Origin of the sequence: Pseudomonas sp. LS1212 (assembly GCF_024741815.1) — a bacterium.
Taxonomy (GTDB): domain Bacteria; phylum Pseudomonadota; class Gammaproteobacteria; order Pseudomonadales; family Pseudomonadaceae; genus Aquipseudomonas.
On sequence record NZ_CP102951.1, the window covers coordinates 517384 to 575054 of the forward strand.

Sequence of the window (57671 nt, forward strand, 5' to 3'; positions counted from 1 at the left end):
GCCAAGGGCATCTGCAGGTAGAGGCTGGTCAAGTACTGCCAGCGGCTGTTGTGCGGGCTGTCCCAGGCCTGCTGCGCCGAAAGCGCGAGGCCGTTGGCCAGCAGCACGGTATTGGCGGGCTGGTTCAGCCAGCGGCTCAGTACCGGGTTGTCATCCAGGTGTCGTTGTTGGCGCAAGGGGTGTTCGTTGTCACGTGCGATGTGCAGTGCCTGCACCAATAAGCGACGGTCTTCGAGCAGCAGGCGATAACCCTGAATGATCCAGGCGGGCAATCGCCAGATTTCGGCCAGGGCCTGGCACAGTACGAGCAGGCGGACGCCAAACAGCTCTTCTTCGACCACGCGCGCCGACTCACCCTTGTGGATGACTCGCAGCTCCCATTCTTCCAGCAGTTGGGGGTGGGTAACCGCCAGTGGCCAGAGCGGGGAGAGGAACAACAGGCTGCCCCAGTGGACTTCCTGCCAGAGCCGGGCCAGGCGACTGGCGAACAGGCCATTGGCCTGCTGCGCGGCATGCTGGCTGATCAACTGCAGTTGGCCAAGGGTGCCGGGAATCTCTTCGGGTTCGACGGCAGGCAGGCGTTCGAGCAATGCCTCGGTGCGTTTGAGCCCCAGGCGATTGATCGCGATTTCCAGGCTCTCGGCAGGCTCGGCCATGCTGTTTTGGGTGTGCTGATTCGCTTCGCGCATCACGCTGAGCACCAGTGCCGGGCTGCCCTGCATCAGTTCGGCAATCTCGCGCAGCGAGCGGCGACTGTCAGCCATCGCGGCACGAACCTGCCCATGGCTGGCGAGCGGCACGGGCAATCGAACACCGTCGAGGAGCTTGAGCCAGGTATCCAGGCTTTTTGGATTTTTAGTTGGCACGATAGTTTCGATAAATGCTCTGAAAGGGGCCCAACTGATTTTTTGCCTTGACTGGCTATAGTCTGGCGCAGAACGGCCGATAAGTAGAAGAAGAGTTTTACAAACTTGCGCCCCGACCCTGACCACGACTTTGTAAGTGCTTCTAACCCATGGCTAAAATTATCGGCATCATCGTCGTATTCGCGAGTGTGCTCGGCGGATATGTTCTTTCTCACGGCAAGGTTGCCGCCCTGATCCAGCCTTTCGAGGTCTTGATTATCGGCGGTGCGGCCCTGGGCGCGTTCTTGCAGGCCAACCCCGGCCGCATGACCATGCACGTCATAAAGAAATCCCTGAGCATGTTCAGCTCGCGCTTTTCCCACACCTTCTATATCGAAGTGCTGGGGCTGGTCTACGAGATCCTCAACAAGAGCCGACGCGAAGGCATGATGGCGATCGAGGGCGATATTGAAGATGCCGCGGCAAGTCCGATTTTCGCCAAATACCCTGCGGTGCTCAAAGATGAACGCATGACGGCGTTTATTTGTGACTACTTGCGCATCATGTCCTCGGGCAACATGGCTCCCCATGAGCTGGAAGGCCTGTTCGACATGGAGCTGGTGAGTTTGAAGGAAGAGCTCGACCATCCCTCCCACGCCGTAAACGGCATCGCTGACGGGATGCCGGGTTTCGGTATTGTCGCGGCTGTACTGGGGATCGTGGTGACCATGGCCTCTCTCGGTGAGGGCGATCAGAAATCCATTGGCTTGCACGTCGGTGCGGCACTGGTCGGTACCTTCTTCGGTATTCTTGCGGCCTACGGCTTCTTCGGGCCGTTGTCGACTGCCTTGCGCCATGATGCCAAGGAAGAGTTGAACGTGTATGAAGCCATCAAGGCGGCGCTGGTGGCCTCGGCATCGGGCATGCCGCCATCGCTGGCCGTGGAGTTCGGTCGCAAGGTGCTGTACCCGGCGCACCGCCCCAGTTTCATCGAGCTGGAACAAGCGGTTCGCGGTCGCTGAGTCATGGAGAATAATCAGCCGATTATCATCAAGCGCGTCAAGCGCTACGAAGGCGGCCATCATGGCGGAGCCTGGAAAATCGCCTTTGCCGACTTTGCCACGGCAATGATGGCGTTCTTCCTGGTCCTGTGGCTGCTTTCCACGGCAACCCCTGAACAGAAAATCGCCATCGCCGGTTACTTCAAGGACCCGATCGGTTTCTCGGAGAGCGGTACGCCGTTCATAATCGACATGGGCGGTTCGCCCAAGCTGGCACCGGATAAGACAATCAACCCGGAGATCGAGGCTGAGCCCCAGCCGGAAACCACACCCCAGATCAACCGGGAACAAGTCCAGAGCATGGCCGAGCAGGTCGAGCGCGAGCGCCTGGAGTTACTGCTGCAGGAGCTGCAGAACAAGGTCGAAGAAAATCCGCAGTTGCAGAAGTTCAAGGACCAGATCCTGTTCGAAATCACCCAGGATGGCTTGCGCATTCAGATCATGGATGCCGAGAACCGGCCTATGTTCGATTTGGGCAGCGCCCGTCTGCAGCCGTATTTCGAAGACATCCTGCTGGCCATGGCCGACACCATCAAGGCGGTGCCGAACAAGATCAGCGTCAGCGGACACACCGACGCCAAGCCGTTCGCCGGTACCGGCGATTTCGGAAACTGGGAACTGTCGGCCAATCGCGCCAACGCGGCGCGCCGCGCTCTGGTTGCTGGTGGCTATCCCGATAGCCAGGTCGCACGGGTGGTGGGCTATGCCTCCTCGTCCCTGTTCGACCGCAAGAACCCGCTGAATCCTGTCAACAGGCGCATTGATATCATCGTGTTGACGAAAAAGGCCCAGCGCGAAATCGAAGGCGAACAAAACGCCCCCGATGCAGCCAAGCCCGATGCCGCCGCGATCGATCCAGCGGCGGCACCGGTTGACCCGAGCGAGCCGATGCAGCCGCGTGAGTTACGACAAAAGCTGAACATCTTCGAGGATGGCGTCCTGAAGATGGATGAGCCCGGCAAGCAGTAAGCGCCGTCCACTCCGAGCAATCGGGGCGGGCGATCAGCCGTGTCCCTTCATCGCAAGTTCACGGTAGTAGGTGCCCAGTGCCGTCAGTCGGCAGCCGGTGTGGTTGATGGCGGCGTCATACAGGTGTTCGGCGTCGACCGGCTCGACCAGGCTGTGGCGATTGCAATGCTGCAATTGAGCGAAGATTTCGCCATGCTCGGGGACGAAGCAAGCGAATTGCGTGGGCTCGAAGCTGGGGTCAAGTTCGAACACCGTTTCCGGCTCGGGAAACCACTCGGGCAATTTGCGCAGGGTTTCTTCAGGCACCAGCGGCGCCACCTCTCGAAGTGAAATGAAGCGCGAAACGTTGGTCTTGAATACGGGCCGCTGCTCCTGGGTGCCCAGCGCGTTATCGACGAATGCATAAAGGTTGCCGGGTGTGATCGCGCCTTGCACGTTGGCCGCGGCACCGTTCAGCGCTTGCAGCAGCAGGCTGGTGAACAGCGTGTGGCGGGCCCGCTCCCGGGCATGGTGGGGGCTCTTGCAGGCGATCAGCAGGGTGACCCCTTCGCCAATGATGCTGGTGCCGGCCTTCAACGTCCGGCTTTCGCCCGCAGTATCGGCATGGCAGCAGTCCAGGATAATGACCTTGTTCCTGGTTGCGGTGGCCTTGGAGGCCCAGGTCAGAATATCGCTCAAACGGATGCCGTCGGCGAAGTTGCGCGCATCCTGGGGCAGGATCATCCCCTCATCGATGCTGGTATCGAATTGGCCGTTGCCGGCAAAATAGAACAGCGCGGTATCGCATTCCCCGGAAAACAACGATTTGATCTGCCCCTCCAGGGTGTGATGGGAGACGTCGGTTTCGACCGAGGTCAGTATGCGGCTGTTGAAGTTCGGTCTGCCGCAGGCATGCCGGCTCAACACCGATGCCATGGCAATGGCGTCGGTGTGACAGCCGGCCAGGGGCGGAACATGGCGATAGTGGTTGATACCGACAAAAAGGGCTTTACGCATGTTTGATCCCTTCATTCACAGAGTGCGAATTGACGCCGCCATTAACAGGAAAGGGACGGCATGAAGAGATGACCTTTGTTCAAATCGAGATGTGCGGCAAGGTACTGCCACAAAAGGAGAAATGTCCTTCCTTCGTTGGTTAAAAAATCCTACAGAAGGGGCATCGTAAGTAAGAATCGGCGCCCGTCCCTTGTGGGAAAAGCGCCTGATACTTAGTAGCTGTCTTGGGGCAGGCTGGCGATGATCGAGCGATAGCTGTTCATGCGCTGTTGCTGTACGCGGCCCTCTTCAAGGGCCTTGAGCAGGGCGCAACCCGGTTCGCGGTCGTGCTTGCAGTCACGAAAGCGACACCTGCCGAGCAGATTGTTGAACTCGATGAAACCGGCTTCGACATCGGCGCGGCTGACGTGGCCAAGGCCGAATTCGCGGATACCCGGGGAGTCGATCAGCTCGCCGCCACCAGGGAAATGGAACAGTCGAGCGGTAGTGGTGGTATGCGTGCCTTGCCCGGACCATTCGGACAATGGCCCGACGCGCGTTTCTACGTCCGGCAGCAGGCTGTTGACCAGCGACGATTTGCCGACGCCGGACTGGCCGACGAACACGCTGATGTGCCCGTTCAGGCGTGCCTGCAATTGTTGCATGCCATCGCCATGATGGGCCGAGACTTCCAGTATCGGATAGCCCAGCTGCCGGTAGACGGCGAGCAGTGCATTGAGTGCCGGGGCATTCTGCTCGTCGATCAGGTCGGCCTTGTTCAGCAGCAGCAGCGGGTGAATGCCGGCATGCTCGGCGGCAACCAGGTAGCGGTCGATCAGATTTGCATGTGGCTCGGGCATGGGGGCGAAGACGATGACGATCAGGTCGACGTTGGCGGCGACCGGCTTGAGCTGGCCACGGTTGTCGGGCCGGCACAGTTCGGTGTCGCGCGGCAGTTGCGCGACGATCACACCGATGCCCTGGTTGCCGGCGCGCCAGACCACCCGGTCGCCGGTGACCAATGCGGGCAGGTTGGCGCGCAGGTGGCAACGGAACACCTGGCCGGCTTGTTCGCCTTGTTGCGCCTCGACCTCCACTTGCACACCGAAGTGCGCGATCACCAGGCCTGTTTGTTCAGGCCCGAGGTCGCCGCCTTCGAGCACTTCCAGGGCATGGGATTCGCGTTTGGCAGCGCGGGCAGCACGCTCGCCCTGGATTTTTTCGATGCGCCAGTTCTGGCGACGGTTGAGCTGGCGTTTGGCCATGAATGTTCCGTGTCGATAAAGCAGGGGGTATGGATAAAACGGCAACGAGTTTAGCACGGCCCACTAGGCTAAACTGCGCAGCTACGTCGAGGAGCAGAACCATGCAAAACCCAAACAACCTGATTTGGATCGATCTGGAAATGACAGGTCTGGATCCTGACCATGACGTCATCATCGAAATGGCGACCATCGTCACCGACAGCGACCTCAATACCCTCGCCGAAGGCCCGGTCATCGCCATTCACCAGAGTGACGAGATCCTGGCCGGCATGGACGAGTGGAACACCCGTCAGCACGGCGGTTCCGGCCTGACCCAGCGCGTTCGTGAAAGCCGCATCAGCATGGCCGAGGCCGAGGCCCAGACGATTGCCTTCCTGGAGCAATGGGTGCCCAAGGGCAAGTCGCCGATCTGTGGCAACAGCATCTGCCAGGATCGCCGCTTCCTTTATCGGCACATGCGCGAGCTGGAAAACTACTTCCACTACCGCAACCTCGATGTCTCGACGCTCAAGGAGCTGGCTGCACGCTGGGCACCGAATGTTCAGGACAGTTTCAAGAAGGGCAGTACCCACCTGGCGCTGGACGATATCCGTGAGTCCATTGCCGAGCTTCGCCACTATCGCGAGCACTTCATCAAGTTCTGACTGCGCCCTCTTTTGGTGCTTGAGCCAACTGGGTAGACTGCGCGCCCTTTTGCACGGACCGCTGCCATGTTGTTGATGCTCTACCTGATTGCAATCACCGCCGAAGCGATGACCGGTGCCCTGTCGGCCGGTCGCCGTGGCATGGACTGGTTTGGCGTGGTGTTGATTGCATGCGTCACCGCATTGGGCGGCGGTTCGGTGCGTGACGTGTTACTCGGGCATTACCCGCTGACGTGGGTCAAGCACCCGGAATACCTGGTGCTGACCAGTATCGCGGCGCTGGTGACGATTTTTATCGCACCGCTGATGCAGCACCTGCGCTCGCTGTTCCTGGTGCTCGATGCCGTTGGCCTGGTGGCATTCACCCTGATCGGCTGCATGATGGCCCTGGAACTGGGGCACGACATGCTGGTGGCGTCCATCAGCGGCATGATCACCGGGGTGTTTGGCGGGATTCTTCGCGACATTCTCTGCAACGATATTCCGCTGGTCTTCCGTCGTGAGCTGTATGCCAGCGTGTCATTCGCGGCAGCCTGGTGTTATCTGCTTTGCCTGCATCTTGAAGTGCCTGGCGAGCAGGCAATTCTGCTCACGTTGTTTGGCGGCTTCCTGCTGCGACTGCTGGCCATCCGTTTTCACTGGGAAATGCCCAAGTTCGTTTATAACGACGAGCATTGAGGATCCAGGTTGCCCGCCTATCGGCTACATAGGTTCGGCTCACCTCGGTCGGCGTAGCCGCTGCCGTAGGCTGCGCTCGCGCGCGCAGCGGGCGCAAGATCTTGAGATCGCCGGGGGAGCCCCTGCGGGACTCCAGCGCAGCCTGGCGGCAGCGGCTACAGGATTCGGCTACGTTCCGCGTGCTGCTTCAGTGCCCATTGGACATGCTCGCGGACCAGCTCCGAAGGGTGGTCGCGACGCGCACGCAAGGCCTCGAGCACCGGAATGGTCGACGGCGCATTCCCAAGCCCCACCGCCAGGTTCCGCAGCCAGCGCTCATAGCCGGCGCGGCGCAAGGGCGAACCTTCGGTACTGCTGAGAAACTTTTCCTCATCCCACATGAACAGCTCGGCCAGCTCGGCATTGTCCAGATTGTGCCGCGGCTTGAAGTCGGTTTCGCCGGAAGGTCGGGCGAAGCGGTTCCACGGGCAAACGATCTGGCAATCATCGCAACCGAACACCCGGTTGCCGATCAGCGGGCGCAGCTCTTCGGGAATGGCGGTTTTCAGCTCGATGGTCAGGTAGGAAATGCAGCGACGCGCATCCAGCACATAAGGGCCGACGAAAGCCGCCGTGGGGCAGATGTCCAGGCAGGCGCTGCAGCGTCCGCAATGCTCGGTGCCATGCGGCGGGTCGACCGGCAGCGGCAGGTCGACGAACAGCTCGGCAAGGAAAAAATAACTCCCTGCCTTGCGATTGAGCACCAGGGTGTTCTTGCCGATCCAGCCCAGGCCCGCCTGTTCGGCAATCGCCTTTTCCAGTACGGGCGCGCTGTCGACAAAGGCGCGATAGCCAAAGGGGCCGATCACTTGCTGGATACGCTCGGCCAGCTGTTGCACGCGCTTGCGGATCAGCTTGTGATAATCGCGGCCCAGGGCGTAGCGCGAAACATAGGCTTTTTCAGGTTGGGCCAGGCGTTGCGCCATGTGCGTGTCGCCCGGCAGGTAGTCCATGCGCAGCGACACCACGCGCAAAGTGCCGGGCACCAGCTCCTCGGGATGGGAGCGCTTGCTGCCGTGGGCACCCATGTATTCCATTTCGCCGTGGTAACCGGCTTCGAGCCAGCGTTGCAGGTGTTTTTCGTGCTCGCCCAGCTCCAGGCCGGCAATGCCGACTTGCTGGAAGCCCAGTTCGCGGCCCCAGTCTTTGATCGACTGGGCCAGGGCGGGGAGATCGACGATAGAAGCAGACATGCGAAGAAGGAAACCGGGGCTGAGGTGCGTATAATTCTGCCAGACATCGCCATGGATAGCCCCAGCATGCTACCGACATCCACTGAATTACCCGACGTACTGTATAGCGCCGCGCAGGTCCGCGACCTCGATGCGCGGCTGATCGCCGCCGGTACGCCAGGTTTCGAGCTGATGCAGCGTGCGGCCCATGCCACCTGGCGCGCCTTGCGCCGTCGCTGGCCGCAAGGCCAGGTGCTGACGGTGCTGACCGGTCGCGGCAACAATGCAGGTGATGGCTATTTAGTGGCGGCACTTGCCGAGCGTGCCGGCTGGCAGGTGGAAGTGCTGACCGTGGCCGATCCCGCTACGCTCACCGGTGACGCCGCCCTGGCCTGCGCCGAGGCGCAGGGTTGCGGCGTCTCGATCTGGCCCTGGGCTGCCGGGACAGTCCTGGAGGGCATCATTGTCGATGCCTTGCTCGGAACCGGGCTGGTCGGGGCGGTCCGTACGCCCTATACCGAAGCGATCGAAGCGATCAACGCCAGCGGTCTGCCGGTCGTGGCCGTCGATATTCCCTCGGGGCTTTGCGCCGATACCGGGCAGGTATTGGGGGGTGCGGTGCGGGCCCAGCTGACAGTCAGCTTTATCGGCCTGAAGATCGGCTTGTTCACCGGCCAGGCGCCGGACCGGGTCGGGGAGCTGGTTTTCGATGACCTGCAGGCTGACCCTGCGATCGTCGCGCAGGTCGCAGGCGTTGCCCGGCGCTTGAGCGCCACTGCCTTGCCGCGCCTTGCCGCGCGTGCACCGGCTTCGCACAAGGGGCAGTTCGGCCGGGTGCTGGTCATCGGTGGTGAGCGCGGGATGGGCGGCGCGGCACTGTTGAGCGCCGAAAGCGCCTTGCGCAGTGGTGCCGGCATGGTATCGCTGGCCACGCGCAGCGAGCACGTCGCTGCGGCTTTGGCGCGCATGCCGGAGGTCATGACGGTGGGTATTCATTCGGCCAACCAATTGATGGACCTGGTCGAGCAGGCCTCGGTGCTGGTCGTCGGGCCCGGCCTGGGTCAGGCGGCCTGGGGCCGCAGCCTGCTCTCGGTGGCGGCCAATGCCGGGCGGCCACAGGTCTGGGATGCCGATGCGCTGAATCTTCTGGCCAGTGGCGCCGCAGTGCTGCCGGCCGGCAGTGTGATCACGCCGCACCCGGGCGAGGCCGCAAGGCTCCTTGGGATCACCACCCAACAGGTGCAGGCCGATCGGGCCGCTGCCGCGCACGCACTTGCGCAAAAATATGCTGCGGTCTGTGTTTTGAAGGGGGCCGGCAGCTTGGTCGCCGACCCCACCGGCAGCCTGGTCCTGTGCGATCGCGGCCACCCGGCCATGGCCGCCGCGGGGCTTGGCGATGTGCTGGCAGGTTTGATCGCGGCATTGCTGGCCCAGGGGTTGCCGCTATTGGAGGCCGCGTGCCTGGGTGTGTGGTTGCATGCCAGTGCCGGGCAAGTTGAAGGGCAAAGAGGCCGTGGGCTGGCGGCCAGCGATTTGATTCCAGCCATTCGTCAGTTGCTTGAGGAGCAAACACCGTGTCTGAAGTAACCCTGTACCTGGCCGATGAAGCGGCCATGATCAGCTTCGGTGGGCGACTGGCCCAGATCACTCAGGGAGTAGGGGTGATCTTTCTCGAAGGGGACCTGGGGGCAGGCAAGACCACGCTGTCACGCGGTCTGATCCGGGGGTTGGGGCATGTCGGGGCGGTCAAGAGTCCGACCTTTACCCTGGTCGAACCTTACGAGATTGATAGCTTTCGGGCCTATCACTTTGATCTGTATCGTCTTGTCGACCCCGAGGAACTGGAATATCTGGGTGTGCGCGATTACTTCGAAGGCGATGCATTGTGCCTGGTTGAGTGGCCCCAACGTGGTGCGGGCTTTTTGCCAAAGCCCGACCTGACCATTACCATAAGCCCCCATGCAGGTGGTCGTTCGTTGAGCTTGGCCCCGCAAGGCCCGCGTGGCGAATCCTGGTGTGCCGCTCTGGCGTTGGAATTCAAATAAATTATGGGGATAGGTATGCGCGTTCGCGCACTGGTTGCTGTCGTAGGATTGCTGCTTACGGCAGTGGCCGTTGATGCTTTGGCCGTTACGCAAGTCAAGAGCGTGCGTTTGTGGCGAGCACCGGATAACACACGCCTGGTGTTCGACCTTTCGGGCCCGGTGCAGCACAGTGTTTTCACCCTCACATCCCCGGATCGTCTGGTGATCGACATCAATGGCGCGACCCTGGCGGCGCCCTTGCAGGTCTCGACCTCCAATACCCCGATCACCAGCGTGCGCTCCGCCCAGCGCACGCCTACCGATTTGCGGGTGGTGGTCGACCTGAACAAGTCGGTCACGCCCAAGAGCTTTATCCTGGCGCCGAACCAGCAGTATGGCAACCGTCTGGTGGTCGATCTCTATGACCAGGAGGCCGATGCGTCGCCACCACCACCGACCCCGACTGTGGCGACCGCGCCTGCAGTTCCAGTGACCCCGGCGCAACCGGCGATCAAGCTCACCCCAGTGCCTAACGGCAAGCGTGACATCGTGATTGCCATCGACGCCGGCCACGGCGGCGAAGACCCGGGTGCGTCAGGCTCGCGCGGCCAGCATGAAAAAGACGTCGTCCTGGCCATCGCCAAGGAATTGCAGCGCCAGATCAACACAGAGAAGGGCTTCCGGGCCGAGTTGACTCGTACCGGCGACTACTTCATCCCGTTGCGCAAACGTACCGAAATCGCCCGCAAGAAAGGCGCCGACCTGTTTATCTCGATCCATGCCGACGCGGCACCGTCCACGGCGGCCTTCGGCGCCTCGGTGTTCGCCCTGTCCGATCGTGGCGCAACGTCGGAGACGGCGCGCTGGTTGGCCGACAGTGAAAACCGCTCCGACTTGATCGGCGGCGCGGGCAACGTCAGCCTGGACGACAAGGACCGCATGCTCGCGGGCGTCCTGCTGGACTTGTCGATGACAGCTTCGCTGACGTCGAGCCTGAACGTCGGGCAGAAGGTCCTGACCAACATTGGCCGGGTCACGCCGCTGCACAAGCGGCGCGTGGAACAGGCCGGGTTCATGGTGCTGAAATCGCCGGATATCCCGTCGATCCTGGTGGAAACCGGCTTTATCTCCAATGCCAACGAGGCCTCCAAGCTGGCTACTGCCAGTCACCAACAGTCCCTGGCGCGTTCGATTCACAGCGGCGTGCGCCAGTTCTTCCAGCAAAACCCGCCACCGGGCACCTACATTGCCTGGCTGCGCGACAACGGCAAGATCGCTCAGGGCCCGCGCGACCACGTAGTGCGTTCCGGCGAGACCCTGGCAATGATCGCGGTGCGCTACCAGGTGGGTATCGCGACCCTGCGCAGCGCCAATGACTTGAAGACCGATGAGCTGAAGGTCGGCCAGGCCCTGGTTGTCCCCAGCACTGCGCTGGCGGCACAACCATGAGTGGCTCTGCACGCATTGAGCTGCTCAGCCCGCGGCTGGCCAACCAGATTGCCGCCGGTGAAGTGGTCGAGCGCCCGGCTTCGGTGATCAAGGAGCTGCTGGAGAACAGCCTGGACTCCGGCGCCCGGCGCATCGACGTTGAAGTCGAGCAGGGCGGTGTCAAGCTGCTGCGCGTACGCGACGACGGCGGTGGCATCCCGGCAGACGATCTGCCGCTGGCACTGGCCCGTCACGCGACCAGCAAGATCCGCGACCTGGAAGATCTCGAGCGGGTCATGAGCCTGGGCTTTCGCGGTGAGGCGCTGGCCTCCATCAGCTCCGTGGCCCGCCTGACCCTGACTTCGCGTACGCCTGAGGCCGACCAGGCCTGGCAGGTCGAGACCGAAGGCCGCGACATGGCTCCGCGAGTACAGCCTGCGGCGCACCCGGTCGGTACCTCGGTAGAGGTCCGCGACCTGTTTTTCAATACCCCGGCCCGGCGCAAGTTCCTCAAGACCGAGAAAACCGAATTCGACCACCTCCAGGAAGTGATCCGGCGGCTGGCGCTGGCCCGTTTCGATGTGGGTTTTCATCTGCGCCACAACGGCAAAAGCGTCCTCAGCCTGCATGAAGCCCACGACGATACCGCCCGTGCGCGGCGCGTGGCGTCGATCTGTGGGCCGGGATTCCTTGAGCAGGCGTTGCCGATCGAAGTGGAGCGCAATGGTCTGCACCTCTGGGGCTGGGTTGGCTTGCCGACGTTCTCGCGTAGCCAGGCCGACCTTCAATATTTCTTCGTCAATGGTCGTGCGGTGCGCGACAAGCTGGTAGCTCACGCGGTACGCCAAGCGTATCGCGATGTGCTGTTCAACGGCCGGCACCCGACTTTTGTGCTGTTTCTCGAAGTCGACCCCACCGGCGTCGACGTCAACGTACACCCGACCAAGCATGAAGTGCGTTTCCGTGACGGGCGCATGGTGCATGATTTCCTCTACGGCACCCTGCACCGTGCCCTGGCCGACGTGCGGCCGGAAGATCAGTTGCCGGCCGCAGCGGCGACGCCCGAGGTGGTGCGCCCAACCGGCTTGCAGGCCGGCGAGTTCGGCCCCCAGGGCGAAATGCGCCTGGCTGCCCACCTGCTCGAACAGCCCCAGGCCGAGCCTGCGGCGCGGGCGGCGGGCGGCGGTGCCGGGGCGGGCTATCAATACCAGTACTCGCCACGTCCGGCGCAGCCCTTGCCGGCGGCTGAAACTCAAAGCGTATACCGGGAGTTCTTCGCACCATTGCCGAGTGCCGCTCCCAGCGCCTTGCCGGACAGCCAGGGCGATATTCCACCGCTGGGCTACGCCCTGGCCCAGCTCAAGGGGATCTACATTCTTGCGGAGAACGCCCAGGGGCTGGTACTGGTGGACATGCACGCCGCTCACGAGCGGATCATGTACGAGCGGCTGAAGGTCGCCATGGCCAGTGAAGGCCTGAGCGGCCAGCCGCTGCTGGTGCCGGAGTCGATTGCGGTCAGCCAGCGCGAGGCCGATTGCGCCGAAGAACATGCCGTGTGGTTCCAGCGCCTGGGCTTCGAACTGCAGCGCCTGGGCCCTGAAAGCCTGGCAATTCGGCAGATCCCGGCATTGCTCAAGCAGGCCGAAGCCAACCGGCTGGTGCATGATGTGCTGGCAGACTTGATGGAATATGGGACCAGCGATCGCATTCAGGCACATTTGAATGAGCTGCTCGGGACCATGGCCTGTCACGGCGCGATCCGTGCCAATCGGCGCCTGGCCGTGCCGGAAATGAACGGCCTGCTGCGCGACATGGAAAATACCGAGCGCAGTGGCCAATGCAACCATGGCCGCCCGACCTGGACCCAGATGGGGTTGGACGACCTGGACAAACTCTTCTTGCGCGGTCGTTGATCATGAGTGCTCTTCCCCCGGCGATATTCCTGATGGGGCCGACGGCCGCCGGCAAGACCGACCTGGCCATAGAATTGACCAAGGTCCTGCCCTGCGAGTTGATCAGCGTCGATTCGGCCCTGGTCTATCGCGGCATGGACATCGGTACCGCCAAGCCTTCAAAGGAAGTATTGGCCGCGCACCCGCATCGTCTGATAGATATTCTCGACCCGGCCCAGAGCTATTCTGCCGCCGAATTTCGTGCCGACGCCCTGGCGGCCATGGCTGAAATCACTGCGCGGGGGAATATTCCCTTGCTGGTGGGTGGCACGATGTTGTATTTCAAGGCGTTGCTCGAAGGCTTGGCCGATATGCCCCCGGCCGACCCGCAAGTGCGCGCCGAGCTTGAAGCCGAAGCCGTGCGCCACGGCTGGCAGGCCCTGCACGAACAATTGGCAGCAGTCGATCCGGTTTCTGCCGCGCGTATACACCCCAATGATCCTCAGCGCCTGATTCGCGCGCTGGAGGTTTATCGGGTCAGCGGTTTGAGCATGACCTCACATCGTGAGCGACAATCTGCGCAAAGTACCGTCGCAGCCGCGTCCGGACAGGCTCAATTGCCCTATACTGTTGCAAACATCGCGATTGCTCCGGCGGATCGTCGGGTGTTACATGATCGAATTGCTCTGCGATTTGAACAAATGTTGGAACAGGGCTTCGTTGACGAGGTCCGATTGCTGCGTGCCAGAAGTGACTTGCATGCGGGGTTGCCGTCTATACGTGCAGTAGGGTATCGCCAGGTCTGGGATTACCTTGATGGCAAGATGACGTCATTTGAAATGCAGGAACGCGGCATCATTGCCACTCGCCAGTTGGCGAAGCGGCAATTCACCTGGTTGCGTAGTTGGGCTGATCTGCACTGGTTGGATAGCCTGGCTTGCGACAATCTGCCGCGCACCTTGAAATACCTCGGATCGGTCTCCATATTGAGCTGAGTCCTTGCAATCGCCGTCTATCCTTGGGGGTGGGGCGGCCTGAGCCATCAGATTTTCTACATTTATTTTTTTATTGATCCTTACAGGAGTGCGGCATATGTCAAAAGGGCATTCGCTACAAGACCCTTACTTGAATACTTTGCGGAAAGAGAAAGTTGGGGTATCGATCTATCTGGTCAACGGCATCAAGCTGCAAGGCACGATCGAATCTTTCGACCAGTTCGTGATCCTGCTGAAAAACACCGTCAGCCAGATGGTTTATAAACACGCCATCTCCACCGTTGTCCCAGTGCGTCCGATCCGTCTGCCTAGCGCAACCGAATCCGAGCAGGGCGACGCTGAACCAGGTAACGCCTGATAGGAGTCTGCTTTGTTCTTTGAGCGCCACGGTGGTGGTGAACGAGCCATTCTCGTTCACTTGGATGGTCAGGACCCTGAGGCGCGCGAAGACCCGCAGGAGTTTCAGGAGCTGGCTGAGTCGGCCGGCGCCGATACAGTCGCGTTCGTGAACATATCGCGGCAGCAGCCTACCGCCAAATACCTGATTGGCAGCGGCAAGGTCGAGGAGTTGCGCGATCTGGTCAAAGCCGAACAGGTAGATCTGGTGATTTTCAACTACACCCTAACACCCAGCCAGGAGCGTAACCTCGAGCGTGCGTTCGAGTGTCGCGTGATCGACCGTACCGGCTTGATCCTGGATATCTTCGCGCAACGCGCGCGCACCCATGAAGGCAAGCTGCAGGTCGAACTGGCCCAGCTCGAGTATATGAGTACGCGCCTGGTTCGCGGCTGGACCCACCTTGAGCGGCAGAAGGGCGGTATCGGTCTGCGTGGCCCGGGTGAAACCCAGCTCGAAACCGACCGGCGTCTGTTGCGGGTGCGCCTGCGGCAGATCAAGGCCCGTCTGGAGAAGGTGCGCAGCCAGCGCGAGAATGCCAGGCGTGGGCGCAAGCGCGCCGATATACCTTCGGTTTCACTCGTGGGCTATACCAACGCCGGCAAGTCGACCCTGTTCAATAACCTGACTCAGTCCGATGTTTTCGCGGCCAACCAGCTCTTCGCCACCCTCGACCCGACCCTGCGCCGGCTCGAGCTCGACGACGTGGGGCCCATCGTGCTGGCCGATACGGTAGGATTCATCCGGCACCTGCCGCACAAATTGGTGGAGGCGTTTCGGGCGACCCTCGAAGAGTCGAGCAACTCGGACCTGCTGCTGCATGTAATCGACGCCCACGAACCCGAGCGCATGGCTCAGATCGAGCAAGTCATGGCGGTGCTTGGCGAAATCGGGGCGCAGGACTTGCCGATACTTGAGGTCTATAACAAACTCGACCTGCTTGAAGGTGTCGAGCCACAGATTCAGCGCGATGCCGATGGCAAGCCGCAACGGGTCTGGGTCTCGGCGCAGGACGGGCGGGGGCTGGACTTGCTGTCTCAGGCGGTGGCCGAGCTTCTCGGGGATGATCTGTTCGTAGGCACCTTGCGCTTGCCGCAACGATTTGCTCGACTGCGTGCGCAGTTCTTCGCATTGGGGGCTGTTCAGAGCGAAGAGCACGACGACGACGGCGACTGCCTGTTGGCGGTGCGCTTGCCACGCGTGGAGTTGAATCGCCTGGTGAGCCGTGAAGGGATGAAGCCGCTGGAATTCATCGAGCAACACACTTTGCAATAAAAGCCTGACAAAGCGGTTGTGCTGCTGTGACAGGCATTCTGTAGCATTGGTCGGCGCGCCGTTGGTGCGTCTTTGCTTTATCAGATGGAGAGCGCTATGGCTTGGAATGAGCCGGGTGGCAACTCGAATAATCAGGACCCTTGGGGTGGACGCCGTGGCGGCGACAAGAAAGGGCCACCGGATCTCGACGAGGCCTTCCGCAAGCTGCAGGAAAGCCTGAATGGGTTGTTCGGTAGCGGGAAGAAACGCAGTGGTAATGCAAGCCCCGGCAAGGGCGGCGGGCTTGGCTTGCTCGGAATCGGGCTGGCTGTGCTGGCGGCTATCTGGCTGTACAGCGCCGTGTACGTCGTGGACGAGCAGGAGCAGGCCGTCGTGCTGCGCTTCGGCAAATACTACGAAACGGTAGGGGCAGGTCTGAACATCTATTTCCCGCCGATCGATCGCAAGTACATGGAAAACGTCACGCGTGAGCGTGCCTACACCAAGCAGGGCCAGATGCTGACCGAAGACGAGAACATCGTCGAAGTGCCGCTGACCGTCCAATACAAGATCACCAACCTGCAGGACTTCGTGCTGAACGTCGACCAGCCGGAAGTCAGCCTGCAGCACGCGACCGACAGTGCATTGCGCCATGTGGTGGGTTCCACCGCCATGGACCAGGTACTGACCGAGGGTCGTGAACTCATGGCCAGCGAAATCAAGGAGCGGCTGCAACGCTTCCTCGATACCTATCGCACCGGTATCACCGTAACCCAGGTGAACGTACAGAGCGCAGCAGCACCGCGTGAAGTCCAGGAAGCCTTCGATGACGTGATCCGTGCTCGTGAAGACGAACAGCGTGCGCGTAACCAGGCCGAAACCTATGCCAACGGCGTCGTGCCTGAAGCCCGTGGTCAGGCCCAGCGGATTCTCGAAGACGCCAACGGTTATCGTGACGAAGTGATCTCGCGGGCCAAGGGTGAAGCCGACCGCTTTACCAAGCTGGTCGCCGAGTACCGCAAGGCACCGGAAGTCACTCGCCAGCGCCTGTACCTGGACACCATGCAGGAAGTCTACAGCAACACCAGCAAGGTGCTGGTGGCGGGCAAGGAAGGGCAGAACAACCTGCTTTACCTGCCGCTGGACAAGATGGTCGAGGGAGTTCGCAGCGGTGCACCGGTAACCTCGGCAACCGTGCCTGCCAGCGATGCGGGGGCTCGCGCAGCCGCAGACGTGCAACAGCAGCAGCGTGAGTTGCGTTCAAGGGAGAGTCGCTGATGAGCAATAAATCGCTGATCGCCCTGATCGTTGGCGTGGTGCTGGCGGTCGTGGCATGGAACAGCTTCTACATCGTCTCTCAGACCGAACGTGCGGTACTGCTGCAATTCGGTCGTGTGGTCCAGACCGATGTCCAGCCAGGCTTGCATGTGAAAGTGCCCTATGTGAACAAGGTGCGTAAGTTCGACGCGCGTCTGATGACCCTGGATGCACCGACCCAGCGCTTCCTGACCCTGGAAAAGAAAGCCGTTATGGTCGACGCCTTTGCCAAATGGCGGGTGAAGGATGCCGAGCGTTTCTACACCGCGACGTCCGGCCTCAAGCAGATTGCCGACGAGCGTCTGTCGCGTCGCCTGGAGTCGGGCCTGCGTGACCAGTTCGGTAAACGCACCCTGCACGAAGTGGTATCGGGCGAGCGTGACGCATTGATGGCTGACATCACGGCATCGCTCAACCGTATGGCCAACAACGAGCTGGGTATCGAAGTCGTCGATGTCCGGGTCAAGTCCATCGACCTGCCCAAGGAAGTCAACCGCAGTGTGTTCGAGCGGATGAGTACCGAGCGTGAGCGTGAAGCGCGCGAGCACCGGGCCAAGGGTAACGAGCTGGCCGAAGGTATCCGTGCCGATGCCGACCGTCAGCGTCGCGTTCTGCTGGCCGAGGCTTATCGGGTATCCGAAGAAACACGCGGTGATGGCGATGCTCAGGCGGCGGCCATCTATGCCAAAGCCTATGGTCAGGACCAGGAGTTCTATGCGTTCTACCGCAGCCTGCGCGCCTACCGTGAAAGCTTTGCCAACAAGAGTGATGTGTTGGTGCTGGACCCAAGCAGCGAATTTTTCCGCTTCATGGATAAATTCAAGCCTTGAGGATGCATTCCGCCGGGCGGTTAAACCGCCTGGCGGGGTGATCCTTGCAGAAAACGAGTGTATGATGCGGCAGCCGGGAAATTCCCGGCTTTTTTGCGTCTGCAAGATCGATTGGCCAATTTGTGGCCATGCATGTGTAGAGATCTCATCAGGATTGCGAGGATATTGGCCTTCCAGGCACGGTGGTCCGACAGTGACCGCCAATGACTGGCTGCCAGTATCTGCTTTACTCAAGGCTCGCCCGAAGGCTGGCCGCCCGGATCATAGGGGAATGGCGTAATGGCAACGGTAGACCGCTGGCTGCTGCCAGATGGCATCGAAGAAGTATTGCCGCCGGAAGCGGCGCGCATCGAAGTAGCACGTCGTCAGGTGTTGGACCTGTTCCAGAGCTGGGGCTACGAGTTCGTCGTCACCCCGCATATCGAATACCTGGAGTCGCTGCTGACCGGTGCCGGCCAGGACCTGGATCTGCGCACCTTCAAGGTGATCGATCCGCAGTCGGGTCGGCAAATGGGGTTCCGCGCCGACATCACGCCGCAAGTGGCCCGTATCGACGCGCATACCCTGCGCCGTGAAGGCCCGAGCCGGTTGTGCTATGCCGGTAGCGTGCTGCATGCGCAGCCGCGGGCGCTGTCGTCCTCGCGCAGCCCGATCCAGCTGGGTGCCGAGCTGTACGGCGATGCCAGCCCGGTCAGCGACGTCGAGGTCATCAGCCTGATGTTGGCGATGTTGCAACTGGCCGAAGTGCCGGATGTGCACATGGACCTGGGGCATGTCGGCATCTATCGCGGCCTGGCCCGTGCTGCCGGCCTGTCCGGCGAGGTCGAGCAACAGCTGTTCGATGCCCTGCAGCGCAAGGCAATCGATGAAGTCATCGAGCTGACCACGGGTCTGCCGGATGACCTGGCGCGCATGCTGCGGGCATTGGTTGAGTTGTGCGGTGGCCGTGAAGTGCTGGAAGTCGCGCGCGTGACCCTGGCCAATGCACCGGCACCGGTCCTGGCTGCCCTGGACGACCTGGTGGCCATCGCCGAACGGCTGGCCACGCGGTTCCCGGAGCTGCCGCTGTATTTCGACCTGGGTGAGTTGCGCGGTTATCACTACCACACTGGCGTGGTCTTTGCGGTATTCGTGCCGGGTGTCGGCCAGTCGATCGCCCAGGGCGGTCGCTATGACGACATCGGTGCCGATTTCGGTCGTGCGCGACCGGCCACGGGCTTCTCCACGGATTTGAAGACCCTGGTCACACTGGGGCGTGCCGAGGTCGTATTGCCGTCTGGCGGGATCTGGATGCCCGACAGTACGGATGCGGCACTCTGGCAGTTGGTCTGCCAGTTGCGCAGTGAAGGTCAGCGTGTGGTTCAGGCTCTGCCTGGGCAGCCGATGACCGCCGCCCATGAGGCGGACTGCGACCGGCAATTGATTCAGCAGAACGGGCTTTGGCAGGTACTGCCGCTGGCTTCCTGAGTTTTCCCGCCGGCTTGCGGCCGGCGCCAAGTTTGCGCGAATGAGGACAAGTGTTATGGGTAAGAATGTCGTAGTCCTGGGCACCCAATGGGGTGATGAGGGCAAAGGCAAGATCGTTGATCTGCTGACCGAACATGCTGCCGCCGTAGTGCGCTACCAAGGTGGCCACAACGCTGGCCACACCCTGGTGATCGACGGCGAAAAAACCGTTTTGCACCTGATTCCATCGGGCGTGCTGCGCGAAGGCGTGCAGTGCTTGATCGGCAATGGCGTGGTGGTTGCACCTGACGCCCTGCTGCGGGAAATCATCAAGCTGGAAGAGAAAGGCGTACCGGTGCGCGAGCGCCTGCGTATCAGCCCGTCCTGCCCGCTGATCCTGTCCTATCACGTTGCGCTGGACCAGGCCCGTGAAAAGGCCCGTGGCGAGCACAAGATCGGCACCACTGGCCGTGGTATCGGCCCGGCTTACGAAGACAAGGTTGCACGTCGTGGCCTGCGCATCGGTGACCTGTTCCACCGTGAGCGTTTCGCCGCCAAGCTGGGCGAGCTGCTCGACTACCACAACTTCGTGCTGGTCAATTACTACAAAGAGCCGGCCATCGACTTCCAGAAGACACTCGACGAGTGCATGGAATACGCCGAGCTGCTCAAGCCGATGATGCTCGACGTCACCGCCGAACTGCATAACCTGCGTCGCGATGGTAAAGACATCATGTTCGAAGGTGCCCAGGGCTCGCTGCTGGACATCGACCACGGTACCTACCCGTACGTCACCAGCTCCAACACCACCGCTGGCGGCATCGCTACCGGTTCGGGTTTTGGCCCGATGTACCTGGATTACATCCTCGGCATCACCAAGGCTTACACCACCCGTGTTGGCTCGGGTCCATTCCCGACCGAACTGTTCGATGACGTCGGTGCCTTCCTGGCCAAGCGTGGTCACGAATTCGGTGCTACCACCGGCCGTGCCCGTCGTTGCGGCTGGTTCGATGCCGTGATCCTGCGTCGCGCCATCGAAATCAACAGCATCTCGGGCCTGTGCCTGACCAAGTTGGACGTGCTCGACGGTCTGGAAACCATCCGCATCTGCGTTGGCTACAAGAACCAGGACGGCGCAGTCATCGACGCACCGACCGACGCCGACAGCTACATCGGCCTGGAGCCTGTGTACGAAGAAATGCCGGGCTGGACCGAGTCGACCCTGGGCGCCAAGACCCTGGAAGAGCTGCCGGTCGCTGCACGCAATTACATCAAGCGCGTGGAAGAGTTGGTCGGCGCGCCGATCGACATCATCTCCACCGGCCCGGATCGCAACGAAACCATCGTGCTGCGTCATCCGTTCGCCTGATAAGTAATTGATGTTCAAGCAAAGGGCTCCTTCGGGGGCCCTTTGTCGTTTCTGCCTGCTGAACGGCACGACCTTTGCTGTAAATCTCGCTCCCGGTGAGCCATCAATTTAATGGCGCCTGAAGTAGAGGATTCTCCAGTGTCGGCCGTTCTCTCGCTGTTACGAAGCCGCTTGTTGCGGCCAGTGTTTGTTGCTCTTGGTATCGCTCTGTTGGTGCAAGTGCTGGTGGCGGTCGCACTTACGCGCAGCACGGTGACTGCGCTGGAGGCCGATCTGGGCCAGCGGCTGGGCGTCGATAGCCAGAAGTTGTCCGCTGAACTCGAGCAGGCGGGGCGTGAAGTGACGTCGAGCCTCGACAACCTTTCGAGCAGTACGCGGCAGCGTTTGACCAGCGGTCTTTCGACCCGGCTCGAGGCCGAGCAGGGGCAACTGCGCGCTACCCTTGAAAAAAACCTGAAAGATTCCGCCAATGATATGGCGCAGTTGCTTGCCTCGGTGGCGCCGCGCGCCATGTGGGACAACGACGTGCCGACCCTGTCGGAATTCGCCCGGCGGGCTCAGCGCAATCCCAATGTCCTGTTCGTGGTCTATGACGACGCCCAGGGCCAGCACCTGACCCGCTATTTGAATCGGGAAAACCCGATCAACCAGGCCCTTTTGGCCAAGGGTAGCGGCGAGCGCGCACTGGACAAGGTGCTCAACGCCGCCAGGAACGATGCCTCGGTGTATTACGTCGAGGCCTCGATCAATCCCAATGGCGTCGAAATCGGCAAGGTCTTGATGGGCGTCTCGACAGCTTCCGTAGAACAAGAGCTCAAAGCGCTCGACCAGCGCTTCACCGCCTTGATTGCCAGCGGCGACCAACTGGTGGCCGACAGCCTGGGCGCTGCGGCGGCCGATAGCTCCAAGGCATTGCAGGCAAGGCTGGGGACGGCCCAGTCCAGCGCATCGGCAATGCAGGCCAATACCACCCATACCGTCCAGGAAGCGGCGGCGACCCTTCGTTGGCGCATCGGCCTCGGCCTGGCGCTGGTGGGCGCGGGTGTCCTGCTGGTGCTGGCGGTAGTGCTCGGCCGGCGTGTCGTCAACAGGCTGCACCTGCTGATTGCGGCGCTGAACGATCTGGCGGCCGGCGAAGGCGACCTGACCAAGCGCGTCGCGCTCAACAGCAAAGACGAAATCGGCGAGATGGCCGCTGCGGTCAACCGCTTCGTCGACAAGCTGCAGCCGATCGTTCGTGAGGCCGGCGATGTGGCGCAGCGTACCGGTGTCGAGATCGGCGCAATGGCGCAACGTAACGCTGGCGCCGATGCGGCAGCCGAAATGCAGCGCGATGAAGTTGCTGCCAGCCTGCGGGCGCTTTCGACCATGGCCGATGAGGCGCAGGCGGAAAGCCAGGCCATGCAGGCTGCCCTCAAGCAGGTAGTGGATATCCGTCAGGCAACCGACGAAAACTCCCGGACCTCGGCCCAGGTCGGCAACCTGATCGAAGCCCTGGCAGGGCAGGTACAAACCGGCTCCAAAGTCATCGAGCGGCTGGCCGAGCAAAGTGAGCAGATCGAAGTCGTGCTGACGGTGATTCATGGGATCGCCGAACAGACCAACCTGCTGGCGCTCAACGCCGCCATCGAAGCGGCGCGCGCCGGGGAAACCGGCCGTGGCTTTGCCGTGGTGGCCGACGAGGTGCGTGCGTTGGCGAGCAAGACCCAGAGCTCCACGGGTGATATCCAGGCGCATATCGGCGCACTGCAGCAGGGTGCTCGCGAGGCGGTGGCAGCGATCAGCCAGGCCGGTCGCCAGGCCAATGAAGGCTTGCTGGTGCTGCGCGACAGCGCTCGGTTGCAGCACACAGTACAGTCATCGGTCGAACAGGTGCATGCAGCCATTGGCCTGGCTACCCGCGCAGCCGAGCACCAGGCGCGGGGCGCCCAGGCAGTCAGGGGGCGGGTCGAGACGATTCATGCCCAGGCCGAGCGAGCGGCCCAGGCGGTGCTGGAAACCACCGCCAGCAGCAAGGTGCTCGATGGCCTGGCGGCCCAGCTCAAGGCCAGCCTGGGCCAGTTCCGCGCCTGATCAGGCGCGGTTCAGATACATCCGCGTGGTCAGCAGGTAAACCGGCAGGCCGGAGATCAGGATCAGCAGCGCCGCATAAGGCGCTGCTGCCGCGAACTCGACGTTGGCGGTATGCGCCCAGACTTCTGTTGCCAGCGTGGTCATGCCGGTTGGGCTGAGCAGCAGTGTCGCGGTCAGCTCCTTTATCGCGTCGAGAAAGACCAGGGCGAATGCCGCCGCCATTGCCGGGAAAATGATCGGCAGGGTCACCCGGCAAAAGGCACTGAAGGATGATGCGCCGAGGGTGCGTGCAGCTTCTTCCAGCTGTGGTGCGGCCTTATGCAATGCCGTGCGTACCGGCGCCTGGGCCAGCGGCAGGAACAGCAGCGCGTAAGCCAGCAATAGCAAGGCAGACGTCTGGTACAACGCAGGCACATAGTGCAGCGCGAAGTAAACCAACGTCAGCGCGATCACCAGCCCTGGCAAGGCATGCAGCAGATACGGCAGGCGCTCGGCCCAGATCGCCAGGCGGCCTTTGTAACGCACCACCAGCAGGCCAACCGGTAGCGCCAGGGCCAGGCTCAAGGCTGCGCCGCCAAGCGCGAGCGACAGCGAAGAGAGCAACGCCTTGCTGATCTCGGCAACCGGAAAGGCTGCCGATGAGCCCACGCACAGCCAGTAGACCAGCATTCCCAGGGGAACTCCGCTGCCGATGAGCGCGAGCGCCAGGCAATACAATTGCCCCGGCCATTTCCAGGCCCCGAGTCGTATCGGTGGTGCGCGCCGTTCCACGCCCTGGCCGATGCGAATGTGCCGTGCGGTCCCGCGTACTTTCAATTCCAGCCCCAGCAGCAACAGGCACATGAACAGCAGCACCGCCGAGAGCATGGCCGCGTTGGCGTTACTGAACTCCAGTTCGAACTGCTGATAGATCGCCGTGGTGAAGGTCTGCAGGCCGAGAATCGACAGCGCGCCGAACTCCACCAGCATGTGCAGCGCAATCAACAAGCTGCCGCCCAGTATCGAAGGCCAGAGCAAGGGCAGGGTGACCTTGAAGAATATGCCCCAGCGGTTCTGCCCCAGGGTGCGAGCCGACTCCTCCAGGGAAATATCGAGGTTGCGCAAGGTCGCGGCCACCGGCAGAAACACCAACGGGTACTTGGACAGCGTCATGACCAGGATCGCACCGCCGAGGCCTTCGAACTGCGGGCTCAATGAAACCCAGCTGAACCCGCTGACAAAGGCCGGCACCGCGAAAGGCAGGCACAACACCACGCCCCAGGCCTTGCGCCCTGGCAAGTCGCTGCGTTCCAGCAGCCAGGCCAGCGACAGGCCGATGAGCGCACAGGCCACCGTGACCGCGGCCATCAGCAGCAGCGTGTTACTCATCAAGCCCAGCACGTAAGGGCGCCAGAGCAGTTTCAGTGCCTCATGCCACCCCGCTTGCCAGGCCTTGAGCCCGACATACAGCAGCGGCAGCAAGCTGAGGCCGACCAGCAGCAATACCGGTAATACCACCCAGATCGAAGGCCGTTTGCGGCGCGGCACAAAGCCACCCGCAAGGTTGGAGGTGCAAGCCTGAGCGGTCATCAGATCAAGCCAACTTCACGTTCCAGCTCCAGTGCTTCTTCGGCGTTGCCGATGTCTGCCGGGGTGATCTTCGGTGGGCGCAGCTCATTGAAAGGCTTGAGGCCCTGGTCGGACTCCATGCCCTGGTGCAGGGGATATTCGGCGGTGGTCTGAGTGATCACGCGTTGGCCTTCTTCGCTGGCCATGTAAGCCAACAACTGCTGCGCTTCCTTGGGATGCTTGCTGGATTTCAGCGCAGCGGCGCTGGAAATGGTAACCAGGCCACCGACGTCACCATCGGCCAGGTAGTAAAGGCGCGAGTCGAGCTGGCCTTTCTCTTTCTTCAAGGCATACCAGTAGTAGTTGTTCACCAGCACTGTAGCGACTTCACCGTTTTCCACAGCCTTGAGCGCCACCATATTGTTTGTGTACGTCTTGCCGAATGCCCGCAAATTCGTCAGCCACTCTTCGGCGGCATCGCGGCCATTGAGCTTGATAATGGCCACGGCCTGCTCCTGAAACGCGCTACTGGTCGGCACGAAACCGACCTTGCCTTGCCACTCGGGCTGGGCGAAATCCATTACCGACTTGGGCAGGTCTTTCTCGTCGATCAGCTTAGGGTTGTAAGCGACGACGCGGGTGCGCGCAGTCACGCCCATCCAGGAGCCGTTGGCGGCGACATAATCCTTGGGCAGTACCTGCAGGGTGGCATCGTCGATCTTGGCCAGCAGCCCCAGTTCGCCGAGATTGTTCAGTGGCGGCGACTCTTCGGTATAGATCACGTCAGCCGGGGAGCGGTCACCTTCCTCGATCACCTGGCTGGCCAGCTGATTGCTGCTGCCCTTGCGCACATTGACGTAAATGCCGGTCTTGGCTTCAAAGGCCTTGGCGATGGCGACGCCGATTTCCTTGTGTTGGCCGTTGTAGAGGGTGATGGATACCGGGTCGGCGGCCTGAACGACCGGAGCTGCCAGTACCACGCCTAGAACTGAAATGGCCAGGCCGCGAAACAGGCTGCTCGAAAGCAGGTTTTTTCGGATCAACATTCGCAATTTTCCTTACAGACGCACGACAAATCTGGAAACAATAATAAACGATATTGTTTCTCAAGTGCGCTTGCGAGGGAAAATTAATGAGCAGGCTATCGTTTCTAATCCCGAAGGAAGGCCACAGCGATGGCTGATCTGTCAGGCGAAAACACTTCGCTGTTTCGTACCGAAGTGATTTCTTTCAGTCGGCAACAAGGCATGGGCCACGTACTGATCCACCAGCCCTGGGGCTACCGAGTGGCTACTGCGTTGGCAGGTGTTTTAATTCTGCTGATATTGGCATTTGGCTATTTTGGAACCTACACACGTAAGGCCACCGTCAACGGCTTGCTGGTGCCCGAGAACGGCATGCTGCGCCTGACTGCGAGCAGTACGGGATTGCTCACTGACGTAAAGGTTGTCGAAGGGCAGCAGGTTAAAGCTGGGGAGGTGCTTTTCATCATTTCCGGTGAGCGCCTATCTATTGCAGGTGGAACCCAGAAGCTCATATCCGAACAGCTCAACCAACGCTTGCTACTGATGGAACGTAATCGTGCTCTTGCAGATGACCGGCTCGCTGGGCAGGTGCGCATGGCCGACAGCCGTCTGGCGGTTATTTCCGAGGAGTTGCGCCAGTTCCAGGAAGAAATTCGCCTTCTGAAGCGCCGTACAGCATTGGCGCAAGCCCACCTGGAGCGCCAGCAGGAACTGGTGAGGGCAGGATTCATTTCCATCGCCCAACTCCAGCAGGCCGAAGCGGAGCAGCTTACGATCAAGGGGCAGCAACAGAGTATTCAACGTGCTCGAAACAGCCTTAATCGCGAGCGTACAGAGTTGTTGGCGCAACGACAGGACATGCTGCTACGACATCAATCAGAGATATCCGAAGTCGATAGAGGCATTGCGCTCGTCAGGCAGGAGCAGGTTGAAAGCGACGTCCGTAGCGAGCAAGTTGTCGTGTCACCCTTTGACGGCCTTGTTACTGGCGTGAGCGTGCAGCGCGGTCAGCATGTCGCCGCCGGTACGTTGATTGCTAGCTTGATTCCGCACGGAGCGATCTTGTCCGCTCATATCTATTTCGACTCTCGTCGGGTGGGTTTTATCGAAGCTGGTCAGCCTGTGCTGTTGCGCTATGCGGCGTACCCGTACCAAAAATTTGGTATGGGGCGTGGGGGAGGTAGTCGGTCTTACGAAAAGTCCTTATGCGGCTTCAGAACTGCCTCTCCATGTTGTCAGCGCCATCGGGGTTACCGGGGCCTCAACTGAGCTCTATTATCGAGTCACGGTCGCACTTGAAGATCAGGATGTGTTGGTCTATGGCCGGAGGCAACCCTTGCAGTCCGGTATGTTAATTGAGGCTGATGTTGAACAAGACACGCGGCGTCTTTATGAGTGGGTGTTGGAGCCGATTTATTCGGTGGTCGGGAAGCGTTGAGATGCGTGGGTAGATTGCAGCATGGCGGAGATATCTGTCGGGTAATAAGCAACTCTGCTGCGAGCTTCTTGTCTTTCGCTTTTGTATAAGGATTTTCCTTGTGTGGTCTTCTGTTTGTAGGGTGCATGATAGTTGCGGTTTTGTTGTGGCGGTGGCCTAAATTGAATTTTTAAGGGGGGTATATGAATGTGAAGTTAGAGAGGATTTTTAGTAATAAGCTGCTTGTAGTGTCTGGTTGGGGGACGGGTCTTGCTTTCCTTTTTGTAATTTTTAGTCAGCGAACAGGGTTGTCCGTCGAAAGTTTTAGGTTCTTGGATGAGGTGCTCGCATTTTCCGTTGGGGTGTTTTTTTTGTTAGCGGCACATTCTGTTTCGACTGCAATGAAAGAGTTGGAAGAAGAAGGTTTTAGGAAGTATCCAATCGTAAAATTTAAGACGCTTTTTGGTGGGGTGGGTTCATTGGTGTTGATGCTGGGTGGCTGGTTTTTTTCTGACTATATTCAAAATGATAATAAGGCTATGAAGACAGCAACAGCATTTGGAGTATTGTTGTTCGGCTCGGGGTTTATTGTTGTGTATGCTGCTGTGAATACTATTTTTCAAGGAGATCGTAATGAGAGAGCTTGATGTTAGAGAGCTTTGTGTTGTAGGTGGTTGAACGAGCCCCATGAAAGACAGGACACTGTTTCCCCCTTACGATAAGGGATAGGCAAACGGTTATGTTTATGACTAACAGCAACGATAAGAGTGGGGAGCTTTTGGGCCAGGAGCGGCGGCGCCGCTGGAGCCCAGAGCAAAAACTGGCCATGGTTCGCGAGAGTCTTGAGCCAGGGCAAAGCGTTTCGGTGGTGGCTCGGCGTAACGGCATCAATGCCAACCAGCTGTTCCTCTGGCGCAAGCTGTACCAGGACGGCAGCTTGTCGGCGGTCAGTGCTGGCGAAGCCGTGGTGCCTGCCTCGGAGCTGAGCGATGCGCTCAAGCAGATCCGTGAACTGCAACGGATGCTGGGCAAGAAAACGATGGAAGCAGAAATCCTCAAAGAGGCCGTGGAGATCGCCCGCTCGCGAAAATGGATTGCGCACTCACCCTTGTTGCCGGGGGACGACCAGTGAAGCTGGTCAGCGAATGTCTCGGTGTGGCGCGCTCGCAATTAACGGTTCGAATCAAGCAATCAGCCTTGCCCAAGGTACGGCGAAACAGGCCCGTGGACGACGCTGAACTGGTGGTTGAAATCCAGCAACAGGTCAGCGAGCTGCCCAGCTATGGCTACCGTCGTGTCTGGGGATTACTGCGTCGCGTACGTGAAACCCAGTTGCTGCCCGCGATCAACGCGAAGCGGGTTTACCGGGTCATGCGTGATCACAATCTGCTGCTTGAGCGTCGACTCAAACAGCCCGGCGTGCCACGTCGACACGAAGGCCGTATTGCCGTGAAAACCAGTGATACGCGTTGGTGCTCGGACGGCTTTGAGTTTCGTTGCGAGGACGGCGCCAAACTGAGCGTGACCTTCGCCCTGGACTGCTGTGATCGCGAAGCCATCGGCTGGGTCGCCAGTCCAACGGGATACAGCGGTGATGATATCCGTGACTTGATGCTGGAGAGCGTGGAAAAGCGCTTTGGCGACCAACTGCCCGCCACGCCGGTGCAATGGCTAAGCGATAACGGTTCGGCCTATACCGCCGAACAGACGCGCCTGTTTGCTCGGCAGATCGGTTTGCAACCGGTGACCACGCCAGTACGCAGCCCGCAGAGCAACGGCATGGCTGAGAGCTTCGTGAAGACGATCAAGCGTGATTACGTGGCGCACATGCCCAAGCCGGATCGAGAAACGGCGCTACGCAACCTGGCCATTGCCTTCGAGCATTACAACGAGGAGCATCCGCACAGCGCCCTGAAATATCGCTCGCCGAGGGAGTTCAGGCGCTTGGCCGCAGCATCAATTTAACGGGGAGTTGGTGTCCGGTTTTTTAGGGGCAAGTCCAGTGGTGGTGACGGTAGCGCGGGACAAGCTGCAGCCGCAGGAGTGGGAGGAGCCCTAGGAGCTTCTGCGGGTAAGGCTGCAGGAGGAGTTGCGGGTGCTTTTGTGGGAGGAATGATCGGGTCGCTTGGAGGCCCACTTGGAACAGCTGTCGGAGCAGGCGCAGGCAGAGCCGCAGGTCAGTATCTTGGTGGAGCAATAGGGGCTGGGTTAGGAGGGTACGGTGCGTCAGAGGCTTATGACAAAGCTGGTACCGATTATTCAGGTTGTGATTATCACTGAATTGATTTTATAAAGATTAAGTTTGGCTTGGGGAGGGGGTTATGGAGTGTCATGCTGTTTGGGGTTGTCAATGAGTATTTCCTTTGGTATTTCTTCGTCTGATTTTTTTTCACAATACCAAGAGAAAAAGCCGCTGCTGTTAAAGAAAGCTCTTTCCGTGGCGTGTTTTTCTTGGCGAGATGTGAATGAGATTGTTGCGCGGAGTGACGTAGTTTCCCACGACTTCAAGCTTTCGTTGGGTGGGGTTCTTCCCAAGCATAAATACACTGAAAGCTATTTGGATGTAGGTACTCTCCGGCATAGACTCCTCAAGCCTGTAGTCTACGACTACCTGAAAAATGGGGCTACGTTGATCGCCAACAAAATAAAAAACGAGCCATTGGTCGATCGATATGCACGGCAGATTGCCGAGTTTACCGGTAGGCAAGTCATCAGCAGTGCTTATGTGGCTTTCGGTAGTAAAGACTCATTCCGTTGCCACTGGGATACCCGCGACGTATTCGCAATTCAATTGATCGGGCGAAAGCGATGGATTGTTTACGAGCCCTCGCTGGCATTTCCGCTGTATACGCAGCAGAGTAAAGACTATGAGCAACAGTATCCCTGTCCTGCAACGCCGTATATGGACTTCATACTGGAGGCAGGAGATATTTTCTATTTGCCCCTGGGTTGGTGGCATAACCCGTTGCCGCTAGGGGAGGCGACGTTTCATTTGGCTGTGGGGACGTTTCCTGCTCATGCAATGGAATATTTGAGTTGGGTATTCAGGCAAATGCCGGAGTTCGTGGAGGCGCGACAAACCTTTGGTGGTTGGGAGGAAGATCGGAAAAAAATAATCGCGGTAGCGAAGTGTCTCAATGGCTATATTACGGATCCGGGAAACTACCATCGCTTCATGGACGAATTTGTTGGTTCGACTCGCGTCGATTCCGCACTAGCGATGGAAGTATTGGGTAATCCGAATTGCAGTTCTGTTCCTGATCATGCAGGCATCCGTTTGTGTGCCAGCAAACCGCTCGCCGTTTCTGATAGGTACATCATTGCTAATGGCACAAAGTTGAATCTAGATAATCAGGGGGTGCAGTTGATTCGGTGTATTGCGAAACATCCTCGTATAAGCCTTGCAACCTTGATTACAAAGTTTCCCGAGACGGACTCCGTCAAGCTGCGACAACTAGTTACCGAACTGTGCCGCCAGGATGTTCTAGAACTGACTCACTACTGACCGCTCAGCGCAGTTTCAGGAATAATCGATTTCATGAGAGTAACGCTACAAGCTGAAAGCTCGGAGTGTGGTTTGGCTTGTTTGGTCATGGTGGCAGGCTTCCATGGTCTACACCACGATTTGATGAGTCTGCGCAGGCGGTTCTCGATTTCAATCAAGGGCAGCAATATGTCTCAGTTGATGCGATACGCACAAAGCCTGGAGTTTTCCTGTCGACCACTGCGCCTTGAATTGGAGGAAATGCCGAAGCTCCACATGCCATGCATTCTGCATTGGGACATGAACCACTTCGTTGTGTTGGAGCGGGTGCGCGGTCAATGGTTGTACATCCTCGATCCAGCAGTAGGTCGTCGGAAGCTGACGCTGAATGAGGTTTCTGGACATTTCACTGGTGTAGCGCTCGAGTTGAGCCCCAATATCGCATTCCGACCGGCACAGCAGAAAAAAGCGCGATTACGATTAAGTGAGCTGACCGGGCGGATGACAGGCTTCAAGCGGGCATTGGGCAATATTTTCGTGCTGGCCCTTGCGCTTGAGCTTGTTGCCTTGTTGGTGCCCCAGGTTACCCAGTGGATAGTCGATGTTGCGTTGGTCTCGGCTGACTACGATCTGCTTTTGTTGGCGGTGCTGGGTGGGTGCCTGTTGATGGCAATCGACTTCATCTTGCGCATGGCGCAGGGCTGGATGGCACTGCGCTTGAATCAGCAATTAATGCTGCAGTGGTCGAGGAACCTGTTCAATCATCTGTTGCGTCTGCCTTGGCCCTTTTTTGAGAAGCGTCAGCTCGGAGATATCACAGCGCGCTTTCAGTCGCTGGGCGCCATTCGCAATGTGTTGACCAATGGCGCGATCACTGCGGTACTTGATGGACTGGTAGTGATGATTACCCTGGGCATGATGCTGCTCTACAGCGCTACTTTGGCCGGGATCGTACTCGTTGCTTTGACGTTGTATGCCATGCTGCGGGTGGTCTTTTACAAACCCTTACGCAGTGCTTCGGAGGAACGGATTGTCTTGGCTGCCAGAGAGAATTCTTACTTTCTGGAGACGATCCGCGCCGTTCTTCCGCTCAAGCTTTTCAACGTCACTTCATTGCGTCTGGCGACATGGCAAAACCTGGTTGTGGATGTGCAGAACCGGGATGTGACGACTCAGAAAATGCTGTTGGCCTTCGCCAGCCTCAACACCTTGATCTTCGGTCTGGAGGGGATTTTTTTACTCTATGCCGGTGGGAAGACTGTTTTGGAAGGTGCGATGTCGCTTGGCATGTTGCTGGCTTTCATTGCCTATAAAAGCCAGTTCACTGGCCGTGCGAGCAAGCTGATCGATCTTGGTGTTGAGATCCGCATGCTTTCACTGCATGCCGAGCGCCTGGCTGATATTGCCCTGGAGCAGGTTGAGCCGCAAAGCCTTGTGGAAACCGACTTGAGTCGTCTCGAACCGCGAATCGAATTCAGGGGTGTGTCGTACCGTTATGCCGAGGGTGAACCCTGGGTTCTGCGCAACCTGTCGTTTGTCATCGAGGCGGGAGACTCCGTTGCTATCGTGGGGCGATCAGGATGTGGGAAAACGACCCTGTTCAAGCTCATGCTTGGCATGCTCGGTCCAACTGAGGGGGAGATTCTCGTCGGCGGCGTACCCCTTAGGCAATTAGGGCTGCAGGCGTTACGCAGTCTGGTTGGGGCAGTCATGCAGGAGGATCAACTGCTGGCAGGCTCTTTGTCAGAAAACATTGCATGCTTCGATCCAGAGGCGAACCAGGATCGTGTAGAGGAAGCAGCGCGGCAGGCCAATATTCACAAGGCCATTGTTCGCATGCCCATGGGCTATCAGACGCTGGTGGCTGAAATGGGCAGTGGTCTTTCGGGTGGGGAGAAACAACGTGTGCTATTGGCGCGGGCGTTATACCGCCAGCCGAAAATTCTGGCTCTGGACGAAGCCACCAGTCACCTTGATATCCATAGCGAGCAGCATGTTGTGGAAGCTTTGCATCAGATGGCAGTCACTCGTATCGCCATTGCCCATCGTCGAGAAACGGTCGCACTGGCAAAACGACTGATTTGTCTGGAGAAGGGCGCGGTTGTTGAAGATGTTCGCCTGGATCAACCGCTATGAAGTGGTTCAAGTCGTCTTGTGCGGCCTTGGCCATCATAGGTCTGCTGGAGTCTGCGCAAGCAGATAACCTTTTGAAGCATTACCGTGATGCGCTGGAGCACGATGCTCAATTTTTAGCTGCTCGGGCGCTAAGCCAGGCAGGGGACGAGGAGTCGATACTGGGGCTCGCAGGGCTGCTGCCGAATCTTTCTCTGGATGCTCAAAGCAATTGGAGTCAAGCCCAGTACGAGACATTTGGCGGTAGTCTTGAGCATCGACGGCAGAGTCGCAGCTATGGGGTCCAGCTCAGGCAGCCCGTTTTTCGCTGGCAGAGCTGGGTCCATTATCAACAGGGGAAACAACAAAAGGCGTTTGCACGGTTGCAGCTTGGCATTGCTGCTCAGGCGCTGATATTGCGTGTGGCGAAGGCCTATTTCGATGTCCTGATCACAAAAGAGGTGTTGGATGTGCTGAGTCGGCTGCGTGAAGTTGATGCCGAGCAGTTGGCCGGAGCGAAAAAGCATTTCGAGTTAGGCAACGTCAGTATTACTGATGTTCACGAGGCGCAGGCCAGTCTCGATCTTGTTTCTGCGCGAATTATCGTAGCCCGAAGCAAGGCTGGCCTGGCCCGCCATGAATTGAGCCGAATCACGGGGTCACCAGTTGGTGAGCTGCGCGGATTGACCGGCGGGGTGGGCATGGTCCTGCCGCAGCCTGCAGATGCCAATGACTGGGTAACGTCTGCAGAACGCAACAGCCTTGAGGTGCAGGCACAGGAAGTGCTGTTGGATATAGCGAGAAATGAAGTTCGAAGTCGCAAGGCCGAGCATCTGCCTTCTCTTGATCTTGTTGCCAGTAAAAGCATGCAGCAAAACCCCAGTGTAGGTACCGAGCGAGGCACCACTGCCACCATCGGTTTGCGCATGAGCATGCCGCTCTACGCAGGCGGTGGGACAAGCGCTGCTGTGCGCAAAGCCAAGGCGCTGGCAGCCAAGGCCGAATACGAGCTTGAGGATGCGAAGGGGGCTGCGGCATTGCTTGCGCGTGAGGCTTGGGCGGGGGTTATCGATGGAGTTGGGCAGGTGAGGGCATTGGAGGCTGCGAAAATATCCGCTGAGTCGGCGCTTGCCGCCAACCGGCTCGGCTACAAGATTGGTGTGCGGATAGGAAGGGATGTACTGGAAATGCAAAGCCAATACAGCGATACGCTTCAGCGCCTGTCCAGTGCCCGGTATGACACGCTGTTGGCCAAGTTACGTCTGAAGGCAGCGGTTGGTGCGCTAAGCGAAGAGGACCTTGTCGAGGTCAACCTCCTCTTGGATGAGCAAGCTTAGGAAAACCACCACCCAGAAACGCAAAAACCCGCTTTCGCGGGTTTCTGAGAGCTCCATAACCTGTAGCAGGCTGTGGATCTTGAATTGGTGCCCAGAAGAAGACTCGAACTTCCACGACCGTAAGGTCACCAGCACCTGAAGCTGGCGTGTCTACCAATTTCACCATCTGGGCAAAACGTTGAAGCATGAATCTAAGCTGCGTACCGCCAGCCTGTCTAACTCAAAAACCACCTCGTGGTTTTTGTTAAATCCCAGAGCCTGTTGTAAGCTCTAGAACTTTGAATTGGTGCCCAGAAGAAGACTCGAACTTCCACGACCGTAAGGTCACCAGCACCTGAAGCTGGCGTGTCTACCAATTTCACCATCTGGGCAAATCGTCGAGGCTACATGATGCTTCACATCGTGCCGCTTCTCAACTACAACAGCGTCGCCGTCGTTGTGGGGCGCACTATACGGAGGGGCCTTTGCTCTGTAAAGCCCCCTTCCGGAAAAAAACTGAAAAAATCCAAGTCGTTGATCCCTAGGCCTAATTCCGGCCGCCAGGGCAGGGTTTGCAGGGCCTGTTGGAGCCGGAAATTTCCCGTTTCAATACGCGTATGCCAAACTAACGCGCATATAGACAAGGTGAACTCTCTCTAATGGCCGATTGGCAGTCCCTCGATCCCGAGGCCGCTCGTGAAGCGGAAAAATACGAAAACCCTATTCCTAGCCGCGAACTGATCCTGGCGCATCTCGCCGATCGGGGTTCGCCCGCTAGCCGCGAGCAGTTGGTAGAAGAGTTCGGTCTGACCACGGAAGACCAGCTCGAAGCCCTGCGCCGCCGCCTGCGCGCCATGGAGCGCGACGGCCAATTGATTTATACGCGCCGTGGCACTTACGCCCCGGTCGACAAGCTCGACTTGATCCTGGGCCGCATCAGCGGCCACCGCGACGGTTTCGGTTTCCTGATCCCGGACGACGGCAGCGATGACCTGTTCCTGAGCCCCGGGCAGATGCGCCTGGTGTTCGATGGCGACCGCGCCCTGGCCCGGGTTTCCGGCCTGGATCGCCGTGGCCGTCGCGAAGGGATGATTGTCGAGGTCATTTCCCGCGCTCATGAAAGCATCGTTGGCCGTTACTTCGAAGAAGGCGGCATCGGCTTCGTGACCCCCGACAACCCCAAGGTCCAGCAGGAAGTGCTGATCACGCCGGGGCGCAATGCCGGGGCCAAGGTGGGTCAGTTCGTCGAAGTGAAGATCACGCATTGGCCGACCCCGCGCTTCCAGTCGCAAGGCGACATTGTCGAAGTCGTTGGCAACTACATGGCGCCGGGCATGGAAATCGACGTCGCGCTGCGTACCTACGATATTCCTCATGTATGGCCCGAGGCCGTGCTCAAGGAAGCGGCCAAACTCAAGCCGCAAGTGGAAGAGAAGGACAAGGAAAAGCGCATCGATCTGCGCCACCTGCCTTTCGTCACTATCGACGGCGAAGATGCTCGCGACTTTGACGACGCGGTTTACTGCGAAGCCAAGGGCGGCAAGCTGCGCCTGTTCTCCGGCGGCTGGAAGCTGTACGTCGCCATCGCTGACGTGTCCAGCTATGTGAAGCTCGGCTCGGCGCTGGATGATGAAGCCCAGGTGCGTGGCAACTCGGTGTATTTCCCCGAGCGCGTGGTGCCGATGTTGCCCGAGCAGTTGTCCAATGGCCTGTGCTCGCTGAACCCGAAAGTCGATCGCTTGGCCATGGTCTGTGAAATGACCATCTCCAAGACCGGTCAGATGGTCGATTACCAGTTCTATGAAGCGGTGATTCACTCGCAGGCGCGCCTGACCTACAACAAGGTCAGCACCATGCTCGAGCATTCGCGCACCGCCGAAGCGAAAAAGCTGCGTGGCGAATATGGCGACGTGGTCCCGCACCTCAAGCAACTCTATGCGCTGTACAAGGTGTTGATCGCTGCCCGTCATACTCGTGGCGCGATCGATTTCGAAACGATGGAAACCCGGATCATCTTCGGGGCCGAGCGCAAGATCGCCGAAATCACCCCGACCATTCGCAACGATGCGCACAAGCTGATCGAAGAGTGCATGCTGGCGGCCAACGTGGCTACCGCTGAGTTCCTCAAGAAGCATGAGATCCCGGCGTTGTATCGGGTCCACGATGGTCCGCCGCCGGAGCGTCTGGAGAAATTGCGGGCTTTCCTGGGTGAATTGGGCCTGTCCCTGCACAGGGGCAAGGAAGGGCCGTCGCCGAAGGACTACCAGGCGCTGCTCGAGTCGATCAAGGATCGTCCGGACTTCCACCTGATCCAGACCGTGATGCTGCGTTCGTTGAGCCAGGCGGTGTACAGCTCGGACAACCACGGCCACTTCGGCCTGAACTACGAAGCCTATACCCACTTCACTTCGCCGATCCGCCGTTATCCGGACCTGCTCACGCACCGGGCGATCCGCAGCGTCATCCATTCCAAACAGGACACCCCGCACGTCAAGCGTGCCGGCGCGATGACGATTCCGAAGGCGCGGATCTACCCGTACGACGAGAACAGCCTGGAGCAGTTGGGCGAGCAGTGCTCGATGAGCGAACGCCGCGCCGACGAAGCGACCCGCGACGTGGTGAACTGGCTCAAGTGCGAGTTCATGAAGGATCGCGTCGGCGAAAGCTTCCCGGGCGTGATCACGGCGGTGACCGGTTTCGGCCTGTTCGTCGAGCTGACCGACATCTATGTCGAAGGCCTGGTGCATGTCACCGCCTTGCCGGGTGACTACTACCACTTCGACCCTGTGCATCACCGCCTGTCCGGCGAGCGCACCGGGCGTACCTTCCGCCTGGGCGATACGGTGGAAGTGCGGGTCATGCGCGTCGACCTCGACGAGCGCAAGATCGATTTCGAGATGGCGGAGAAAACCCTCAGCGCGCCGATCGGTCGCAAGCACCGTAAAGCTGAACCAGCGGCAGAAAAAGCACCCGCGTCCACCAAGCCTGGACGTCGTACCAAGGAAGCGGCACCGGTCGAAGCCTATCGCTCGTCCGATGCCGCGGCGAAAAACGCCGAAGTACGCAAAAGCCGTGAAATGAAGAAGGCGCTGCTGGCCGAAGCCAAGGGCAGCCACGCCGCTGGCGGCAAGACCAGCAAGGCGCCGGCGGGCAAGCCAGCCAAGCCGACCAAACATCGTAAAGGCCCGCCAAAGCCGGGCGCGGCGCGTAAACCTAAGGCCAAGTCATGAGTCAGTTGGAAAAGATCTACGGCGTACACGCCGTAGAAGCCCTGTTGCGTCATCACCCCAAGCGGGTCAAGCAGATCTGGTTGTCGGAAGGTCGCAGCGATCCGCGCGTGCAAGTCATCGTCGAGCTGGCCGGCCAGAACCGTGTTTCCGTTGGTCAGGCCGAGCGTCGCGAGATGGATGCCTGGGTCGAGGGCGTGCACCAGGGCGTGGTTGCCGAAGTCAGCCCGAGCCAGGTCTGGGGCGAGGCGATGCTCGAAGAGCTGCTGGACCGCACTGAAGGCGCGCCGTTGATTCTGGTGCTCGATGGCGTCACCGACCCGCATAACCTCGGCGCTTGCCTGCGCACTGCCGATGCTGCCGGTGCGCTGGCAGTGGTGGTGCCCAAGGACAAGTCGGCAACCCTGACCCCGGCCGTGCGTAAAGTGGCCTGCGGGGCTGCCGAAGTGATCCCGCTGGTGGCGGTGACCAACCTTGCGCGCACGCTGGAAAAGCTCCAGCAGCGCGGGCTGTGGGTTGTCGGTACGGCAGGTGAAGCCGAGCAGGAACTGTATGAGCAAGACATGACCGGGCCGACCATCCTCATCATGGGCGCCGAAGGCAAGGGCATGCGTCGCCTGACGCGTGAGCATTGCGACTATCTGGTGCGCCTGCCGATGGCCGGGAGTGTCAGTAGCCTGAACGTGTCCGTCGCAACGGGTGTTTGCCTGTTCGAGGCGGTGCGCCAGCGTAATGCCAAGGCGGCGAAGAAGGCCTGATATCGGTGTGTCAGTTACATTGCATCGCGGGCAAGCCCGCTCCTACATGGATTGCATTCTCCCTGTAGGAGCGGGCTTGCCCGCGATGAGGCCCTCAAGGCTGTTCAAATAATCACCAATTACCTTGCGAGTCTGGTGGCGCTTCTCTACAATTGCGCCCCTTGCCATGATGGCGGGCACCGATGTGCCTATCACTGGGCAAGACACACAAGTGTCATTCACTCCTTGTCTGACCGCTTTTGGCGGCAGGCTACAACCCGTAAGGAGCATTCATGCGTCATTACGAAATCATCTTTCTGGTCCACCCTGACCAGAGCGAGCAAGTCGGCGGCATGGTTGAGCGTTACACCAAGCTGATCGAAGAAGACGGCGGCAAAATCCACCGTCTGGAAGACTGGGGCCGTCGTCAACTGGCCTACGCAATCAACAATGTTCACAAGGCTCACTACGTGATGCTGAACGTTGAGTGCACTGGCAAGGCCCTGGCCGAGCTGGAAGACAACTTCCGTTACAACGATGCCGTGATCCGTAACCTGGTCATCCGTCGCGACGAAGCCGTTACCGGCCAGTCCGAGATGCTCAAGGCTGAAGAAAACCGCAGTGAGCGCCGTGAGCGTCGCGACCGTCCTGAGCACTCTGACAGCGCCGATGGCGATGACAGCGATACCAGCGACGCCAGCGATAACGCTGACGAGTAATCCACGGACCTTTTGAGGAGCCTATTACATGGCACGTTTCTTCCGTCGTCGTAAATTCTGCCGCTTCACCGCTGAAGACGTGAAGGAGATCGATTACAAAGATCTCAACACCCTGAAAGCTTACGTATCCGAAACCGGCAAAATCGTTCCAAGCCGTATCACCGGTACCAAAGCTCGTTATCAGCGTCAGCTGGCTACCGCTATCAAGCGCGCCCGCTTCCTGGCCCTGCTGGCCTACACCGACAGCCACGGCCGCTGAGACCGGGTCGTCGACAAGTAGCAAAGGATAGAATGCATGCGCGCCTTGGCTGATTTCATCATGCGCGGTCGCGTGCAGGCCACTCTGGTAGTGGTTGGATGTGCGGCGATGCCGCTGTTGTTCTGGTTGAGTGCTGCTGCAGGGTGCCTTGTGTTCCTGCGGCGCGGTATGAGTGACGCCATTGGCGTCCTCGCCTGGGCTTTGCTGCCAGCGTTGGTCTGGTGGTTTTTCGGCGAGCCGCGCACCTTGATGGTGTTGCTGGGTACGCTGGGGTTGGCGGCGTTATTACGCTCCGGCCAGTCCTGGAACCGCGTGCTGCTGGTCAGCGTAGCGCTGGGCCTGGTGTATGGCTTGGTACTGGGTGCGGTGTTCCGCGAACCCATCGAAGCGATGTCGCAGGAGCTGCAGAAGCTGCTGCCACAGATGCTCGACGGGCTCTACCAACAAATGTCGGTAGAGGAGCGAGCGCGCCTGGGAGCCCTGATTGCACCGGTGCTCAACGGCCTGATAGCCGCGTTGTTGCAAATCGTCAGTTTGCTGGCCCTGATGCTGGGGCGCTACTGGCAGGCGTTGTTGTATAACCCTGGTGGTTTTGGTCGCGAGTTTCGCAGTATCAGAACCCCGCTGGGGTCAGCGATGTTGTTGCTGGCGTGCATGCTGGTGGGGCCCAACTTCGGGCCGCAGCTGGCCATGTTGACGCCGTTGTGCAGCGTACCGCTGGCATTCGCCGGGCTGGCCTTGATACATGGGCTGGTGGCTGAAAAGCGGCTGGCCAGGTTCTGGCTGGTGGGGTTGTACGTGACACTGCTGTTGTTTATGCAGCTGATCTATCCGTTGCTCGTGGTGTTGGCCATTGTCGACAGCCTGATTGATTTTCGCGGCCGGATGGCGCCAAAAAACGGCGCTGGCAATGGTTCTGCGAACGGTGAAGGTTAAAAGTTAGAGGATTTTCACATGCAACTGATCCTTCTGGAAAAAGTCGCCAACCTGGGCAACCTGGGCGACAAAGTAAACGTTAAGGCCGGTTACGGTCGTAACTACCTGCTGCCGTACGGTAAAGCTACCGCTGCGACCGCTGCCAACCTGGCTGCGTTCGAAGAGCGTCGTGCGGAGCTGGAAAAAATCGCAGCAGACAAAAAAGCTTCTGCCGAAACTCGCGCTGCCCAACTGGCTGAGCTGGAAGTGACTATCACTGCCACCGCTGGTGACGAAGGCAAGCTGTTCGGTTCGATCGGCACCCACGACATCGCTGACGCACTGACCGCCTCCGGCGTTGAAGTGGCCAAGTCTGAAGTTCGTCTGCCGAACGGCACCATCCGTAACGTTGGCGAATTCGACGTAGCCGTGCACCTGCACGCTGAAGTCGAAGCAACCGTACGCGTTGTTGTGGTGGCTGCTTAAGCAGTACTGAATCGTCTGGCACCTTGAGTGCCTGACGGTTTAACATCGGGCACGATCCTGTTTACAGGTCGTGCCCTTTGTCTTTCTGCTGTTCCTGTTTTTTTAGACCCTAATTTCAAGTGGCCATGAACGATATTTCCGCTCCCGAGCAATACGATCTGCAAACCGCTGCCCTCAAGGTGCCACCGCATTCCATCGAGGCCGAACAGGCTGTGCTCGGTGGCTTGATGCTGGACAACAACGCCTGGGAGCGTGTGCTCGATCAAGTTTCCGACGGCGATTTCTACCGGCATGACCACCGCCTGATTTTCCGTGCGATCGTTAAACTGGCCGATCAAAACACCCCGTTCGACGTGGTGACGCTGCACGAGCAACTGGACAAGGAAGGGCAAAGCTCCCAGATCGGCGGCCTCGGCTATCTGGGTGAGCTGGCCAAGAACACCCCGTCGGTTGCCAACATCAAGGCCTATGCACAGATCGTTCGCGAGCGGGCGACCCTTCGGCAACTGATCAGCATCAGCAGCGAGATCGCCGACAGCGCCTTCAACCCACAGGGGCGCAACGCTGCCGAGATCCTCGACGAAGCCGAACGGCAGATCTTCCAGATCGCCGAGGCCCGGCCGAAAACCGGCGGCCCGGTGAGCGTGAACGACCTGCTGACCAAGGCCATCGACCGCATCGATACCCTGTTCAATACAGACAACGCCATTACCGGCCTGTCTACCGGTTATACCGACCTGGATGAGAAGACCAGCGGCCTGCAGCCTGCCGACCTGATCATCGTCGCTGGTCGACCGTCGATGGGTAAAACCACCTTCGCCATGAACCTGGTGGAAAACGCGGTACTGCGCAGCGAGAAGGCCGTGTTGGTCTACTCCCTCGAGATGCCAGGCGATTCGCTGATCATGCGTATGCTGTCCTCGCTCGGACGGATTGACCAGACCAAGGTCCGTTCCGGTCGCCTGGACGACGATGATTGGCCGCGCCTGACCTCGGCGGTCAACCTGCTCAACGACCGCAAACTGTTCATCGACGATACTGCCGGCATCAGCCCGTCGGAGATGCGCGCGCGTACCCGGCGCCTGGTCCGTGAGCACGGCGAGATCGGCTTGATCATGATCGACTACCTGCAATTGATGCAGATCCCCGGCTCCAGCGGCGACAACCGGACCAACGAGATTTCCGAGATCTCGCGTTCCCTCAAGGCCCTGGCCAAGGAATTCAACTGCCCGGTAGTGGCCCTGTCGCAGCTCAACCGTTCCCTGGAACAGCGCCCGAACAAGCGCCCGGTGAACTCCGACTTGCGTGAATCGGGTGCGATCGAGCAGGATGCCGACGTAATCATGTTCGTTTACCGCGACGAGGTTTATCACCCGGAAACCGAGCACAAGGGCATTGCCGAGATCATCATCGGCAAGCAGCGGAACGGCCCGATCGGTTTCATTCGCCTGGCCTTTATCGGCAAATACACCCGATTCGAGAACCTGGCGCCGGGCAGCTACAACTTCGACGACGATGAGTAAGCCGGCTGGCCGTCCAGGACGGCCAGCATCTGGTTGGCTCAGGTTTGCGACACCAGCGCAAACAACTTCCGGGCTGATCGGCTATCGAACGCGGCTCGCCAGATCGGCGAGTGCGCGCGGCCCTGCTGTTCATCGCGTGCCTGAGTCGTACGGCCCAGCCCACTCTGCTTGAGCGTTTTCAGGTGCCCACCCTTGAGCGAAAACTGCTCGCTCGGCGTGTCGCGTGCGGGGTAGTGGAAGTGCGCATGCCAAAGATCCCGCCTTTCACCTTGTGCATCCTTGATCAGGTAAATGTCGAGAAAATGCCTGGCCGTGCCTTTGCCGTGTTCACCTCTGTCCAATAGCTTCACGACGCTGACTTGCTTCATCTTGATCAGATAGAGCAAGCGGCTGATATCGAGCTTTTCGGGGGCCTTGTACATCTCGATCAGGGTCTGTTCCCCTGTCTTTTTCAGGCGCACGCTGGCGTCCTTGAGTTGTTCGATCAGTGATCGGGATTCCGTAGAGGCTTGATCTATGGTCGCCGCCTCGATTTCCCGGGCCGTGTTATCGAGTTGTTCGGCCTTGGTCTCCAGGTATTCCACGATGTTGGTCGGGTTAAGTTTCGCCTGGGCGTCGCGCGTGGCTTTCGCTTGGTCGCGAGTGACCTCGCCCAGCTGAGCTTGCGCACTTTCCATCAGCGTGGGCAGCGTGGGGGGAGAGCGGGGCGGGGCTGGAGGCGGCTTGGTCCCTTTCCACCCGCCACCCTGTGGCTTTTCATAGGTCTGGATGGCCGTTCCCGTGCCGTCGATCGAACCAATGATGTCGACGAACGTCTCGCCATTGTCGGTGACTCGCTCTTGCCCGAGCTTGATCGAGTCGATTCCCCTCTGTTTGACCTTGATCAGTTTCCTGCGCGTAGCAGGCGCATGGCTGGGGCCAGGTTGGGCCGGGAGAAAGCCCAGGTCGATGTCGTCGAGTTCTTTGGCGAGTGAGGCGTTGTCGGTTGATTGCTGATACAACGCTTCAAGGCGAACCTGGCAATCCTGCTCGATGGCCACAAGGCCTTTGACGGTATCTTCCAGATGCTTGCCTTCGCGCGGGCTGGAGAATTCGCCCCGCATCTGCTCAAACGCGGTCCGGACCGACTCCAGCTGCCTTTGCAGGTGATCAAGCACCGTCATTTGATGGTGCGTGGGCACCCAGACGAGGTCATCATAGGCGACCGAGGTTTCGTGGAATTGAATCATCTGGAGGACGGCTTCGGGCTTGAAGGCCACAGGATTGCTTGAATCCATCGGGTCGCCAATCGACAGCAGCTCCATTCGGAACAACACTGCTGCCACCTCCAGGTTCCACGGTTTGGCCGGATAGGTTTTGTACAGTGTCGCTATCTCGCCTTCGGCTTCAGCGCCTGGGTACCGGGTGCGCAGTTCTTCAATGTAAGCCTCGCGCTTTTTCAGGAACGGCCGTTTTTCCTCCATGTGTTTCAGTATTCGATTGCGCTGTCCACGGTAATGGGCATGTTCACCGTGATACGGGTCGGTAACGAAAACGCCAACCTCCTCGGTAAACGCCAGGTCCAGGCCCAGGATGATCTTCTCCAGGCACTGGAGCCTGTTAACGTGTGCCGCGATGATTCCAGCTCTGTTGCGTTGTGGGTCACCGGCCTGGAGTAACTCGATTTTGCGGGTAATCAGCCGAATGAGCTTGTAATAGGTTGCGGCCAGCGCGCTGCGGGCCTCGGTTTTTGTCTCGTGGTCCGGATGGTCAAGTTTCGGATGGAGTGATTGCATCACTTCAACAAGCCCGTGCATTTCATGGCTGACGTCGTTCAGTTGTTGTTGCGTCTCCTGATCTTTTCTCCGTCGCGCTTGATCGGTCTGATTCTTTTTCTCCAGATTTTCTCGCTTCATCGCTTCCAGTCGACCTCCCTTGCTCGGCATGCCGCCAGCGCCGGGTAACGTGGCCGCTACCCACCGGCCTTCGCGGTCAGTGATGGCTTCGTTCAGGCCGATACCGGCAACGAAGATGTTCTGTTCGTTGGCGGCGATCGGGTCTTGCGGCTTCACGATCCGCCAGATGGCTTGCTGAGGGCTGGAAGCATCGCGGTCGTGCATGACCCGATAACTTTCATTGTCGATAACGACGAATCTCCGTCCGTCCAGGGCGTAAATACCGTGAGCGTCGGCCGTAACGTTGCTCAGGTCTGTCTGGAGGCGGAACGGTTGCAGGCGTGCACTCGATAACGGCAACCCGCTGGGCTCGGCGAGTAGCTGCGGCAGATCGCTGCGATAGTGCAGCGCCTGCTCGATGATGTGCTCACCCAACCGCGAAGAATCGTCGATGCGGTAGCCCATGGCTTCTCGTTGTGGTGCATCGAGGCTGTGCCAGGTCGCGTTGATCAGGCTGTCCCTGGCCTCCAGTGGCGGCATGGCCTGACCGTTCGAGATGTATGTGGTGCCGACTCTGTCCAGTGAGATGAACGTGTCGGCGCACTCCAGCCCATAGCTGTGTGAGCGCGAACCGACCCGAATTCTCATTCCGAGTGAATCGGGCCATCCGGCCTGCAGTGTCAGCAGGTTGCAGCACAGTGCCTCGCTGTCATTTCCCCATTCGCGGCCGGTTGAATCGGCCAGGGCGCACAGTGCTCGAAGTGCTCGGCTCTGCTCGCAGGTCTGGAGCACGGCGGCAATCAACTGGGGTTCCAATACACTCTGCGCAGTGATCCCGTTGAGTTCGGGGTGCTGGCGCAGCAGCTCGGTAGCGGCAGCCGGGGACAACTCAGCAAAGCGTTGCAATACTACGGCCAGGGGGCCGTCAGGATCAGGTGTCTGTGTCGCAGAAGTGTCCCTGTCATGGGATGGATACCATTGCAATACATCGGTGATTTGCCAGGGTGGCGGGACCTTGCCTTGCCAAATGGCTTCGAGTTGCTGGCGCTCCACACCACTCAAGGCCAGCAGGCGGGCGCAGACGGTTGTATCCAGTGTGGGCAGGTCGGGCTGCAGCATCTTTTGCAGCAGTTGCGCATCCGTCAGGGGGCTGACATCGACAGGGCGCTGCGCAGTCGTACCCGACAGCTGCAGCGCTGTGGAACCATCGGCCTGAATCACGCAGCGCGGCCGTCCCAGCGCGTTGATCAGCGCGCGCGTGCGCCGCGCCGATAAGTGGGCACCTACACTTTGCAGGCGACCACTGATGACCAGCTCGGTAATGTCGCCGACGGCCTGGACGAAATCTGCTGACCGCCCGTTGAGCAAGGCATGGCTGGCGGTAACGGCCTGATAGCCCAACGAGCCGAAGGTGGCGGCCAGCATGGTTCGATTCAGCCCGGTCACGCCTCCAGGAACGGATAGGGTCAACAGCTCCATCACCTCGCTGAACACAAACAGCAGCCCTTGTTTGACGGCCTCGAAATCTGCATTGCCATTGGTAGTTGCCAGCAAAGAGAGGTCGCCGGCAATGGTCAATTCCTGCTCAAGTGCCAGCGCCTGCAATAAGGATTGGTTGCCGGATTCGGCCAAGTCGCGGCTCACCTCGATCAGTTGGGCGGGGGGCGTTTGCTCGCCAAAGGCATCGTAGAGGAGCTTCGCCAGCCAGTTGAGTTGGTTGCGGTCAACGTTTTCGGTCTTGAGGAACGCCAGCAGTTGCTGCTGGTGTGCCAATGGCATCCAGCGTGTCAGCCAGGCCATGTCGCGGGTTTGAACAGCCTCGCGTAGCTGATCGCGAAATGAGTCGACGGCCTCGGTATGCGAGAGATGCCGGCGCCAGGCACCGCCCGGTCGGTCGGGAAAATAGCTGAATACCCAGGCCGAGCGCTGAATGACGAAGAACGGCAACGGCAGTGAATCACTCTCGGTGCTGCGAGACTGGCGCGACAGTTTCTGGCGCAGCGCCTGCAGGTGCTCGCTAAAGAGCTTGACCGGCGTAATGGCTTCACTGGTGCGCACTAGCGCGTCGGCAAATGAGCGGCCCAACTTGAGGCTGTGTAGTTTCCATTGCAGAGCACCAGGAAGGTTGACGGCGCGTTCGAGCATTGCCAGTTGTTGTTGGTCGATTCCCGTCTCGGATGTGGTGCGATAGGCCTCAAGCAGGGCAAATTCAAGCAGAGCCTGCTGATACGCGGTGACCTCCGAGCTCAGTAATCGTGGCAGCTCGGTTTGCAGTTTCGTTTGCAAGCGTGTGCCTGGATCCAGCTCGCGCACGACGGCCACAAAGTCCTCGACGGCCAGAACCTCGGCGGTATTTCTTCGCCCGTCCGGGTCCGAGTTGATATAGCTGGCGCGGGTGAAATCCAGCCCCGAGCCGGTGCCATGGGCGATGTTGAAGGCAAAGTTTTGCACAGCTGCATCCCATAACGTCTGCGACCGAATGCTTTCGATTTGCTCGCCACTCGCTGCGCGTTTACTCCTGCGCTGTTGAGTCAGCGTCCGCGTATGCAGGTAGGTGAGACGAGGGTCTATGGTCTTGTTCGCTTTATTGCGCAGTGCGTTGGTCAGGTCCTGCAGGAGCTGACTTTCAAAGTTGCGTCGGAACTGCGCAAGCGTATCGCTCAATATCTTTTGACGTCTTGGGCCTTCACGCGCGAGTGCGAGGTAGCGTTGCTGTTGGGCGGGCTCCAGGTCGGCCAACAGCTCGGTCAATTGTTGCTTGATAAAGCCCAGCGCCTGATAGTCCGACCAGGTATCGCTGGAAATCAGCATTTCTTGAGGCGTGTCAGGTTGCGTCGGGCTGGTTGAAACGGAGGTATTCATGGTGTGCGCTCTTATTGGTGCGATCCCTGCCGGGCAAGGGATCTTCAATGGAGCGGTCATCAAAGCCCGATGCATAAACGACGTTGCGGTATATATGGATAGCGTCCAACGGGTTGGAAGCTACATGGCACGATCGCGGCGCCCGATTGAACTGGAGGACATACTGCTTCAACACGCACGCACACTCGACTACTTGGCCAACGATCTCGAAGCGGCAATCGGCCTGGCAACAGCAGAGCACGCCAGCGAAGAGACACAGGTGACCGAGCTACGTGCTGCGGCGCAAGCGTTGACGCAGAGAGGAAAGAGGCAAAAAACAATCGGGAAGTCATTGATATCTATCGCGCAGACATCAATCGCAAGCTAGCGCCCCGGTTGTTCCCCATGGAGGACTGACAACCGTCGAGCAGGGCGGCGGCTCTGGGCAATCGCGGGCGCACCGGTCAAAACCGACCACTGCCGTCGGATTTGGTCAAAATTTGTGCTATATTCCGCGCCCGCGATTTTCCATTACGCCAACACCGGTCATCGACATGCAAGCAGCCAAGCCGTTATTTGACTATCCCAAGTACTGGGCCGAATGTTTTGGGCCAGCGCCATTCCTGCCGATGAGCAGGGAGGAGATGGATCAGCTCGGCTGGGATTCGTGCGACATCATCATCGTGACCGGTGATGCCTATGTTGACCATCCGTCGTTCGGCATGGCGATCATTGGCCGCCTGCTCGAAGCCCAGGGCTTTCGCGTCGGCATCATCGCACAGCCGAACTGGCAGTCCAAAGACGACTTCATGAAGCTCGGCGAGCCGAACCTGTTCTTCGGCGTCGCGGCCGGCAACATGGACTCGATGATCAACCGCTATACCGCCGACAAGAAAATTCGCTCCGACGACGCCTACACGCCGGGCGGCCTGGCCGGCAAGCGTCCGGACCGCGCCAGCCTGGTCTACAGCCAACGCTGCAAGGAAGCCTACAAGCACGTGCCGATCGTGCTCGGCGGCATCGAGGCGTCCTTGCGCCGTATCGCCCATTACGATTACTGGCAGGATCGCGTCCGTAACTCGATCCTGATCGACGCGTGTGCCGACATCCTGCTTTACGGCAACGCCGAGCGCGCGATCGTCGAGGTTGCCCAGCGTCTGTCCTACGGTCACAAGATCGAAGACATCACCGACGTGCGCGGCACCGCGTTCATTCGTCGGGATACGCCCAAGGACTGGTACGAAGTCGACTCCACGCGCATCGACCGTCCGGGCAAGGTCGACAAGATCATCAACCCGTACGTGAACACCCAGGACACCCAGGCCTGCGCCATCGAGCAGGAAAAGGGCGCGACTTATTCAGGTACGGGGGAAGATCCGAACGAAGCCAAGGTCGTGCAGATACTGGCGAGCCCTCGCATGACGCGCGACAAGACCGTGATCCGCCTGCCGTCCATGGAGAAGGTGCGTAACGATCCGGTGCTGTATGCCCACGCCAACCGCGTTCTGCACCTGGAAACCAACCCGGGCAACGCCCGTGCGCTGGTGCAGAAGCATGGTGAAGTGGACGTCTGGTTCAACCCGCCACCCATTCCGATGACCACTGAAGAAATGGACTACGTGTTCGGTATGCCCTATGCGCGCATTCCGCACCCGGCCTACGGCAAGGAGAAGATCCCGGCCTACGACATGATCCGTTTCTCGGTGAACATCATGCGCGGCTGCTTCGGTGGCTGCACCTTCTGCTCGATCACCGAGCACGAAGGCCGGATCATCCAGAACCGCTCGCATGACTCGATCATCCGCGAGATCGAAGAAATTCGTGACAAGGTCCCAGGCTTTACCGGCGTTATTTCCGACCTGGGTGGCCCGACCGCGAACATGTACCGCATCGCCTGCAAAAGCCCGGAGATCGAATCCGCGTGCCGCAAGCCTTCGTGCGTGTTCCCCGGTATCTGCCCGAACCTGAACACCGACCACTCGTCGCTGATCCAGCTGTATCGCAGCGCCCGTGCCCTGCCGGGTGTGAAGAAGATCCTGATCGCGTCCGGCCTGCGTTATGACCTCGCGGTCGAATCGCCGGAATACGTCAAGGAGCTGGTGACCCACCACGTCGGTGGCTACCTGAAGATCGCCCCGGAACACACCGAGGAAGGTCCGCTCAACCAGATGATGAAGCCGGGCATTGGCAGCTATGACAAGTTCAAGCGGATGTTCGAGAAATACTCCAAGGAAGCCGGGAAAGAGCAATACCTGATTCCGTACTTCATCGCCGCCCACCCGGGCACCACCGACGAAGACATGATGAACCTGGCCCTGTGGCTCAAGGGCAACGGCTTCCGCGCCGATCAGGTGCAGGCGTTCTACCCGTCGCCGATGGCCACCGCCACCGCCATGTACCATTCGGGCAAGAACCCGCTGCGCAAGGTCACCTACAAGAGCGACGCGGTCACCATCGTCAAGAGCGAGGCCCAGCGCCGCCTGCACAAGGCTTTCCTGCGCTACCACGACCCGAAGGGCTGGCCGATGCTGCGCGAGGCCCTGGAGCGTATGGGCCGCGCTGACCTGATCGGGCCAGGCAAGCACCAGTTGATCCCGCTGCATCAGCCGGCGACCGACAGCTACCAGAGCGCACGCCGCAAGAACTCGACGCCGGCGGGCAGCCACAAGGTGGCCAAGGAACAGAAGATCCTCACCCAGCACACCGGCCTGCCTCCGCGCGCCAGCGACGGCGGCAACCCGTGGGACAAGCGCGAGCAGGCCAAGGCCGCCGCGTTTGCCCGCAACCAGGAAGCGGCCAAGGCACGCAAGGAAGCGGCCAAGGGCGGTGGCAAGAAAAAGCCGCGTCAGCCTGTGCTACCTCGGTGACTTCTGGGGGCCCTCAAAGACCTCGAGGGCCCCTGCCGGAAGCTTTCCATTCAGACTGTCAATCAGTCGCGTGCAGGAATAGCAGGTCGGGTATTTGCTGAACAGCAGCATGGATTTCACCTTGCTGTAGTCGAGCTTGTCCTGCTCCATCCTGGCGATGATGAGTCGTTCGGTGTCGAGTTCTCTCAGGTTGGTGGTGCCGTCGATAACTTTCGTGTTGAACAATGAGGGGGTCGCCGGAATGGAAACCAGGGTTTCGGGTGGTTCATTAAGCCCGGCCTTCGGTTGAGCATCGATATAGCGCTCACCGGTCGGGGAGATTGCATTGTCCCTTTCCACCACCCAGCCTGATGCAGGCGTTTCCTTGTCGATGTGGACTGCCAGAGGGAGCATATAGTCATTTTGTTTGCGTTTGCCGGAGATGCTGAAATAAGTCCGCGACGGATCGCCATTTTTGAATTCGATTTTCAGAAAGGCGTAGTTTTTCTGCCCCGCAAGTGCACTTATCTGATGGCGGCTTAGTACCGAGTCGGCGCTGTATTTCACTGATTGCGTCAGATCATTCAATGTGCCGGCGATCGCGCCTCTGGTGTGCGCTTCGGTCTTATTGGAAATACCTCCCCATTGTCTCAGGCGTGAACGCAGTCCCAGGTAAAAGCGAAACTGAGTGTACTTGCAGAACAGCGCCGCCTCGACCAGGTCCGTCCCCATCTCAAAAGGATTGTCAGGCGCAGGACCGAGCTCCGGAAGTCTGCCTGAGGCAATCTCTTCAGTTATCTGTTGTCGGTGGGTTGCCAACACTGCCGGATTGGTTTTCTGCATTTGATAATGCGCGTCGTAGGCGCCGTTATGAATCAGGACGAGGTAGTCGTCTTCCGTGAGCTTTTCCAAATCATCGGCTGTTTCAATGTGCCGCACCTGCATGCGCCTGAGTTCCACAGCAGCAGAGCCTTGGGTAAATGCAGCTCGGTAGTAAGTGTTGTTGTCTGCGCGCGTGACCAGCACCAGTGCATTGTCAGTCCTTTGCTTGGCGATAATGGCACTGATTGTCCGGATGTCGGCGATACCGTCTACGATCCCGCCCGAAATACGGATCTGTTTGAATACATCATTGCCCCCAAGCAGCGTAGCCTGGAGCGTGTCCTTGTAACTCAGTGGTGTTGCGGAGGGACTCAGGTCTTTCAACCGATTGCCATCTATTCGCATGACCCTGCTGTTATGCACCAATTTTCTCGTGCCGGTCGCCGCTTCAATACTTCTATTCAAAAACCAGGGGACGATGGCCGCGCCTTGAGTATTCGTTGTTGATACATCTACGTAATCCCTGTTGCGGGCTGCGAGTCTGCACACCTGGAGATCTTGCCCGCGTTTTACGCGGCATGCGGCTACCTGCAAGGGGGGTAGGTTTAGCCTGTTGACTTCCCGCCCGGGCGTTCTGCGCCAGACATTGCGTGTGGTTGCGAGCGTGGTTTTTTTGTACAAGGTCGAGCCGACCTTAAGATAGATCTCATCCCCCCAGTAGATCACTGTCTTCTCCAGATTCGGGAAAGAATCATTGAATTTCCAGTTGGCCTCATCAATCACCAATGGAATATCCGGAGGACGTTGCCTGCTGAGTTTTCCTTGAGTTGTGATTTCCATCAGCGAAGCGCCAAAGGGACGTTTGCTGAGGCCATCCACCCGATAGAACACGCTTTCATGTTTAAAGGCCACAACGCGGTGGTCTGCATTCAGCTTGCGATGGTAATAACCTTGGGCGCGTGACATATCCTTCGCATAAACACTGCACAGCGAACCGGAACTTGAATTGAGTCTGCCGCGCCATTCAACGCGCAAACGGGAAAGGTGTGTATTGAGCTTTGAGCGTAGAGGGCGACTCAGTTTAAGAGCGCCGAAAAAAGTAGTTTTTGTTAGTTGGTAGGGCGCGAGCAGGACGTTGAATTCTGAAAGCAAATCCGTGACCAGTTTTTGACCGATTGACCGGAAGGTGGGTTGGGTTGATCGAAAACCTGCGTTCCAGGTTGATTGAAGGGATTTTCCTATTCTGGATAGAGCTTTCCCGAAAGGAAAAGAAAACGAAAGAATATCAAGAGAGAGGCCTAGAACTCCACCGTATATTTTCTGTTGATCGCCTTCGCGGTGGCCCTGGATAATGTCCTCGATTGGGCTCCAAAGTGGAATGAAAAACTTTAGTACCGCGGCTTCTGCTGAGTCGTTATCAAATTTTGTAACGCCGGCTGTGGGTGTGGAGTTGACGTTTATTTCCAAGCAAAAGGTGCTCAACGATCAACTCTGCAATTGTGGTCGCCAGTGTTGAAAACCGTTCAGGAGCGATTTCTATCATGGGCACAAAGAACAGATATGACTGGGCATTGTTTTCAGGGGCGGACGCTGAGTTGTAGGCGTTCCAGTCAAGGGGAAGAAGTTTGGTTAAGTCACGCAACTCAGAAACATCTGCCGCTGCAATCACTTCGTTAATGTCCAGGCGTCTTCGAACAAGATTTTGATAGGGGAAGACCTCGTAGTACCTCAACTGATCGTCTTTTTTCGAGGCAATGATGAAGCCGGCGCGAGCAGTTCCACCTTGGAATTTTTTTAAACAGCAGAGCGTTGTCTGGCCAGAAAACAAGAACATGCGTTCTTCCAGGGGCAATGAGTCGATCAGCTCCCTTACGAGCGTGGTGGCGCTTTGTTGAGTGGTTTTCAACCACGCAGCATATTCATTTTCGAACGTCGCGTTGATATCAACCTTGCCACGGTAACTTAATCTGCGGCGCGATCCTGGGATAACCCATTTCTGAGGTTCCTTTGAGAGCGTGCCTGAGGCCAACAGATCTTGAAGGGTAGCGGTTTGACGACCGCCCGTGATTGGCCCGATGGCTCCCCCGCCAGGCGAATATTTTTCGGTTGTCAGGTCCCGCTCAAGTACCTCTGTCACTGGAATGCCAAGACGCTCAAGTTCCGCTTTCGCCATGTCAAGTCGCATAGGGGCTGCGTGGCTTAGCCCGAACATCGCCTCTTGAATACGCTGCTCATAAGCCATGAATTGCTTTTGGATGTCTTCGGCTTGAGCCTTGGTCGGTTGTTCACCGTCGTACAGCGAGTGTTCTTTGGCCCATCGCAATAAAGGCTCTGCCGAATAGAGCAGCATGAGCGTGTCATCATTTGCATCCCTTCCCACTTCTGCTTGCCGTAGCGTCAGGAGTTGTTGGTAGGACAGCGTCCTGGCAAGCCCCGGTTTGATCGCTTCGGCGATGTTCAACGCTTGCGAGAATTGAAACCAGGTCAGATTGCGCAGGTAACGCAGCGTGCCGGGAAGGTGAGGAATCCGGTACTCGAGCGGTAGTTGATCGCGCATGGACAATATTGCCAAAGCTGCAATGGCCGGGGATGACAACTCTTCGAAGTCAAGCAAGAGCGCTTCCAGATCATGCAGTGTTTGCTGTTGTGTTTTACCTGAATACCACGGCAGACGTACCCAGCTCTCAAGGAGTTTCCCTGTAGGGTCCATGTCGAGGGCGACGGCCTGTTCCAACAGCTTGAAAACTGCAATAGGGGAGGTATTCTGGCCGGGAATCGCACCGTACCAATCGAGTGCTTCCAACAGACGTTGACCCAGGGCTTGAGCTCTTGGGGCTTCAAGCAGCGCTACCAAATGCTCGAATGGGCGTTGGCGAATGGCCTGGGTCTCGGTATCCGTGAATGGCTTGCCTTTCAGATCTTCCAGCAGGCAAAGCGACGATCCTTTGAATTCAGCGACTGTTTCGATAATCAAATCTCTGTCTATTTCGTCCAGATCAATTTCGACCGTGCAGCGGTCAGCGATCCAGTAGTTCAACTCCTGTTCGTTTAACTGCAAAAGAGTTTCTTTCGAGGAAGCCGGCGTGGATAAAGCGTGTATCCCGTAGTATTTCAACATGCAGGTGGCGGTGAGGGTTCCCTGGGTTCGGAGTTGTCCTCCGAAATTTGTTGCCATCCGGACAAATGCACTCAATTTTTCTTTGAGGCTTTTCGGTGCAGCTGATACAGGGGGCAGGCGATGATATGTCCCGTCCCGGCCATTGATACCCAGCGTGCCGTCCTCGTTGACGATCAGGTCGGCCGGGTTTCCGATGCCAGTATTCGCCACGCAAAAGTGTTTGAAATCATCACTGTCGCGCAGGTTTTGCACGTCAGTAGTGACTGCTGCGAATTCATATGCCAGCAATGTGCCGGCTGTGGGCAGGAGGTAGTGATGATCAAGGCTCAGATTTGGATCCGCTTTTACCTCTTCAAGGGTTTCACGCAGCCGGACGAGATCCAGCTCTACGGCTGCAGCGATAGCGGAAAACGTTAAGGTGTCATCGTAATCAGATGTGATGTAGTCGGCACTGGACATCGGTTGTCTCTCCTTGTGCTACTTTCGCTTCTGCAAGCGGGAATGAAGTACAAGGAAAACGCGTAGAGTGCCCACGCAGGCAGTGAATATGTATTGTGCGTGAATTTTTGATGCCGCATCTCGGTGCAGCCTGCCTGTTTCAGGCGCCAGGCGCACGATTTCGGTGCCAAATCTGTTCGATCAATGCTCGCAACGACCAGCGCTGCGTGACTGGCACAAGTATTGCCCGCTTGTATTACCGTTCAGGCTCGCAGGAGGCACGCCGTGTCAATTCATGTCGCATTGCACCATGTCACGCACTATCGCTACGACCGAGCGGTCGAGCTCGGCCCTCAGATCGTGCGCCTGCGCCCCGCTGCGCACAGCCGCACGCGGATACTGTCCTATGCGCTGAAGGTTCAGCCCGAGCAGCACTTCATCAATTGGCAGCAGGACCCTCAGGGCAACTACCTGGCGCGCCTGGTCTTTCCGGAAAAGACCGATGTGTTGCGCATCGAAGTCGACCTGGTCGCCGAAATGGCGGTCTTCAATCCATTCGATTTCTTCCTCGAGCCCTACGCTGAGAAGATCCCGTTCAGTTATGCCCGGGACGAGAAGCATGAGCTGGCGCCTTATCTCGAACAGTTGCCGCTCACGCCAAAGTTCGCCGCCTACCTGGCCGGCATCGACCGCACGCCGACCGCCAGTGTCGATTTCCTGGTCGCCCTGAACCAGCGCTTGAGCGAAGACATTGGTTACCTGATTCGCCTGGAGCCGGGCGTGCAGACGCCGGAGCAGACGCTGGAGAACGCCTCGGGCTCGTGCCGCGATTCGGCCTGGTTGCTTGTGCAGTTGCTGCGTCACCTGGGCCTGGCCGCGCGGTTTGTCTCGGGTTATCTGATTCAGCTGACCGCCGACGTCAAGGCGCTCGACGGCCCGTCCGGCACCGAGGTGGATTTCACCGACCTGCATGCCTGGTGTGAAGTCTATTTGCCGGGCGCTGGCTGGATCGGCCTGGATGCGACCTCAGGTTTGTTTGCTGGAGAAGGGCATATTCCGCTGGCCTGCAGCCCGGACCCGTCTTCGGCGGCACCGATCAGCGGGCTGGTCGAGCCGTGTGAATGCGAGTTCGTCCATGAGATGTCGGTCGAGCGCCTGTGGGAAGCGCCCCGCGTTACCAAGCCGTACAGCGAAGAGCAATGGCAGGCGATTCTCGCCCTCGGCCGACAGATCGATACGGACCTGCTCAAGGACGACGTTCGCTTGACCATGGGCGGTGAACCGACCTTCGTCTCCATCGACGACCCCGATGGCGCCGAATGGAACACGGCAGCCCTGGGCCCAACCAAACGGCGCCTGTCGGCCGAGCTGTTCCAGCGCATGCGCCAGCATTATGCGCCACAAGGCCTGGTGCACTTTGGCCAGGGCAAGTGGTACCCCGGCGAGCAGTTGCCGCGCTGGTCGTTGAACTGTTTCTGGCGCCGCGATGGGCAACCGATCTGGAAGAACCCTGCGCTGATTGCCGAAGAAAGCGAGGACTACGGCGCGACCGATGTGCTGGGCGGGCGTTTCCTGGCCAGTGTGGCCGAGCGGCTCAAGCTGCCGACCCAATACGTGTTCCCGGCCTATGAAGACAATTTTTATTATCTCTGGCGCGAGGGCAGCCTGCCGCTCAACGTCACCGCCGAAGACTCGCGGCTTGGCGACGAGATGGAGCGCAAGCGCCTGCGCAAGGTGTTCGCCCAAGGGCTGGACAAGGTCATCGGCCAGGTCCTGCCGCTGGCGCGAACCGCGGCCGGTGACCGCTGGCAAAGCGGTCGCTGGTATTTGCGCGACAGCCATTGTCGTCTGGTGCCGGGCGATTCGCCGCTCGGTTACCGTTTGCCATTGGGGTCGCAGCCTTGGGTGAGCGCTGCAGAATATCCTTACGTGCACCCGACCGATGCGAACCAGGATCTGCCGCCGCTGCCGGCGCGAGCTGCGTTGCCGGACGCGTTGGCAACCGAGGCAAAAGACAACGAACCCGAGCGCATGCCCAAGGTCGACGAGTCCGCCGAATGGCTGACCCGCACGGCCTTGTGTGCCGAGGCCCGGGACGGGCGCCTGTATCTGTTCATGCCGCCGCTGGAGCGTCTGGAAGACTACCTGGAACTGGTCAGCATCATCGAAGCGACTGCGCAGGAGCTCAATTGCCCGGTGCTGCTGGAAGGTTACGAGCCACCCGGCGACCCGCGCCTGAGCAACTTCAAGGTCACCCCCGATCCAGGTGTGATCGAAGTCAACGTACAGCCTTCGGCCAGTTGGGACGAGTTGGTCGAGCGTACCGAGTTTCTTTATGAGCAGGCGCGGCAGACCCGCCTGAGCACCGAGAAATTCATGATCGACGGTCGCCATACCGGTACCGGCGGCGGCAACCACTTCGTCCTCGGCGGGGCGACGCCGGCCGATTCGCCGTTCCTGCGCAGGCCCGACCTGCTGCGCAGCCTGATCAGCTACTGGCACAACCATCCTTCGCTTTCGTATCTGTTTTCCGGCTTGTTCATCGGCCCGACTTCGCAGGCGCCGCGCGTCGACGAGGCGCGCAACGATGCACTGTATGAACTGGAAATCGCCTTTGCGCAGATGCCCGAACCTGGCCAGGAGTGTCCGCCGTGGCTGGTCGACCGGTTGCTGCGCAATCTGTTGATCGACGTCACCGGCAATACCCACCGCGCCGAGTTCTGCATCGACAAGCTCTACTCGCCCGACAGTGCCACCGGGCGGCTGGGGTTGCTGGAGCTGCGCGCTTTCGAGATGCCACCCCATGCACGCATGAGCCTGGTTCAGCAGTTGCTGCTGCGGGCGCTGGTTGCGCGTTTCTGGCGCGAGCCTTATGCACCGGCCAAACTGGCGAGGTGGGGTACTGAACTGCATGACCGCTTCCTGTTGCCGCATTTCATCGAACAGGACTTCGCCGACGTTATCGTCGACCTCAACGCCGCCGGTTATCCATTGCGCGCCGAATGGTTTTCCGCGCACCTGGAGTTCCGCTTTCCCAAGGTCGGCGACTATGCCGTCAACGGTATCGCGCTGGAGTTGCGCCAGGCGCTGGAGCCCTGGCACGTTCTGGGTGAAGAGGGCAGTGGGGGCGGCGCGGTACGCTATGTCGACTCTTCGCTGGAGCGGATCCAGGTCAAGCTCAACGGGCTTGCACCGCAGCGCTACCTGCTGACCTGCAATGGCGTACCCGTGCCCTTGCAGCCCACCGGCAGAGTCGGTGAATACGTGGCCGGCGTTCGTTATCGCGCCTGGCAGCCGGCCAATTGCCTGCAGCCAACCATCGCGGTGCACGCGCCGCTGGTATTCGATGTGCTCGATACCTGGATGAAACGTTCCCTGGGGGGCTGCCAGTACCACGTCGCGCATCCGGGGGGGCGCAACTACGAAACCTTGCCGGTCAACGCCAATGAGGCGGAAAGCCGGCGCATGGCGCGGTTCTTCCGGTTGGGCCACAGTCCCGGGCCATTGCCGGTGCCGACCGTTCAGATAAACGACGAATTTCCGATGACCCTGGACCTGCGGCGTTTTTGATCGGGAGTGATGGCACGGCGTGCGCGTGTATCCCCGTGTCATCTGTCTGCGCTAATCTGATTTCCACTTGTTGCCATCGAGCATCTCCATGCCTGACCTGCTTGACCGCTACCCGCTGACGGCGGGGACTTATCATGAAATGCTCGATGCCGGTGGCGCCGTTCGGCCCCACTGGAAACCCCTGTTCAATCAACTGCAGCGCAGCAGCCCGGCGCAACTGGCCCAGCGCCAGGCCCTGCTTACCCGGCAGATCCAGGAAAACGGCGTGACGTACAACGTCTATGCCGACTCCAAGGGTGCCGACAGGCCGTGGGAACTGGACCTGTTGCCGCATCTGATAGCGGCGCAGGAGTGGCAGCAGATAGCTGCCGGCATTGCCCAGCGCGCGCGGTTGCTCAATGCGGTGCTGGCCGATATCTATGGGCCGCAGCAATTGATTGCCGATGGGCTGCTTCCCGCCGAGCTGGTCTATGGGCACAACAACTTTCTCTGGCCCTGCCAGGGTATCGAGCCACCGGACGGGACCTACCTGCATGTCTATGCCGTAGACCTGGCGCGCACCCCCGATGGCCGCTGGTGGGTCACTGCCGACCGTACCCAGGCGCCGTCCGGGGCCGGCTACGCACTGGAGAACCGCACTATCGTTTCGCGGGCACTGCCGGATTTGTACCGCGACCTGCAGGTTCGGCACCTGTCCGGTTTCTTTCGTACCTTGCAGGAA

At 59.3% G+C, this 57671-nt stretch carries 42 protein-coding genes, 2 tRNA genes and 1 pseudogene (2 of these 45 only partly in view); 34 read left to right on the plus strand and 11 right to left on the minus strand.

The window, feature by feature from the left end; translation table 11 throughout:
• Window positions 1-878 carry the 5' portion of an HDOD domain-containing protein gene (locus tag NVV94_RS02365; protein ID WP_258447605.1) on the minus strand. 655 nt of this gene lie to the left of the window's left edge, so 878 of the gene's 1533 nt are visible here — the first part of the coding sequence; the start codon lies at window positions 876-878; the stop codon falls past the left edge of the window.
• A 137-nt stretch (window positions 879-1015) separates the two neighbouring features.
• Between NVV94_RS02365 and motA the strand changes: the two genes are divergently transcribed.
• Entirely contained in the window at window positions 1016-1867 is an 852-nt protein-coding gene (gene motA, locus NVV94_RS02370) for a flagellar motor stator protein MotA (RefSeq protein ID WP_258445661.1), read from the plus strand.
• Window positions 1868-1870: 3 nt separating this feature from the next.
• Window positions 1871-2875: a flagellar motor protein MotB gene (gene motB, locus NVV94_RS02375; RefSeq protein WP_258445662.1), complete on the plus strand. Its 1005-nt coding sequence runs from the start codon at window positions 1871-1873 to the stop codon at window positions 2873-2875.
• Between the two features lie 33 nt (window positions 2876-2908).
• On the opposite strand, the gene NVV94_RS02380 is transcribed toward motB, so the two are convergent.
• Together NVV94_RS02380 and rsgA are read right to left on the minus strand one after the other, a co-directional pair.
• Window positions 2909-3871 carry a caspase family protein gene (locus NVV94_RS02380; protein ID WP_258445663.1) on the minus strand — a complete coding sequence of 321 codons (963 nt, stop codon included), beginning with the start codon at window positions 3869-3871 and terminating at the stop codon, window positions 2909-2911.
• A 212-nt stretch (window positions 3872-4083) separates the two neighbouring features.
• The gene (gene rsgA, locus NVV94_RS02385) at window positions 4084-5115 is read right to left on the minus strand and encodes a small ribosomal subunit biogenesis GTPase RsgA (RefSeq protein ID WP_258445664.1); all 1032 of its coding nucleotides are present in this window, start codon (window positions 5113-5115) and stop codon (window positions 4084-4086) included.
• A 101-nt stretch (window positions 5116-5216) separates the two neighbouring features.
• On the opposite strand from rsgA, the gene orn reads away from it, so the two are divergent.
• Together orn and NVV94_RS02395 are read left to right on the plus strand one after the other, a co-directional pair.
• Window positions 5217-5759, plus strand: a complete 543-nt coding sequence (gene orn / locus NVV94_RS02390) for an oligoribonuclease (protein WP_258445665.1) — start codon at window positions 5217-5219, stop codon at window positions 5757-5759.
• Between the two features lie 66 nt (window positions 5760-5825).
• A complete protein-coding gene (locus NVV94_RS02395; protein ID WP_258445666.1) occupies window positions 5826-6437 on the plus strand; it encodes a trimeric intracellular cation channel family protein in 612 nt (203 codons plus the stop codon).
• A gap of 155 nt (window positions 6438-6592) precedes the next feature.
• On the opposite strand, the gene queG is transcribed toward NVV94_RS02395, so the two are convergent.
• Window positions 6593-7669, minus strand: a complete 1077-nt coding sequence (queG, locus tag NVV94_RS02400; protein WP_258445667.1) for a tRNA epoxyqueuosine(34) reductase QueG — start codon at window positions 7667-7669, stop codon at window positions 6593-6595.
• Window positions 7670-7735: 66 nt separating this feature from the next.
• On the opposite strand from queG, the gene NVV94_RS02405 reads away from it, so the two are divergent.
• From NVV94_RS02405 to NVV94_RS26780, 13 genes and pseudogenes are all read left to right on the plus strand, one after another.
• Window positions 7736-9235 (plus strand): NAD(P)H-hydrate dehydratase, encoded by a 1500-nt coding sequence (locus NVV94_RS02405; RefSeq protein WP_258445668.1) that lies wholly within the window; start codon window positions 7736-7738, stop codon window positions 9233-9235.
• Window positions 9223-9693 carry a tRNA (adenosine(37)-N6)-threonylcarbamoyltransferase complex ATPase subunit type 1 TsaE gene (gene tsaE, locus NVV94_RS02410; protein WP_258445669.1) on the plus strand — a complete coding sequence of 157 codons (471 nt, stop codon included), beginning with the start codon at window positions 9223-9225 and terminating at the stop codon, window positions 9691-9693. Before NVV94_RS02405 ends, tsaE begins: the two co-directional genes overlap by 13 nt.
• Before the next feature lie 3 nt (window positions 9694-9696).
• The gene (locus tag NVV94_RS02415) at window positions 9697-11121 is read left to right on the plus strand and encodes an N-acetylmuramoyl-L-alanine amidase (protein WP_258445670.1); all 1425 of its coding nucleotides are present in this window, start codon (window positions 9697-9699) and stop codon (window positions 11119-11121) included.
• Window positions 11118-13013 (plus strand): DNA mismatch repair endonuclease MutL, encoded by a 1896-nt coding sequence (mutL, locus tag NVV94_RS02420; RefSeq protein ID WP_258445671.1) that lies wholly within the window; start codon window positions 11118-11120, stop codon window positions 13011-13013. Before NVV94_RS02415 ends, mutL begins: the two co-directional genes overlap by 4 nt.
• A gap of 2 nt (window positions 13014-13015) precedes the next feature.
• Window positions 13016-13987: a tRNA (adenosine(37)-N6)-dimethylallyltransferase MiaA gene (miaA, locus tag NVV94_RS02425; RefSeq protein ID WP_258445672.1), complete on the plus strand. Its 972-nt coding sequence runs from the start codon at window positions 13016-13018 to the stop codon at window positions 13985-13987.
• Between the two features lie 97 nt (window positions 13988-14084).
• Window positions 14085-14345, plus strand: coding sequence for an RNA chaperone Hfq (gene hfq, locus NVV94_RS02430; RefSeq protein ID WP_010221594.1), 261 nt, complete (start codon window positions 14085-14087; stop codon window positions 14343-14345).
• A gap of 12 nt (window positions 14346-14357) precedes the next feature.
• On the plus strand, window positions 14358-15659 hold the full coding sequence (gene hflX / locus NVV94_RS02435) for a ribosome rescue GTPase HflX (protein WP_258445673.1): 1302 nt from the start codon (window positions 14358-14360) through the stop codon (window positions 15657-15659).
• Between the two features lie 96 nt (window positions 15660-15755).
• Entirely contained in the window at window positions 15756-16916 is a 1161-nt protein-coding gene (hflK, locus tag NVV94_RS02440; protein WP_258445674.1) for an FtsH protease activity modulator HflK, read from the plus strand.
• A complete protein-coding gene (gene hflC, locus NVV94_RS02445) occupies window positions 16916-17785 on the plus strand; it encodes a protease modulator HflC (protein ID WP_258445675.1) in 870 nt (289 codons plus the stop codon). Before hflK ends, hflC begins: the two co-directional genes overlap by 1 nt.
• A gap of 279 nt (window positions 17786-18064) precedes the next feature.
• Window positions 18065-19252 (plus strand): ATP phosphoribosyltransferase regulatory subunit, encoded by a 1188-nt coding sequence (locus NVV94_RS02450; RefSeq protein ID WP_258445676.1) that lies wholly within the window; start codon window positions 18065-18067, stop codon window positions 19250-19252.
• 55 nt (window positions 19253-19307) lie between these two features.
• Window positions 19308-20600, plus strand: a complete 1293-nt coding sequence (locus NVV94_RS02455; RefSeq protein WP_258445677.1) for an adenylosuccinate synthase — start codon at window positions 19308-19310, stop codon at window positions 20598-20600.
• Window positions 20601-21554: 954 nt separating this feature from the next.
• Window positions 21555-21767 (plus strand): annotated as a pseudogene (locus NVV94_RS26775) (methyl-accepting chemotaxis protein); the annotation flags it as partial.
• 201 nt (window positions 21768-21968) lie between these two features.
• On the plus strand, window positions 21969-22673 hold the full coding sequence (locus NVV94_RS26780; protein WP_408733474.1) for a methyl-accepting chemotaxis protein: 705 nt from the start codon (window positions 21969-21971) through the stop codon (window positions 22671-22673).
• On the opposite strand, the gene NVV94_RS02465 is transcribed toward NVV94_RS26780, so the two are convergent.
• Together NVV94_RS02465 and NVV94_RS02470 are read right to left on the minus strand one after the other, a co-directional pair.
• Window positions 22674-24242, minus strand: coding sequence for an iron ABC transporter permease (locus NVV94_RS02465; RefSeq protein WP_258445679.1), 1569 nt, complete (start codon window positions 24240-24242; stop codon window positions 22674-22676).
• The gene (locus NVV94_RS02470) at window positions 24242-25267 is read right to left on the minus strand and encodes an extracellular solute-binding protein (RefSeq protein ID WP_258445680.1); all 1026 of its coding nucleotides are present in this window, start codon (window positions 25265-25267) and stop codon (window positions 24242-24244) included. The genes NVV94_RS02465 and NVV94_RS02470 overlap by 1 nt, the downstream gene beginning before the upstream one ends.
• A gap of 129 nt (window positions 25268-25396) precedes the next feature.
• Between NVV94_RS02470 and NVV94_RS02475 the strand changes: the two genes are divergently transcribed.
• From NVV94_RS02475 to NVV94_RS02500, 6 genes are all read left to right on the plus strand, one after another.
• Window positions 25397-26515 carry an HlyD family secretion protein gene (locus tag NVV94_RS02475; protein ID WP_258445681.1) on the plus strand — a complete coding sequence of 373 codons (1119 nt, stop codon included), beginning with the start codon at window positions 25397-25399 and terminating at the stop codon, window positions 26513-26515.
• A 351-nt stretch (window positions 26516-26866) separates the two neighbouring features.
• A complete protein-coding gene (locus NVV94_RS02480; protein WP_258445682.1) occupies window positions 26867-27310 on the plus strand; it encodes a hypothetical protein in 444 nt (147 codons plus the stop codon).
• 98 nt (window positions 27311-27408) lie between these two features.
• A protein-coding gene (locus NVV94_RS02485; RefSeq protein WP_408733446.1) for an IS3 family transposase occupies window positions 27409-28628 on the plus strand; the annotation gives its coding sequence in 2 pieces (ribosomal slippage) (window positions 27409-27754 and window positions 27754-28628; 1221 coding nt in all).
• A gap of 385 nt (window positions 28629-29013) precedes the next feature.
• Window positions 29014-30168, plus strand: coding sequence for a cupin domain-containing protein (locus NVV94_RS02490; RefSeq protein WP_258445684.1), 1155 nt, complete (start codon window positions 29014-29016; stop codon window positions 30166-30168).
• Window positions 30169-30201: 33 nt separating this feature from the next.
• Window positions 30202-32283 carry a peptidase domain-containing ABC transporter gene (locus tag NVV94_RS02495; RefSeq protein WP_258445685.1) on the plus strand — a complete coding sequence of 694 codons (2082 nt, stop codon included), beginning with the start codon at window positions 30202-30204 and terminating at the stop codon, window positions 32281-32283.
• The gene (locus NVV94_RS02500; RefSeq protein WP_258445686.1) at window positions 32280-33596 is read left to right on the plus strand and encodes a TolC family outer membrane protein; all 1317 of its coding nucleotides are present in this window, start codon (window positions 32280-32282) and stop codon (window positions 33594-33596) included. Before NVV94_RS02495 ends, NVV94_RS02500 begins: the two co-directional genes overlap by 4 nt.
• A gap of 85 nt (window positions 33597-33681) precedes the next feature.
• Here NVV94_RS02500 and NVV94_RS02505 read toward each other — a convergent pair.
• Window positions 33682-33768 (minus strand) — tRNA-Leu (locus NVV94_RS02505).
• Window positions 33769-33880: 112 nt separating this feature from the next.
• Window positions 33881-33967, minus strand: a tRNA-Leu gene (locus NVV94_RS02510).
• 267 nt (window positions 33968-34234) lie between these two features.
• Between NVV94_RS02510 and rnr the strand changes: the two genes are divergently transcribed.
• The 7 genes from rnr (at window position 34235) to dnaB (ending at window position 41441) form a co-directional block, all read left to right on the plus strand.
• Window positions 34235-36805: a ribonuclease R gene (rnr, locus tag NVV94_RS02515; RefSeq protein WP_258445687.1), complete on the plus strand. Its 2571-nt coding sequence runs from the start codon at window positions 34235-34237 to the stop codon at window positions 36803-36805.
• Window positions 36802-37560: a 23S rRNA (guanosine(2251)-2'-O)-methyltransferase RlmB gene (gene rlmB / locus NVV94_RS02520; RefSeq protein ID WP_258445688.1), complete on the plus strand. Its 759-nt coding sequence runs from the start codon at window positions 36802-36804 to the stop codon at window positions 37558-37560. The genes rnr and rlmB overlap by 4 nt, the downstream gene beginning before the upstream one ends.
• Window positions 37561-37832: 272 nt before the next feature.
• Window positions 37833-38258 (plus strand): 30S ribosomal protein S6, encoded by a 426-nt coding sequence (rpsF, locus tag NVV94_RS02525; RefSeq protein ID WP_258445689.1) that lies wholly within the window; start codon window positions 37833-37835, stop codon window positions 38256-38258.
• 28 nt (window positions 38259-38286) lie between these two features.
• The gene (gene rpsR / locus NVV94_RS02530; RefSeq protein ID WP_002551829.1) at window positions 38287-38517 is read left to right on the plus strand and encodes a 30S ribosomal protein S18; all 231 of its coding nucleotides are present in this window, start codon (window positions 38287-38289) and stop codon (window positions 38515-38517) included.
• A gap of 36 nt (window positions 38518-38553) precedes the next feature.
• Window positions 38554-39453 (plus strand): hypothetical protein, encoded by a 900-nt coding sequence (locus NVV94_RS02535; protein WP_258445690.1) that lies wholly within the window; start codon window positions 38554-38556, stop codon window positions 39451-39453.
• An 18-nt stretch (window positions 39454-39471) separates the two neighbouring features.
• A complete protein-coding gene (rplI, locus tag NVV94_RS02540) occupies window positions 39472-39918 on the plus strand; it encodes a 50S ribosomal protein L9 (protein WP_166357852.1) in 447 nt (148 codons plus the stop codon).
• A 125-nt stretch (window positions 39919-40043) separates the two neighbouring features.
• Window positions 40044-41441 carry a replicative DNA helicase gene (dnaB, locus tag NVV94_RS02545; protein WP_258445691.1) on the plus strand — a complete coding sequence of 466 codons (1398 nt, stop codon included), beginning with the start codon at window positions 40044-40046 and terminating at the stop codon, window positions 41439-41441.
• Between the two features lie 38 nt (window positions 41442-41479).
• On the opposite strand, the gene NVV94_RS02550 is transcribed toward dnaB, so the two are convergent.
• Window positions 41480-46177 carry a dermonecrotic toxin domain-containing protein gene (locus tag NVV94_RS02550; protein WP_258445692.1) on the minus strand — a complete coding sequence of 1566 codons (4698 nt, stop codon included), beginning with the start codon at window positions 46175-46177 and terminating at the stop codon, window positions 41480-41482.
• Here NVV94_RS02550 and NVV94_RS02555 point away from each other — a divergent pair.
• Window positions 46176-46544, plus strand: coding sequence for a hypothetical protein (locus NVV94_RS02555; protein WP_258445693.1), 369 nt, complete (start codon window positions 46176-46178; stop codon window positions 46542-46544). The genes NVV94_RS02550 and NVV94_RS02555 overlap by 2 nt on opposite strands.
• Window positions 46545-46710: 166 nt before the next feature.
• Window positions 46711-49023, plus strand: a complete 2313-nt coding sequence (locus NVV94_RS02560; protein WP_258445694.1) for a YgiQ family radical SAM protein — start codon at window positions 46711-46713, stop codon at window positions 49021-49023.
• On the opposite strand, the gene NVV94_RS02565 is transcribed toward NVV94_RS02560, so the two are convergent.
• Entirely contained in the window at window positions 49012-51291 is a 2280-nt protein-coding gene (locus NVV94_RS02565; protein WP_258445695.1) for a hypothetical protein, read from the minus strand. The genes NVV94_RS02560 and NVV94_RS02565 overlap by 12 nt on opposite strands.
• Window positions 51242-53401 (minus strand): hypothetical protein, encoded by a 2160-nt coding sequence (locus tag NVV94_RS02570; RefSeq protein ID WP_258445696.1) that lies wholly within the window; start codon window positions 53399-53401, stop codon window positions 51242-51244. The genes NVV94_RS02565 and NVV94_RS02570 overlap by 50 nt, the downstream gene beginning before the upstream one ends.
• A 264-nt stretch (window positions 53402-53665) precedes the next feature.
• On the opposite strand from NVV94_RS02570, the gene NVV94_RS02575 reads away from it, so the two are divergent.
• Both NVV94_RS02575 and NVV94_RS02580 read left to right on the plus strand, forming a co-directional pair.
• Window positions 53666-56950: a DUF2126 domain-containing protein gene (locus NVV94_RS02575; protein WP_258445697.1), complete on the plus strand. Its 3285-nt coding sequence runs from the start codon at window positions 53666-53668 to the stop codon at window positions 56948-56950.
• A gap of 88 nt (window positions 56951-57038) precedes the next feature.
• On the plus strand, window positions 57039-57671 hold the 5' portion of the coding sequence (locus NVV94_RS02580) for a circularly permuted type 2 ATP-grasp protein (protein WP_258445698.1). The gene runs 1854 nt beyond the window's last position; 633 of the gene's 2487 nt are visible here — the first part of the coding sequence; its start codon is at window positions 57039-57041; the stop codon falls past the right edge of the window.

What these genes read in the sequence shown, in the direction of transcription:
- NVV94_RS02395 (WP_258445666.1), top strand. Translation starts at nt 5,826, where the DNA reads ATGTTGTTGATGCTCTACCTGATTGCAATCACCGCCGAAGCGATGACC.
- NVV94_RS02500 (WP_258445686.1), top strand. Translation starts at nt 32,280, where the DNA reads ATGAAGTGGTTCAAGTCGTCTTGTGCGGCCTTGGCCATCATAGGTCTG.
- NVV94_RS02550 (WP_258445692.1), bottom strand. Translation starts at nt 46,177, where the DNA reads ATGAATACCTCCGTTTCAACCAGCCCGACGCAACCTGACACGCCTCAA.
- NVV94_RS02555 (WP_258445693.1), top strand. Translation starts at nt 46,176, where the DNA reads ATGGTGTGCGCTCTTATTGGTGCGATCCCTGCCGGGCAAGGGATCTTC.
- NVV94_RS02470 (WP_258445680.1), bottom strand. Translation starts at nt 25,267, where the DNA reads ATGTTGATCCGAAAAAACCTGCTTTCGAGCAGCCTGTTTCGCGGCCTG.
- rsgA (WP_258445664.1), bottom strand. Translation starts at nt 5,115, where the DNA reads ATGGCCAAACGCCAGCTCAACCGTCGCCAGAACTGGCGCATCGAAAAA.
- NVV94_RS02415 (WP_258445670.1), top strand. Translation starts at nt 9,697, where the DNA reads ATGGGGATAGGTATGCGCGTTCGCGCACTGGTTGCTGTCGTAGGATTG.
- NVV94_RS02465 (WP_258445679.1), bottom strand. Translation starts at nt 24,242, where the DNA reads ATGACCGCTCAGGCTTGCACCTCCAACCTTGCGGGTGGCTTTGTGCCG.
- dnaB (WP_258445691.1), top strand. Translation starts at nt 40,044, where the DNA reads ATGAACGATATTTCCGCTCCCGAGCAATACGATCTGCAAACCGCTGCC.
- hfq (WP_010221594.1), top strand. Translation starts at nt 14,085, where the DNA reads ATGTCAAAAGGGCATTCGCTACAAGACCCTTACTTGAATACTTTGCGG.
- NVV94_RS02380 (WP_258445663.1), bottom strand. Translation starts at nt 3,871, where the DNA reads ATGCGTAAAGCCCTTTTTGTCGGTATCAACCACTATCGCCATGTTCCG.
- mutL (WP_258445671.1), top strand. Translation starts at nt 11,118, where the DNA reads ATGAGTGGCTCTGCACGCATTGAGCTGCTCAGCCCGCGGCTGGCCAAC.
- NVV94_RS02475 (WP_258445681.1), top strand. Translation starts at nt 25,397, where the DNA reads ATGGCTGATCTGTCAGGCGAAAACACTTCGCTGTTTCGTACCGAAGTG.
- NVV94_RS26780 (WP_408733474.1), top strand. Translation starts at nt 21,969, where the DNA reads ATGGCCGATGAGGCGCAGGCGGAAAGCCAGGCCATGCAGGCTGCCCTC.
- orn (WP_258445665.1), top strand. Translation starts at nt 5,217, where the DNA reads ATGCAAAACCCAAACAACCTGATTTGGATCGATCTGGAAATGACAGGT.
- NVV94_RS02495 (WP_258445685.1), top strand. Translation starts at nt 30,202, where the DNA reads ATGAGAGTAACGCTACAAGCTGAAAGCTCGGAGTGTGGTTTGGCTTGT.
- NVV94_RS02450 (WP_258445676.1), top strand. Translation starts at nt 18,065, where the DNA reads ATGGCAACGGTAGACCGCTGGCTGCTGCCAGATGGCATCGAAGAAGTA.
- rpsF (WP_258445689.1), top strand. Translation starts at nt 37,833, where the DNA reads ATGCGTCATTACGAAATCATCTTTCTGGTCCACCCTGACCAGAGCGAG.
- NVV94_RS02560 (WP_258445694.1), top strand. Translation starts at nt 46,711, where the DNA reads ATGCAAGCAGCCAAGCCGTTATTTGACTATCCCAAGTACTGGGCCGAA.
- miaA (WP_258445672.1), top strand. Translation starts at nt 13,016, where the DNA reads ATGAGTGCTCTTCCCCCGGCGATATTCCTGATGGGGCCGACGGCCGCC.
- NVV94_RS02535 (WP_258445690.1), top strand. Translation starts at nt 38,554, where the DNA reads ATGCGCGCCTTGGCTGATTTCATCATGCGCGGTCGCGTGCAGGCCACT.
- NVV94_RS02490 (WP_258445684.1), top strand. Translation starts at nt 29,014, where the DNA reads ATGAGTATTTCCTTTGGTATTTCTTCGTCTGATTTTTTTTCACAATAC.
- rplI (WP_166357852.1), top strand. Translation starts at nt 39,472, where the DNA reads ATGCAACTGATCCTTCTGGAAAAAGTCGCCAACCTGGGCAACCTGGGC.
- queG (WP_258445667.1), bottom strand. Translation starts at nt 7,669, where the DNA reads ATGTCTGCTTCTATCGTCGATCTCCCCGCCCTGGCCCAGTCGATCAAA.
- rlmB (WP_258445688.1), top strand. Translation starts at nt 36,802, where the DNA reads ATGAGTCAGTTGGAAAAGATCTACGGCGTACACGCCGTAGAAGCCCTG.
- hflC (WP_258445675.1), top strand. Translation starts at nt 16,916, where the DNA reads ATGAGCAATAAATCGCTGATCGCCCTGATCGTTGGCGTGGTGCTGGCG.
- motA (WP_258445661.1), top strand. Translation starts at nt 1,016, where the DNA reads ATGGCTAAAATTATCGGCATCATCGTCGTATTCGCGAGTGTGCTCGGC.
- NVV94_RS02480 (WP_258445682.1), top strand. Translation starts at nt 26,867, where the DNA reads ATGAATGTGAAGTTAGAGAGGATTTTTAGTAATAAGCTGCTTGTAGTG.
- NVV94_RS02405 (WP_258445668.1), top strand. Translation starts at nt 7,736, where the DNA reads ATGCTACCGACATCCACTGAATTACCCGACGTACTGTATAGCGCCGCG.
- motB (WP_258445662.1), top strand. Translation starts at nt 1,871, where the DNA reads ATGGAGAATAATCAGCCGATTATCATCAAGCGCGTCAAGCGCTACGAA.
- NVV94_RS02455 (WP_258445677.1), top strand. Translation starts at nt 19,308, where the DNA reads ATGGGTAAGAATGTCGTAGTCCTGGGCACCCAATGGGGTGATGAGGGC.
- NVV94_RS02570 (WP_258445696.1), bottom strand. Translation starts at nt 53,401, where the DNA reads ATGTCCAGTGCCGACTACATCACATCTGATTACGATGACACCTTAACG.
- rnr (WP_258445687.1), top strand. Translation starts at nt 34,235, where the DNA reads ATGGCCGATTGGCAGTCCCTCGATCCCGAGGCCGCTCGTGAAGCGGAA.
- rpsR (WP_002551829.1), top strand. Translation starts at nt 38,287, where the DNA reads ATGGCACGTTTCTTCCGTCGTCGTAAATTCTGCCGCTTCACCGCTGAA.
- hflK (WP_258445674.1), top strand. Translation starts at nt 15,756, where the DNA reads ATGGCTTGGAATGAGCCGGGTGGCAACTCGAATAATCAGGACCCTTGG.